General features: G+C 74.7%; 54 protein-coding genes (2 of these 54 running past the window's edge). 38 read left to right on the top strand and 16 right to left on the bottom strand.

Annotated elements, in window-relative coordinates; all coding sequences use genetic code 11:
- Positions 1–13, top strand: partial view of an aldo/keto reductase gene (locus tag DNK53_RS12930; RefSeq protein ID WP_110182748.1) — the final stretch only. 854 nt of this gene lie to the left of the window's left edge; only the last 13 of its 867 coding nucleotides appear in the window; its start codon lies beyond the left edge, outside the window; its stop codon occupies positions 11–13.
- Between the two features lie 369 nt (positions 14–382).
- A complete protein-coding gene (locus DNK53_RS12925) occupies positions 383–1,084 on the top strand; it encodes a hypothetical protein (RefSeq protein WP_162599927.1) in 702 nt (233 codons plus the stop codon).
- A 166-nt stretch (positions 1,085–1,250) separates the two neighbouring features.
- On the opposite strand, the gene chrA is transcribed toward DNK53_RS12925, so the two are convergent.
- Both chrA and DNK53_RS12915 read right to left on the bottom strand, forming a co-directional pair.
- On the bottom strand, positions 1,251–2,618 hold the full coding sequence (chrA, locus tag DNK53_RS12920) for a chromate efflux transporter (protein WP_110183142.1): 1,368 nt from the start codon (positions 2,616–2,618) through the stop codon (positions 1,251–1,253).
- Positions 2,619–2,640: 22 nt separating this feature from the next.
- On the bottom strand, positions 2,641–4,266 hold the full coding sequence (locus DNK53_RS12915) for an acyl-CoA dehydrogenase family protein (protein WP_110182746.1): 1,626 nt from the start codon (positions 4,264–4,266) through the stop codon (positions 2,641–2,643).
- Between the two features lie 70 nt (positions 4,267–4,336).
- Here DNK53_RS12915 and DNK53_RS12910 point away from each other — a divergent pair, with 70 nt between their 5' ends.
- From DNK53_RS12910 to hrpB, 9 genes are all read left to right on the top strand, one after another.
- Positions 4,337–5,059 (top strand): PaaX family transcriptional regulator C-terminal domain-containing protein, encoded by a 723-nt coding sequence (locus DNK53_RS12910; RefSeq protein ID WP_110182745.1) that lies wholly within the window; start codon positions 4,337–4,339, stop codon positions 5,057–5,059.
- Positions 5,060–5,117: 58 nt separating this feature from the next.
- Positions 5,118–5,678, top strand: coding sequence for a hemerythrin domain-containing protein (locus DNK53_RS12905; RefSeq protein WP_110182744.1), 561 nt, complete (start codon positions 5,118–5,120; stop codon positions 5,676–5,678).
- A gap of 94 nt (positions 5,679–5,772) precedes the next feature.
- On the top strand, positions 5,773–6,519 hold the full coding sequence (locus DNK53_RS12900) for a hypothetical protein (RefSeq protein ID WP_110182743.1): 747 nt from the start codon (positions 5,773–5,775) through the stop codon (positions 6,517–6,519).
- 82 nt (positions 6,520–6,601) lie between these two features.
- On the top strand, positions 6,602–7,315 hold the full coding sequence (locus DNK53_RS12895) for a copper chaperone PCu(A)C (protein ID WP_239456520.1): 714 nt from the start codon (positions 6,602–6,604) through the stop codon (positions 7,313–7,315).
- Positions 7,312–8,535 carry a Dyp-type peroxidase gene (locus DNK53_RS12885; RefSeq protein ID WP_110182742.1) on the top strand — a complete coding sequence of 408 codons (1,224 nt, stop codon included), beginning with the start codon at positions 7,312–7,314 and terminating at the stop codon, positions 8,533–8,535. The genes DNK53_RS12895 and DNK53_RS12885 overlap by 4 nt, the downstream gene beginning before the upstream one ends.
- A 45-nt stretch (positions 8,536–8,580) precedes the next feature.
- Positions 8,581–9,591: an alpha/beta hydrolase gene (locus tag DNK53_RS12880; RefSeq protein WP_110182741.1), complete on the top strand. Its 1,011-nt coding sequence runs from the start codon at positions 8,581–8,583 to the stop codon at positions 9,589–9,591.
- Between the two features lie 176 nt (positions 9,592–9,767).
- Positions 9,768–11,096, top strand: coding sequence for an HNH endonuclease signature motif containing protein (locus tag DNK53_RS12875; protein ID WP_110182740.1), 1,329 nt, complete (start codon positions 9,768–9,770; stop codon positions 11,094–11,096).
- Between the two features lie 129 nt (positions 11,097–11,225).
- Positions 11,226–11,981 carry an alpha/beta fold hydrolase gene (locus tag DNK53_RS12870; protein WP_110182739.1) on the top strand — a complete coding sequence of 252 codons (756 nt, stop codon included), beginning with the start codon at positions 11,226–11,228 and terminating at the stop codon, positions 11,979–11,981.
- 24 nt (positions 11,982–12,005) lie between these two features.
- On the top strand, positions 12,006–14,669 hold the full coding sequence (gene hrpB / locus DNK53_RS12865; protein ID WP_204163914.1) for an ATP-dependent helicase HrpB: 2,664 nt from the start codon (positions 12,006–12,008) through the stop codon (positions 14,667–14,669).
- Here the strand turns inward: hrpB and DNK53_RS12860 are convergent.
- Positions 14,666–15,259: an MOSC domain-containing protein gene (locus DNK53_RS12860; protein ID WP_110182738.1), complete on the bottom strand. Its 594-nt coding sequence runs from the start codon at positions 15,257–15,259 to the stop codon at positions 14,666–14,668. The two genes, hrpB and DNK53_RS12860, sit on opposite strands and share 4 nt — an antisense overlap.
- Positions 15,260–15,349: 90 nt before the next feature.
- Between DNK53_RS12860 and DNK53_RS12855 the strand changes: the two genes are divergently transcribed.
- Positions 15,350–16,357, top strand: coding sequence for an SDR family NAD(P)-dependent oxidoreductase (locus DNK53_RS12855; protein ID WP_162599926.1), 1,008 nt, complete (start codon positions 15,350–15,352; stop codon positions 16,355–16,357).
- A 39-nt stretch (positions 16,358–16,396) separates the two neighbouring features.
- Here the strand turns inward: DNK53_RS12855 and DNK53_RS18125 are convergent, their stop codons facing one another.
- Together DNK53_RS18125 and DNK53_RS18120 are read right to left on the bottom strand one after the other, a co-directional pair.
- The gene (locus DNK53_RS18125) at positions 16,397–16,666 is read right to left on the bottom strand and encodes a CocE/NonD family hydrolase C-terminal non-catalytic domain-containing protein (protein ID WP_239456519.1); all 270 of its coding nucleotides are present in this window, start codon (positions 16,664–16,666) and stop codon (positions 16,397–16,399) included.
- Complete coding sequence (locus tag DNK53_RS18120) at positions 16,663–17,220, bottom strand: hypothetical protein (RefSeq protein ID WP_239456518.1); 558 nt, start codon at positions 17,218–17,220, stop codon at positions 16,663–16,665. The genes DNK53_RS18125 and DNK53_RS18120 overlap by 4 nt, the downstream gene beginning before the upstream one ends.
- A 72-nt stretch (positions 17,221–17,292) precedes the next feature.
- Between DNK53_RS18120 and DNK53_RS12845 the strand changes: the two genes are divergently transcribed.
- The 7 genes from DNK53_RS12845 to DNK53_RS12815 all read left to right on the top strand — a co-directional run bounded on the left by DNK53_RS12845 (position 17,293) and on the right by DNK53_RS12815 (position 23,187).
- On the top strand, positions 17,293–19,044 hold the full coding sequence (locus DNK53_RS12845) for a DEAD/DEAH box helicase (RefSeq protein WP_110182735.1): 1,752 nt from the start codon (positions 17,293–17,295) through the stop codon (positions 19,042–19,044).
- Positions 19,045–19,118: 74 nt separating this feature from the next.
- Positions 19,119–19,691, top strand: coding sequence for a hypothetical protein (locus DNK53_RS12840; protein ID WP_110182734.1), 573 nt, complete (start codon positions 19,119–19,121; stop codon positions 19,689–19,691).
- Positions 19,692–19,738: 47 nt separating this feature from the next.
- The gene (locus DNK53_RS12835; protein ID WP_110182733.1) at positions 19,739–20,347 is read left to right on the top strand and encodes a GNAT family N-acetyltransferase; all 609 of its coding nucleotides are present in this window, start codon (positions 19,739–19,741) and stop codon (positions 20,345–20,347) included.
- Positions 20,337–20,909: a DUF1697 domain-containing protein gene (locus tag DNK53_RS12830; RefSeq protein WP_162599925.1), complete on the top strand. Its 573-nt coding sequence runs from the start codon at positions 20,337–20,339 to the stop codon at positions 20,907–20,909. Before DNK53_RS12835 ends, DNK53_RS12830 begins: the two co-directional genes overlap by 11 nt.
- A gap of 18 nt (positions 20,910–20,927) precedes the next feature.
- Complete coding sequence (locus DNK53_RS12825) at positions 20,928–21,578, top strand: aspartate/glutamate racemase family protein (protein ID WP_110182731.1); 651 nt, start codon at positions 20,928–20,930, stop codon at positions 21,576–21,578.
- A gap of 14 nt (positions 21,579–21,592) precedes the next feature.
- Positions 21,593–22,129, top strand: a complete 537-nt coding sequence (locus DNK53_RS12820; protein WP_110182730.1) for a 2'-5' RNA ligase family protein — start codon at positions 21,593–21,595, stop codon at positions 22,127–22,129.
- A 116-nt stretch (positions 22,130–22,245) separates the two neighbouring features.
- Positions 22,246–23,187, top strand: coding sequence for a S1 family peptidase (locus DNK53_RS12815; RefSeq protein WP_110182729.1), 942 nt, complete (start codon positions 22,246–22,248; stop codon positions 23,185–23,187).
- Between the two features lie 49 nt (positions 23,188–23,236).
- Here DNK53_RS12815 and DNK53_RS12810 read toward each other — a convergent pair whose 3' ends face one another.
- The 3 genes from DNK53_RS12810 to DNK53_RS12800 are packed head-to-tail and all read right to left on the bottom strand — an operon-like array spanning position 23,237 to position 25,974.
- Positions 23,237–23,962, bottom strand: coding sequence for an HAD family hydrolase (locus DNK53_RS12810; RefSeq protein WP_110182728.1), 726 nt, complete (start codon positions 23,960–23,962; stop codon positions 23,237–23,239).
- Positions 23,963–23,991: 29 nt separating this feature from the next.
- Positions 23,992–24,999, bottom strand: coding sequence for an NAD-dependent epimerase/dehydratase family protein (locus DNK53_RS12805; RefSeq protein WP_110182727.1), 1,008 nt, complete (start codon positions 24,997–24,999; stop codon positions 23,992–23,994).
- A 3-nt stretch (positions 25,000–25,002) separates the two neighbouring features.
- Complete coding sequence (locus DNK53_RS12800) at positions 25,003–25,974, bottom strand: TIGR03557 family F420-dependent LLM class oxidoreductase (RefSeq protein WP_110182726.1); 972 nt, start codon at positions 25,972–25,974, stop codon at positions 25,003–25,005.
- Between the two features lie 49 nt (positions 25,975–26,023).
- On the opposite strand from DNK53_RS12800, the gene DNK53_RS12795 reads away from it, so the two are divergent.
- Positions 26,024–26,653, top strand: a complete 630-nt coding sequence (locus tag DNK53_RS12795; protein ID WP_110182725.1) for a flavodoxin family protein — start codon at positions 26,024–26,026, stop codon at positions 26,651–26,653.
- Positions 26,654–26,748: 95 nt separating this feature from the next.
- On the opposite strand, the gene DNK53_RS12790 is transcribed toward DNK53_RS12795, so the two are convergent.
- From DNK53_RS12790 to DNK53_RS12780, 3 genes are all read right to left on the bottom strand, one after another.
- Entirely contained in the window at positions 26,749–27,936 is a 1,188-nt protein-coding gene (locus tag DNK53_RS12790; RefSeq protein WP_110182724.1) for an alcohol dehydrogenase catalytic domain-containing protein, read from the bottom strand.
- Positions 27,937–28,065: 129 nt separating this feature from the next.
- A complete protein-coding gene (locus DNK53_RS12785) occupies positions 28,066–28,965 on the bottom strand; it encodes a crotonase/enoyl-CoA hydratase family protein (RefSeq protein ID WP_110182723.1) in 900 nt (299 codons plus the stop codon).
- Positions 28,962–30,215 carry an LCP family protein gene (locus DNK53_RS12780; RefSeq protein ID WP_110182722.1) on the bottom strand — a complete coding sequence of 418 codons (1,254 nt, stop codon included), beginning with the start codon at positions 30,213–30,215 and terminating at the stop codon, positions 28,962–28,964. Before DNK53_RS12780 ends, DNK53_RS12785 begins: the two co-directional genes overlap by 4 nt.
- Before the next feature lie 170 nt (positions 30,216–30,385).
- On the opposite strand from DNK53_RS12780, the gene DNK53_RS12775 reads away from it, so the two are divergent.
- From DNK53_RS12775 to DNK53_RS12740, 8 genes are all read left to right on the top strand, one after another.
- The gene (locus DNK53_RS12775; RefSeq protein ID WP_110182721.1) at positions 30,386–31,924 is read left to right on the top strand and encodes an LCP family protein; all 1,539 of its coding nucleotides are present in this window, start codon (positions 30,386–30,388) and stop codon (positions 31,922–31,924) included.
- A gap of 49 nt (positions 31,925–31,973) precedes the next feature.
- Positions 31,974–32,927, top strand: coding sequence for a glycosyltransferase (locus tag DNK53_RS12770; RefSeq protein ID WP_239456517.1), 954 nt, complete (start codon positions 31,974–31,976; stop codon positions 32,925–32,927).
- A complete protein-coding gene (locus DNK53_RS12765; RefSeq protein ID WP_110182720.1) occupies positions 32,914–33,879 on the top strand; it encodes a glycosyltransferase family 2 protein in 966 nt (321 codons plus the stop codon). Before DNK53_RS12770 ends, DNK53_RS12765 begins: the two co-directional genes overlap by 14 nt.
- 37 nt (positions 33,880–33,916) lie before the next feature.
- Positions 33,917–35,134 carry a UDP-galactopyranose mutase gene (glf, locus tag DNK53_RS12760; RefSeq protein WP_239456516.1) on the top strand — a complete coding sequence of 406 codons (1,218 nt, stop codon included), beginning with the start codon at positions 33,917–33,919 and terminating at the stop codon, positions 35,132–35,134.
- Entirely contained in the window at positions 35,131–37,176 is a 2,046-nt protein-coding gene (locus DNK53_RS12755) for a glycosyltransferase (protein ID WP_110182718.1), read from the top strand. The genes glf and DNK53_RS12755 overlap by 4 nt, the downstream gene beginning before the upstream one ends.
- Entirely contained in the window at positions 37,173–38,069 is an 897-nt protein-coding gene (locus DNK53_RS12750; protein WP_110182717.1) for an ABC transporter permease, read from the top strand. Before DNK53_RS12755 ends, DNK53_RS12750 begins: the two co-directional genes overlap by 4 nt.
- Positions 38,069–38,845: an ABC transporter ATP-binding protein gene (locus DNK53_RS12745; protein WP_110182716.1), complete on the top strand. Its 777-nt coding sequence runs from the start codon at positions 38,069–38,071 to the stop codon at positions 38,843–38,845. Before DNK53_RS12750 ends, DNK53_RS12745 begins: the two co-directional genes overlap by 1 nt.
- Positions 38,846–39,049: 204 nt before the next feature.
- A complete protein-coding gene (locus tag DNK53_RS12740; protein WP_110182715.1) occupies positions 39,050–41,845 on the top strand; it encodes an FG-GAP-like repeat-containing protein in 2,796 nt (931 codons plus the stop codon).
- 1 nt (position 41,846) lies between these two features.
- Here DNK53_RS12740 and DNK53_RS12735 read toward each other — a convergent pair whose 3' ends face one another.
- A complete protein-coding gene (locus DNK53_RS12735) occupies positions 41,847–42,563 on the bottom strand; it encodes a TIGR03089 family protein (protein ID WP_110182714.1) in 717 nt (238 codons plus the stop codon).
- A 39-nt stretch (positions 42,564–42,602) separates the two neighbouring features.
- Between DNK53_RS12735 and DNK53_RS12730 the strand changes: the two genes are divergently transcribed.
- Positions 42,603–43,748: a mannose-1-phosphate guanylyltransferase gene (locus DNK53_RS12730; protein ID WP_110182713.1), complete on the top strand. Its 1,146-nt coding sequence runs from the start codon at positions 42,603–42,605 to the stop codon at positions 43,746–43,748.
- Positions 43,749–43,782: 34 nt separating this feature from the next.
- Here DNK53_RS12730 and DNK53_RS12725 read toward each other — a convergent pair whose 3' ends face one another.
- The 3 genes from DNK53_RS12725 to DNK53_RS12715 are packed head-to-tail and all read right to left on the bottom strand — an operon-like array spanning position 43,783 to position 46,634.
- Positions 43,783–44,517, bottom strand: coding sequence for a DUF3105 domain-containing protein (locus DNK53_RS12725; protein WP_110182712.1), 735 nt, complete (start codon positions 44,515–44,517; stop codon positions 43,783–43,785).
- A gap of 57 nt (positions 44,518–44,574) precedes the next feature.
- Positions 44,575–45,588 (bottom strand): coenzyme F420-0:L-glutamate ligase, encoded by a 1,014-nt coding sequence (gene cofE / locus DNK53_RS12720; RefSeq protein WP_110182711.1) that lies wholly within the window; start codon positions 45,586–45,588, stop codon positions 44,575–44,577.
- Positions 45,588–46,634 carry a 2-phospho-L-lactate transferase CofD family protein gene (locus DNK53_RS12715; protein WP_162599924.1) on the bottom strand — a complete coding sequence of 349 codons (1,047 nt, stop codon included), beginning with the start codon at positions 46,632–46,634 and terminating at the stop codon, positions 45,588–45,590. The genes cofE and DNK53_RS12715 overlap by 1 nt, the downstream gene beginning before the upstream one ends.
- 233 nt (positions 46,635–46,867) lie before the next feature.
- Between DNK53_RS12715 and DNK53_RS12710 the strand changes: the two genes are divergently transcribed.
- From DNK53_RS12710 to DNK53_RS12700, 3 genes are read left to right on the top strand one after another with little or no spacing between them, the layout of a single operon-like run.
- Positions 46,868–47,122 (top strand): WhiB family transcriptional regulator, encoded by a 255-nt coding sequence (locus DNK53_RS12710; RefSeq protein WP_110182709.1) that lies wholly within the window; start codon positions 46,868–46,870, stop codon positions 47,120–47,122.
- A gap of 42 nt (positions 47,123–47,164) precedes the next feature.
- Positions 47,165–50,071: a glycosyltransferase family 2 protein gene (locus tag DNK53_RS12705; RefSeq protein ID WP_110182708.1), complete on the top strand. Its 2,907-nt coding sequence runs from the start codon at positions 47,165–47,167 to the stop codon at positions 50,069–50,071.
- Positions 50,068–51,516, top strand: coding sequence for a DUF5719 family protein (locus tag DNK53_RS12700; protein ID WP_162599923.1), 1,449 nt, complete (start codon positions 50,068–50,070; stop codon positions 51,514–51,516). Before DNK53_RS12705 ends, DNK53_RS12700 begins: the two co-directional genes overlap by 4 nt.
- A 29-nt stretch (positions 51,517–51,545) precedes the next feature.
- Here DNK53_RS12700 and DNK53_RS12695 read toward each other — a convergent pair whose 3' ends face one another.
- Complete coding sequence (locus DNK53_RS12695; RefSeq protein ID WP_110182706.1) at positions 51,546–52,031, bottom strand: metallopeptidase family protein; 486 nt, start codon at positions 52,029–52,031, stop codon at positions 51,546–51,548.
- A 49-nt stretch (positions 52,032–52,080) separates the two neighbouring features.
- On the opposite strand from DNK53_RS12695, the gene DNK53_RS12690 reads away from it, so the two are divergent.
- The 6 genes from DNK53_RS12690 to ahcY form a co-directional block, all read left to right on the top strand.
- Complete coding sequence (locus DNK53_RS12690) at positions 52,081–52,440, top strand: DUF3499 domain-containing protein (RefSeq protein ID WP_204163913.1); 360 nt, start codon at positions 52,081–52,083, stop codon at positions 52,438–52,440.
- A gap of 31 nt (positions 52,441–52,471) precedes the next feature.
- Positions 52,472–53,869 (top strand): phosphomannomutase/phosphoglucomutase, encoded by a 1,398-nt coding sequence (locus tag DNK53_RS12685; RefSeq protein ID WP_110182704.1) that lies wholly within the window; start codon positions 52,472–52,474, stop codon positions 53,867–53,869.
- Positions 53,866–54,030, top strand: coding sequence for a Trm112 family protein (locus DNK53_RS12680; RefSeq protein ID WP_110182703.1), 165 nt, complete (start codon positions 53,866–53,868; stop codon positions 54,028–54,030). Before DNK53_RS12685 ends, DNK53_RS12680 begins: the two co-directional genes overlap by 4 nt.
- A gap of 15 nt (positions 54,031–54,045) precedes the next feature.
- The gene (locus DNK53_RS12675) at positions 54,046–55,083 is read left to right on the top strand and encodes an SIS domain-containing protein (protein ID WP_110182702.1); all 1,038 of its coding nucleotides are present in this window, start codon (positions 54,046–54,048) and stop codon (positions 55,081–55,083) included.
- Between the two features lie 121 nt (positions 55,084–55,204).
- Positions 55,205–56,158 (top strand): DUF808 domain-containing protein, encoded by a 954-nt coding sequence (locus DNK53_RS12670; RefSeq protein WP_110182701.1) that lies wholly within the window; start codon positions 55,205–55,207, stop codon positions 56,156–56,158.
- 92 nt (positions 56,159–56,250) lie between these two features.
- Positions 56,251–56,606, top strand: partial view of an adenosylhomocysteinase gene (ahcY, locus tag DNK53_RS12665; protein WP_110182700.1) — the beginning only. It continues 1,075 nt past the right edge of the window; the window shows 356 of its 1,431 coding nt (coding positions 1–356); the start codon lies at positions 56,251–56,253; its stop codon lies beyond the right edge, outside the window.

The following is a 56,606-nucleotide window of genomic DNA, read 5'->3' as shown; positions in this document are numbered from 1 at the left end:
GGACGCCGACTGACCCGCCCAGTCCGCGCTGCCCGCGCTGGCCCGCGTTGACCCACAGGGGCTGACACGCACACCGGGGTCTGGAACGGCTGACCTGCGCGCAGGAACCCGCGTGACAGCGCGAGGTCAAGAGCACCAAGCCCGGCATGGAGGCCACGGGTGAACTGATTCAGTCGCTCGCAGGGACGACGGAGAGTTGAGTAAGGCCGAGGGCCGGGGCGCTTCAGGCGAGAGTATTCGGCTCCGTCTTCAGGGGCTCCCCGGTCCCCTTCAGGCCTTGGCGATCGGTTCCTTGGCGTCGATGAGGTCCGATGATGGGACGTTTACTACTCGGGACGTCTCGGAGCTTCTGCTGCAACTCCGGCTGCCGCCGATCGCGAACGTGAGCGCGACGCTCAGCCGTCTGGGAGCCCAGAAACTGCTGATGCGCCCCGACAAAGACGTCTGGTCGCTAACGCCCGCTGGCGAGGCACGTCTTACCGAGAAGGCCGGTCACGTGCCGGCCCACGCCCTGGCGCTCGACCTCGGTCAGGCTCCCGGCTCCGAGTTCGGCGAGCAGCACCACCCGCTGATCCCGCCCTTTCTCGGCCCGATGGGCGCGGCTCCTAGACTCCAGCGGATCTTGGACACCGCTCCTTTCGAGCAGAACGTCATGCTGATCACCCGGTTCCCGAAGGGTCCGGAGGACCATTTCGCGCTGCTGATCCCAAAGTTGCGGGAAGCGACGGCTGCTCACGGTTTGGCGCTCCAGGTCGCGAGCGACGGGATGGCCGAGGACACATTGTGGGCGAACGTGGTCACCTACATGTGGGCCAGCAAGTACGCGATCGTCCTCATGGACAGCGCGGACGGCGTGCTCAACTCGAACGTGCTGATCGAGATCGGCGGCATGTTGATGACGGGGCGCAGGTGCGCGATCCTCCGAGACAAGAGCGTCCCCGCCATGCCGTCAGACCTCGTTGGACACATCTATAAGCCGACCGATCTGGCCGACCACGACGCCAGCGTGGCCGAGATTCACAAGTGGATCCGTGACGACCTCGGCTTGTCGGCGTGCCCAATGTGTCCGACCGGCGCTTCGTAGCCCTCACGCCTGCTCCGGACGGCCAAGCCCCCGAGTTCGAAGGCATACTCTGACTCGGGACTTGGTGCAGTCGCGTCTAAGTGGGCGGAATGCCTCCGCCCGGAACGTTCAAAGTGCGAGGTTCCGGACCTCGGCCCAGCGCGCGAGGACACGCTGGGCTGGAGTGTCAGGCAGCGCCGAGCGCCCCCAGCGCGATCCCGGCGAGAGCGCAGACCCCGAGCGTGCGCAGCACCGACCAGCGCCACCGCAGGACCAGCAGACACCCGAGTGCCGTGAGGGCGACGGCCGGCCAGCGCAGCGATCCCCACACGGGCAGCTCGAGCCGCAGCGGTCCGGCGGTGAGCAGGGTGGTCGCGTCGAAGAGCGTGTGCAGCGCGAAGAAGAGCGCGAGGCTGGCGATCACGCCGACCACGGCCGCGGTGATCCCGCCCAGCGCGCTGGCCAGTGCGCGGTTGCCGCGCAGCCGCTCGACGTAGGGCGCCCCGAGCAGGATGAAGAGGAAGCACGGCACGAAGGTGACCCACGTGGTGAGCAGCGCGGCCAGGGCCGCGGCGAGCCACGGGTCGAGGTCGCCGGGGGAGCGGTAGGCCCCGACGAAGGCCACGAACTGCACCACCATGATGAGCGGCCCCGGGGTCGACTCGGCCAGCGCGAGGCCGCGGACCATCTCGCCGGGCGCCAGCCACCCGTAGACCTCGACGGCCTGCTGGGCGACGTACGCCAGCACCGCGTAGGCCCCGCCGAAGGTCACGAGCGCGGCCCCGGAGAAGAAGAGGCCCTGGTCGACCAGCACGCTCGAGCGGCCCAGCAGCACGCCGGCCGCGACCACGGGAGCCCACCAGACGGTCAGTCCCACGGCCAGCACCAGCGCGCTGCGACGCCCCGACGGCCGCTCGGTGTGCAGCGCGTCGTCGCTGACGAGTGGCGCCGGTCCGTCGGCGTGCGGGGTGGGGCGCGGCCGGTGGAGGCCCGGCAGCGCCCGCCCCAGCGCCCAGCCCGCAAGCGCCGCCGCCGCGACCACGGCGGGGAAGGGGACGGCGAAGAGGGTGAGGGCGACGAAGGAGGCGAGCGCCACCCCGGCCATCGCGGGGTGGGTCAGCCCGGTCCGCGCGACCCGCACCACCGCCTGCAGCACGATCGCGACCACCGCGGGCGCCAGCCCCAGGAAGAGCCACTCGACGAACGGCGTCTCGCCGTAGGCGACGTAGACGCCCGACAGCACCAGCAGCGCCACCACCCCGGGCAGCACGAAGAGGGTGCCCGCGACCAGCGCCCCCTTGACGCCGTTGAGCAGCCACCCGACGTAGGTGGCGAGCTGCTGGGCCTCGGGGCCGGGCAGCAGCGTGCAGTAGGAGAGCGCGAAGAGGAACCGCTGCTGGCCGATCCAGCGCCGCTCCTCCACGAGCATCCGCTGCATCACCGCGATCTGCCCGGCGGGGCCGCCGAAGGTCTGCAGGGAGATCGCGAACCAGGTCCGGGTGGCCTCCCGCAGGGGGATCACGTCGTGGGAGTGCTGCTCCTGCTCCTGCGGCATGGCCACAGGATGACGGGTCGGCTCAGCCGGCCGCCGCCCGGTCCACCAGCGGCGCCAGGTCGAGCCCGAAGGGCAGGGTGCCGAAGGCGCCGCCCCAGTCCCGGTCGAGGCGCGAGGCGCAGAAGACGTCGCCCACCGCGGAGGGTGCGTGGCGCAGCAGCAGCGAGCCCTGGAAGACCAGCGCGAGCTGCTCGACCACGCGGCGGGCGCGCACCTCGAGGTCGTCGGGCGAGGAGAGCTCCTTCTTGAGGCGGGCGACGGCGTCGTCGAAGCGGGAGTCGACACCGGAGGCCTGCTCGACCTCGGCGAAGTAGGCCTCGACGGTGTGCGGCTCGCGGGCCATCGCGCGCAGCGCGTCGAGGGCGGCGACGTTGCCCGACCCCTCCCAGATCGAGAGCAGGGGCGCCTCGCGGTAGAGCCGCGCCATGTCGAAGTCCTCGATGTAGCCGTTGCCGCCGAGGCACTCCAGCGCCTCGCCGACGGCGGACGGCGCCCGCTTGCAGACCAGGTACTTCGTCACGGCCAGCGCCAGCCGGCGCAGGGCCGCCTCGCCCTCGTCGCCGCGCACGGCGCGGTCGGTGGCGCCGGCCAGCCGCAGCATCGCGGTGGTCGCCGCCTCGGACTCCAGCGAGAGGTCGGCCAGCACGTTGCGCATCAGCGGCTGGTCGACCAGCGAGCGCCCGAAGGCCGAGCGGTGCCGGGCGTGGTGGGAGGCGCGGACCAGGGCGTTGCGCATCGCCATCGAGGAGCCGATCACGCAGTCCAGCCGGGTCATGTTGACCATTTCGACGATGGTCCGCACCCCGCGGCCCTCCTCGCCGACCAGCCAGCCGACGGAGCCGTCGTACTCGATCTCCGAGGAGGCGTTGGAGCGGTTGCCGAGCTTGTCCTTCAGGCGCATCAGCCGCAGCGGGTTGCGCTCGCCGCCGGGCAGGACGCGGGGGACCAGGAAGCACGAGAGGCCGCCCGGCGCCTGGGCGAGGGTGAGGAAGAAGTCGGACATGGGGGCGCTCGTGAACCACTTGTGTCCGACGAGACGGTGGGTGCCGTCGGTCTGCGGCGTCGCGGTGGTGGTGTTGGCCCGGACGTCGGAGCCGCCCTGCTTCTCGGTCATCGACATGCCGGCGACCAGCCCGCGCTTCGTCGCGGGGTCGCGCAGCCCGGGGTCGTAGGCGCGGTTGGTGAGCAGGGGCTCGAACCGGGCCGCCAGGTCGGGGTTCTCGCGCAGTGCCGGCACCACGGCGTAGGTCATCGAGATCGGGCAGCCGTGGCCGGCGTCGACGTTCCACACCATGAACTTCGCGGCCCGGGCGACGTGCGCGCCGGGGCGGTCGTCGGCCCAGGGGGCGGCGTGCAGGCCGTGCTCGACGGCGGTGCGCATCAGCTCGTGGTAGGCGGGGTCGTAGACGACCTCGTCGACGCGGTGGCCGTAGCGGTCGTGGGTGTGCAGCACGGGGGAGTGGCGCTCGGCGAGGCGGCCGAGCTCCTGCGCCTCGGGAGTGCCGGCAAGCCGGCCCAGCGCCGAGACCTCCTCCAGCGCCCAGCCCGCGCCCTCGCGCTCGAGGCCCTCGCGCAGCGCCGGGTCGGCGCTGGTGTCGTGCCCCTCCAGCGGCGGGACCTGGTTGGTCACCTCGTGGGTGGCGGTCATGGCGGGCTCCCTCCGACGTGGCGCCGCGAGACGCCTTACGAATCTGCCGACAAGTGTAGGCTCACTTGTCATGCCTGCCCAGCGTTCCCGGTCTGCCGAGGTGCACCGGCCGCTCTCCGCGCGCTCGGCCCTCCTCAGCCTGCTGCTCGGCGCCCCGGCCGAGGGGCTGGGGGCGGCGCAGCTGGTCCGCTGCGCCGCGCACGTCGGGATCAGCGAGGCCACCGCCCGCGTGGCGCTGAGCCGGGCGGTCGCCGCCGGCGAGCTGCGGCGCGAGGGAGCGGCGTACCGGCTCGGCGAGCGGATGCTCGCGCGCTGGGAGCGGCAGGGGGAGCGCGACCGCGTGGTCGCCTGGGACGGCGGCTGGGAGATGGTCGTCGTGGTCGCGACCGGGCGTGCGCCCGCTGACCGGGCCGCGACCCGCGCCCGGCTGGCCGCCGCGCGCCTCGCCGAGCTCCGCGAGGGGGTCTGGCTGCGCCCCGCCAACCTGGCCCGGCCGCTCCCGCCGGACGACGACCTGCAGCGGTTCGACGCTGGCCCCGTCGACGACCCGGCCGCCCTCGCCGCCCGGTTGTGGGACCTCCCCGCGTGGGCCGCGGAGGTGGCGCAGACGCTGGCGACCCTGGAGCACACCCCCGACCCCGCGCGCCGGCTCGCCGTCGCGGCCCACCTGGTCCGGCTGCTCGCCGACGACCCGCTGCTGCCGGCCGCGCTGCTGCCGGCGGGCTGGCCCGCCGAGGAGGCGCGCAGGAGGTACGCCGCCTACCAGGTCGAGCTGCTGGCGCAGTCGGGGTGACCGGCGCCGAACTGGGTACGACGCGGATCGACCGCCCCGCCCCCCGAGAGGAAGAACCGTGGCCTCCACCGCCCCCGACGTCGTCGACCTGCTGCTCGAGCAGCACCAGCAGATCCGTGACCTCTTCGCCACCGTCCGCGCCAGCGAGGGCCAGGCGAAGCAGCAGGCCTTCGAGGACCTGCGCCGGCTCCTCGCCGTCCACGAGACCGCCGAGGAGCTCGTCACCCACCCGCGCGCCCGGCTCGCCGACGGCGGCAACGACGTCGTCGACGCCCGCCTGGCGGAGGAGACGGCGTCCAAGAAGTTGCTCGCCCAGCTCGACGGCATGAAGGTCGACGCCCCCGGCTTCGACGGGGTCTTCGCCGCCCTCGAGACCGCCGTGCTCGAGCACGCCGCGGCCGAGGAGCGCGAGGAGTTCCCGCTGCTGCGCGACGAGGTCGACCAGGCCCAGCGCGAGAAGATGGCCAGCGCCGTCAAGGTCGCCGCCGCCCTCGCCCCGACCCACCCGCACCCCTCGGTCGGCTCCTCGATGACGACCAACCTCATGGCCGGCCCGCTCGCGTCGCTGGTCGACCGCACCCGCGACGCCGTCAACCAGGTGCTCGGCCGCCCCTCGTGACCTGACCCGAGCTCGTCAGGCGGGGCCGGGGAGTCGCCAGCGTCACTCCCCGTCCCGCCCCGGCCGACCCGTCCCCGGGGCTAGGCTGCGTGGCGTGCAGGCTGCCGCGCTCGTGCCAGCCCCGGGCGGTCTCGTGCTCTGGGGCCGGGCCTCCGTGCTCGGCGTCGCGGCGCTGGGGTCCGGCGTCCTGTCGCACGTGGCGGGTGGTGGGCGGCTCCCGTCGGCAGTGGTGCTGGCGCTGCTGCTGGTCGGCTCCGTGCTGGCCGCCTCCCGACTCGTGCGGGTCCGGCGGACGCCGGCCGGGCTCGTGCTGCTGGTGCTGGCCGGGCAGACGGCCGGACACGCGCTGCTCTCCGGCCTCGCGGGGCACCGCGGCGACGCCGCGTCGGCCAGCGCCGCCGTCCCCGTGACGGTGCCGGTCGCCCCGGCCCCGGCCGAGCGGACCGGCAACCTCCTCGACCTGTACGCCGCCACCTACGCGCCGCCGCCGGGCGCGGGCGAGGCCTCCGCCCTGCCCCTCGGCTGGCTGCGTCACCAGGTCGACCACCTCGTCGCGCAGGGGCCGGGCATGGTGCTCGCGCACCTGGCCGGGGCCGTCGCGCTCGGACTCTTCCTCGCCGTCGGCGAGGGTGCCCTGTGGCGGCTGCTCCTGCTGGGCGCCGCGCGCGCCCGCGTCGCGCTCGCCGCGTGGCGCCTCGTGCTCGTCGCCGACGGCGTGCGCCGTGGCGTCGGCCGCACCGGCGCCCGGCTCCGGCCGCGCGCACCCCAGGTCCGCGACTCCCAGGTGCTGGCCCGGGGCGGTCCGCGCCGCCGCGGACCCCCGCTGCTCCTCGCCGCCTGACCACGGGACCCTCCCGCGGTCGGGCACGCCCACGCCCGGCCGCGCTCGCGCCCGGGCTCGACCCACCGCGAGGAGAACGCCCGTGAACCTGTCCCTGCCCACCCCCGCCCGCCCTGCCAGCCCCGGCCGCCCCGGCCGCCGCCGGTCGGCGAGCGCCGGCCGCGCGGGTCGCCGTACCGGCGCCGCCGCGCTCGCGCTCGTGCTGGCCGCCGCCCTCGCCGCCTGCGGCGAGGAGGTCGCGCCGATCGAGCCGACCATCGACCCCGCGGGCGCCCCGGCCGCCGCGGACTCGCTGGAGGTGCACGACCCCTGGGTCCGCGCCACCGTCGGCGCCGACGACACCACCATGACGGCGGCGTTCATGGTCCTCGACAACACCGGCGACGCGGAGGTCACCGTCACGGGCGCCCGGGCGGAGGTCGCGGGCCGCACCGAGCTCCACGAGATGGCCGCCGTCGACGGCCAGATGGTGATGCGCCAGATCCGCGGCGGCCTGGTGCTCGCCCCCGGACGTGGGCAGATGCTCCAGCCCGGCGGCAGCCACGTGATGCTGATGGAGCTCACCGAGGAGCTGCGTCCCGGCGACGAGCTCGACCTCGTGCTCGAGCTCTCCGACGGTTCCGACGTCGAGGTGAGCGCGCCGGTCAAGGAGTTCACCGAGGAGGCCGGGCACTACCACGGCGACGACGGGCACGGCGACGACGGGCACGGCGACGACGGGCACGGCGACGACGAGGGCCACGACCACGGCAGCCACGACCACGGCGACGACGGCGAGGGGGACGAGCACCCGTGAGCCCCTCGGTCGGACGCCGCCGGCTGCTGGGCTACGTCGGCACCGCCGTCGCGGGGGCCGCCGCGGGCGCCTCGGCGGGGGTGGTCGGCGCGCAGGCGCTCGACGACGACGGCCGGGCCCGGCCGGGCGCCCCGGCGCCGGGCGCGGACGCGCTGCCCCGGGTGGTCCCGGCGCACGGGCCGCACCAGCCCGGCGTCGCCGCCCACCTCTCGGGGGTGACCGAGCTGGTCGCCCTCGACCTGCTGCCCGAGGTGCGGCGTGCGCGGGACCGCGACGCGCTGGCCCGCCTGCTGCGGGTCTGGACGGGGGACGTCGAGTCCCTCACCGCCGGGCGGGGCGCCCCCGGCGACACCGCGCCCTGGCTCGCGGCCGTGGCCGACCTGACGGTGACGGTCGGCCTCGGGCCGGGGGTGCTGGGCGAGGAGTGGGGGATCCCCGCGCCGGTCGGCTTCGCGAAGGTGCCGCCGATGCGGCACGACCGGCTCCGGGAGGAGTGGAGCGGCGGGGACCTGCTGCTCCTGGTCAACGGTGCCGACGCGACGACGGTGGGCCACGCCGTACGCCGGATGGTCGCCGACGCGCGCCCCTTCGCCGCCCTGCGGTGGCGGCAGCAGGGCGCCTGGCGCGGCCGGGACCAGCAGGGGCGACCGGTCACCGGGCGCAACCTCTTCGGGCAGGTCGACGGCTCGGCCAACCCGCGACCGGGGACGGACCTCTTCGACTCCACCGTCTGGATCCGCGACGGGGCCTGGGCCGGCGGGACGACCCTGGTGCTGCGGCGGATCCGGATGGACCTGCCGACCTGGGACGAGCTCACCCGCGCCGAGCAGGAGGCGTCCGTGGGACGCCGGCTCGACGACGGGGCGCCGCTGACCGGCGGGCACGAGCGCAGCGACCTCGACCTGGCCGCCCGCGCCGACGGGCGCTGGGTGGTCGCGAAGGACGCGCACGCCCGGCGTACCCACCCCTCCAGCCACGGGGGCCGGCGGATCTTCCGCAAGGGAGCGAACTACGAGGTGGTCACGCCCGCCGGCAGCGAGACGGGGCTGCTCTTCCAGAGCTTCCAGCGGGACCTCACAGACCAGTTCGTGCCGATCCAGCAGGCGATGGACGTCTCCGACGCCCTCAACGAGTGGACCACCGCGGTCGGCTCGGCGGAGTTCGCCGTCCTGCCCGGCTTCGCAGAGGGGCAGTGGCTGGGGCACCAGCTGCTGGGGTGAGCCCGCATCCCCGCCGGTCTTGACCGAGCCCGGCAGCATGGGGGCGTGACCGCCACGCTGCCGCCCACGGGTCCGGGCTCCACCCGATCGGTCCGGCTGCCGCTCGGCGTCCGTCTGGTCGGCGCGGTGATGCGACGCGGCAAGGCGTTCTCGGTCGCTCACATGGACGAGGCTCGGCTGGCCCGGCTGCAGCAGACCGCCCTGCCCGAGCGCGGCCCCGTCGGCCTGGTGCTCGGGCGCCTGCCGCGCAGCGTGCAGGTCGAGACCGCCTCGCTGCCCGGGCCGCAGGGCGACCTGCCGTTGCGGATCTACCGGCCGCGCGGGGTGAGCGGCACGCTGCCGGTGGTGGTCGCCTTCCACGGCGGCGGCTTCTCCCTCGGCAGCGCCCGGCAGGGGGACTGGCTGCACGGCCAGGTCTGCGCCGGCGTCGGCGCGGTGGTGGTGGCGGTCGACTACCGGCTCGCCCCGACCCACCGCTTCCCGGCGGCGGTCGAGGACTGCTGGGCCGCGCTGGAGTGGACCCACGAGCAGGCCGTCGAGCTCGGCGCCGACCCCGACCGGCTCGCGGTGATGGGGGACAGTGCGGGCGGCAACCTGGCCGCGGTGACCTCACTGATCGCCCGCGACCGCGGCGGCCCTCCGGTCCGGCACCAGGCGCTGGTCTACCCCGCCACCGACCTCACCGAGGCGCTCAAGGAGGACCGTTCCTACCGGGAGAACACCCTCGCGGTGGTGCTCAGCAACGAGGACCTCGAGGTCTTCCACGGCCACTACGTCGACGACGGCGCCGACCCCCGAGACTGGCGGCTCTCGCCGATCCTGGCTCCCGATCACTCCGGCCTGCCGCCCGCGCTGGTCGTCCTGGCCGGCCGGGACCCGCTGCGCGACAGCGGGCTGCGGTACGCCGAGAAGCTGGCCGCCGCGGGCGTCCCCGTGCGGGTCGAGGAGTTCCACCGGATGCCGCACGGGTTCCTCGGGATCCCCTACCTCGCGCGAGACGCGCGGGCTGCCGCTGCTGCTGTCGTCGCCGCGCAGCGGGAGGCGCTGGACCGCTGACCCTGGGTCTCGCAGAGGCCCGGTGGACTTTTTTCGAACATCTGTCCACAGTGTGAGCCGGGGACCCCTTCGGGAGGACGTGTTGTCGGTGGGCGCTGGTTGAGTGGGGGTGTCGGCAGGTTCATCGGGGGTCTGCCACGGGCGTCGGTACGGCGTCGGGGACGGGGGTCCGTGGCATGTGGGAGCAGGCGGGTGGTGAGCACCCGATCACCCGCGCGGTGGCGATGATCGACGCCGCGCTCGACCTCGCCGCGTCTGCTGACCCGATGTACCTCTCCGCCCAGGCTCAGAGGGACGCGCTCCTGAATCTGACCCGGGCCGTCGACGGGGTCGAGTCGCTGCGGATGCGGGTCATGGGTGCCGTGGGGGCGCCGGGTGGGGTCGCGGAGACCGACGGAGCCCGGAGCGTCGCGGGGTGGTTGGACGCCCGGGCGCGGACCGGGTACGCCGCCGGCCGCGCCGCGGAGAAGCTCGGCGAAGCCTTGGCGTCCCGCTGGCACCTGGTCGCCGAGGGGCTGGAGTCGGGGGCGGTGAACCTGCCGCAGGCGCGGGTGATCGTGAAGGCGCTGGACAACCTCGTGGTCGACCCGCTGCCCGGGGAGGAAGTGCCCGCCGAGGTGCTGACCCGAGCGGAGGCGCACCTGGTGGCGGAGTGTGCGAAGTTCAACTCCCACCAGCTGGAGACCCTCGGCGCGAAGATCCTCCAGACCGTCGCCCCGGACACTTGCGAGGAGCACGAGCGGAAACTGCTGGAACGGGCCGAACGCCGGGCGAACGCGGCCACGAGACTCACGATCCGCCGCCGCGGCGACGGGGCGTCGAACCTGTCCGGGGTGGTCCCGGACCACGTCGCGGCCCGGTTGAAGACCTACCTGGAGGCTTGGACCTCACCCAAGCAGGACGACGGCAAGGAAGCCGGTGCCGCCACCTCGCTCGGGTCGTTCAAGCACCTCGACCCTGCGACGGGTGAGCGACTCCCGCAGGAGCGGTTGATGGGGTTGGCGTTCTGCGCGTTCCTCGAGGCCGCCGACCCGGCCAGGATCCCGGCGCACGGGGGTGCTGCCACGAAGGTCCTGGTCACCCTCGACTACGAGAAGCTGCGCGACCAGCTCGGGACGGGGTGGATCCTCAGCAACGGCGAGGACCTCACCGAGGTCACCGCCCACACCGTGCGGCGGATGGCCTGCCAGGCCGAGATCATCCCCGTCGTCCTCGACAGCGACGGGGTGCCGTTGGCCATGGGCCGCAAGAGCCGGTTCTTCAAGACCTGGCAACGCGACGCCCACATGCTCACCCACCAGACCTGCCAGACCGTCGGCTGCTCCATCCCGGCGCTGTGGTGCGAAGCCCACCACGGGGGTGAGAACCCCTGGGTCGGCGGCGGGAACACCGACCTCGACGAGCTCGTCCTGCTGTGCCCCTTCCACCACCACAAGGCCCACGACCCCGGCTACACCACCCACAAGCACGCCAACGGCGACGTCAGGTTCCACCGCAGGACGTAGAAGACGCAGGGAGGAGCGAGGGCGGAGTCGGGGATCCGTCAAAAGCCTCCGTGGCGTGCCCGCTGACGGCATGATCCGTCGGGCGCCCCACGGTCCACCGTGGCGCGCCGCCACCGACAGGAGACCGCCATGCCCGACCGTCCTCCGCTGCTGCTCCTGCACGGCGTGATGATGTCCGCGAACGCGTGGGCGGGGGTGGTCCCGCTGCTCGCCGACCGGTTCGAGGTGATCGCGCCGACGGCCGCTGGGCACCGAGGCGGACCCGCCCTGGCGGGACGTGCAACGGTCCAGGTGCTGACCGACCACGCCGAGCGCCATCTCGACGACCTCGGGCTCGACACGGTGCACGTGGCGGGCAACAGCCTGGGCGCCTGGATGGCTCTCGAGCTTGCGCGCCGCGGCCGGGCGCGCACGGTGTGCGCGCTCTCGCCCGCCGGGTTCTGGACGCCGGGCGCGACGGACCAGACCCGGTCGGCGGCGCGGCTGCGCTTCGTGCGGCGCCTCACCCGGGCCAGCGCCCCCGTGACCCCGGTCGTGATGCGCTCCGCGCTCGTGCGGAGGCTGAGCATGCGCGACATCGCCGCGCACGGTGACCGGCTCACCCCCGAGGCAGCCACGACGGCCGCCCACGACCTGCTGGGCTGCGACGCCGGGCTCGACCTGCTGGCCACCACCGAGGCGGTCGCACCGCTCGACCCGCTCCCGTGCCCGGTCACCTTCGTCTGGCCCGAGCACGACCGCATCTTCCCGCAGCGGATCAACGGTGCCACCGCCCGCCGGGTGGTGCCCGGTGGTCGGCACGAGGTGCTGCCCGGCACCGGCCACGTGCCGATGATCGACGACCCCGCGCTGTGCGCCGAGGCGATCATCAGGTCCGCGACCTGAGACCTCGTCAGGCACACTCCAGGAGTGTCCGACCCGCTGCGCACCCTGCTCGCCGCGCCTCCTGACCTCCCGGTCACCGCGGGCCTGGCCGCTCTCGGCGACGCGCTCCGGACCCGAGGGGTGGCGGTCGTCCAGGCGCCGCCCGGCACCGGCAAGACGACGCTCGTCCCGCCCGCGGTCGCCGACGTCGTCACGGGCCGGGTCGTGGTCACGCAGCCCAGCCGGATCGCGGCCCGGGCGGCCGCGCGTCGGCTGGCGCACCTGATCGACGAGCCGGTGGGGGAGACGGTCGGGTACGCCGTGCGCGGTGACCGGCGCACCAGTGCGCGCACCCGCGTCGAGGTCGTCACGACCGGCCTGCTGCTCCGACGGGTCCAGCAGGATCCCGAGCTGGCCGGCGTCGGGGCCGTCGTGCTCGACGAGGTGCACGAGCGACACCTCGACGCCGACCTGACCCTGGCCCTGCTCGTGGACGTCAGGGCCAACCTGCGCGAGGACCTGGTCCTCGTGGCGATGTCGGCCACCGTCGAGGCCGAGAGGACGGCCGCCCTGCTGGGCGCAGGCGACGGCCCTGCGGGCCCCGACGCCCTGCCCGCCGAGGAGCGAGCCGCTCCGGTGGTCCGCGTCCCGGGTGCCCTGCACCCGGTGCACACGGTCTGGTGCCCGCTGCCCGCGGGGTCGCGGCGTACCGACGACCGAGGGATCACCCCCGCCTTCCACGACCACGTCGCGGCGACCGTGCGCCGCGGGCTCGCCGAGCACGAGGGCGACGTCCTGGTCTTCGTGCCGGGGGTCGCGGAGGTCGAGGCGACGGTACGGCGCCTGGCCGACGTGGACGCCGACGTCCACCCCCTGCACGGACGCCTGCCGGCCGCCGCGCAGGACCGGGCGCTCCGCGAGGGCCCGCGGCGTCGGGTGGTCGTCTCGACAGCGGTCGCCGAGTCGTCGCTGACGGTGCCGGGGGTCCGGGTCGTGGTCGATGCCGGCTTCTCGCGCGAGCCGCGGACTGACCACCGGCGCGGCCTGGCGTCCCTGGTCACCGTCGCGGTGAGCCGGGCTGCGGCCGAGCAGCGTGCCGGGCGAGCCGGACGCCTGGGCCCGGGTGCCGGGCTGCGGTGCTGGTCGGAGGCGGAGCACGCCCACCTGGCCGCCCACCCGGAGCCCGAGATCGCCACCGCCGACCTGACGGCCTTCGCCCTGGAGGTCGCGTGCTGGGGGAGCGACGTGCAGGACCTGGCGCTGCTCGACCAGCCACCGGCGCACGCGCTGTCGGTCGCCAGGCAGGTGCTGGTCGACCTCGGGGCGCTCACCGGGAGCGGGCGCGTCACCGCCCGGGGCCGGTTCATCGCCGGCGTGCCGGTCGATCCCCGGCTGGCGCGGGCCCTGGTCGACGGGGCACCCCTCGTCGGGGCCCGGCGGGCCGCCGAGGTGGTCGCGATGCTGGCCGAGGACGTGCGCGCCCCGGGCGGCGACCTGGTCGCTGCGCTCAGGTCCCTGCGCGCCGGTCCGCGGTCGGGCCCGTGGCACCGCCAGGTCACCCGGCTGGAGGCGATCGTCGCCCAGCAGGGCGCCATGGAGCAGGGGGGCACCCGGCAGGGCGCCTCCGGGCGGGGCACCACCCAGCAGGGCGCCACCGGGCAGAGCGCCACCGAGCAGGGCGCCACCGGGAGGGGCGCCACCGAGCAGGGCGCCACCGGGAGAGGGGCGTCGCGCCACGGTCGCGCGCTCACCGACGACGTGGCGGTGGGGCTGGTCGTGGCCCTGGCGCACCCGGACCGGATCGCGCGCCGGCGCCCCGGCGCCGCGGGCTACCTGATGACGTCGGGCACGGGCGCGGCGCTCGACCGGCGTGACCCGGGACCCCTGGCCGGCCTGGAGTGGCTCGCCGTCGGTGACGCGGAACGCCGGGCCGGGGAGCGCGAGGCCCGGATCAGGGCGGCGGCCCCGCTCACCGAGGACCTGGCGCTGGAGGCGGCGGGGTCCCGGTGGACCGAGGTGGACGAGGTCACCTGGACCGGAGGACGGGTGCTGGCGCGGCGGCGTACGTTGCTGGGCGCGATCGAGCTCGGGTCCGTCCCGCTCGGCGACCCGCCGGTGGAGGCCGTGACCGCCGCGATCGCCGAGGCGGTCGCGCGCGAGGGCATCGGTCTGCTCACCTGGTCGGAGGCCGCCACGGCCCTGAGGGCCCGCCTCGACTTCCTGCACCGGGCGCTCGGCGACCCGTGGCCCGACGTGGGCGACGAGGCCCTGACGCGGGACCTCCAGTCGTGGCTAGGACCGCAGCTGGCGCGGGTCCGCTCGGCCCAGGACCTGCGCCGCATCGACGTCGGTGCCGCGCTCCGGGCCCTGGTGCCGTGGCCCCAGGCGGGCAGGCTCGACGAGCTGGCCCCCGAGCGCGTGGTGGTCCCCAGCGGATCGAGCGTGCGGATCGACTACTCCGCCGAGCAGCCGGTGCTCGCCGTCCGGCTGCAGGAGGTCTTCGGCTGGACCGCGGTGCCGGTCCTGGCGGGCGGGCGCGTCCCGCTGCTGCTCCACCTGCTCTCGCCGGCCCGGCGTCCGGCGGCCGTCACCGCCGACCTGGACTCCTTCTGGGACAACGGCTACCCGGGCGTGCGCGCCGACCTGCGCGGGCGCTACCCCAGGCACGCCTGGCCCGCGGACCCCCGCAGCGCCCCGGCCACCCGCTAGACGGGAGACAGCGGCGTGTGCGGCGCGTCGGGGAGGACCACGGTGATCGCCTGCCCCGGCACGACCTCGCCGCCGCGCTCGACCACCGCCATCACCCCGGCCCTGCGCACCACCGGCGCGGTCGCGGAGCCGGGTGACGCGGTCGAGGGGGCCGGCTCGTCGGTCGGCGTCCCGTCGGTGCGGGTCAGCACCGCCTTGAGGAGCCCGGGCCGGAAGGCGTTGATCTGGGCGCAGGGGTTCCGGAGGCCCGTCACGCGCACGACCGGACCGTCGAGGTCGAGAAGCGCCCCGGTGGGCAGCCCGAGCAGGTCGAGCCCGGCGGTGAGGACGTTCTCGCCGAGGTCGCCCGGCCTCAGCTCGTGGCCCAGGGCCCGGGCGTCCTCGAAGACCTCGACGTGGAGCAGGTGGACCTGACGCAGGTTGGGCTGCGTGGGGTCGCGCCGCACGCGGGAGCGGTGCTGGACCAGCGGGCCGGCGTGGGCGTCGCCGAGCACGCCGTGGCCGGCCACCAGGGTGATCGACTCGACGGGCACCTTGCTGAAGCGGTGCGACGCGTCGCGACTGACCGCGACGACTCGGGGCGTGGGCACGCGCCGATCCTCTCGCGGATCCCGCAGCCGCGCAGCCCGCGACCACGACCCACTGGCGCGAAGGCCTGGGAGAGGGCCACAGTGGAGACCATGACCACGGTCGTGGTGACGGGCGCCTCGGGCTTCCTCGGCCTGCACGTCGTCCAGGAGCTGCTCGCGCAGGGCCGGCGGGTGCGTGCCTTCGTGCGGACGCCGGCCAGGCTGGCCGCGCACCTCGCCGGGCTCGGCGTCAACCCGCGCGACCCGCGCCTCGAGGTCGCCACCGGAGACATGACCGACCCCGCGTCGGTCCGGGACGCGACGACCGGGTGCGACCAGGTCGTCCACGCCGCCGCGACCTTCTCCTACCGCCGTGCCGACGCCGAGCGGATGGTGCGGGACAACGCGCTCGGTACGACGACCGTGCTCGACGCCGCGATCGGAGCGGGGTGCTCGGCGGTCGTCCACGTGTCCTCGATCGCCGCGCTGCTGCGGCCCGGGGCGACCCTCGTCGAGCAGAGCCCGGTCGGGATCGTCATCGGCCCCTACACGCAGAGCAAGGTGGACTCCGAACGGGTCGCCCGGGAGCGTCAGGACGCCGGGGCGCCCGTCGCCGTCGTGCAACCCGGCGCGATCCTCGGACCCCACGACCCCTACCTCGGGGAGACCAACCAGGTGCTGCGCGACGTCCTGCGCAACCTGCTGCCGACCTGGCCCCGCGGCGGGATGCAGTGGGTCGACGTGCGCGACACCGCCGCGGTGGTGGTGGCCGCGCTCGGGCGTCCCGGCGGCCGCTTCCTGGTGCCGGGGCACGACGTCTCGCTGCCCCACGCGGTGCTGCGCGCGGTCACCGGGCGCCGGCTCCCCGCCGTCAGGGTGCCCCTGGCCGCGGCGATGCCCGTGCTCCGGCTCGGCCACCGCACCGACCTCCCGCTCCTGCCGCACGCGGTGGAGGGGGCCCGGTTCATCGCGCTGGACACCAAGGTCGACGCCTCGAGGACGGCCGCCGAGCTCGGGATCCCCGGGCGGCCCCTGGAGGAGTCCGTCGCCGACACGGTCCGCTGGCTGGTCGAGGCCGGCCACCTGCCGCGCCGCGCGGCCGGCCGGCTGGCGTGGTGACCCGCGAGCTCACGGGCCGGGAGCTCGCAGGCCGCAGTCTCACGGCCCAGGAGCTCGCACGCACGGCAGCAGGAGGCGCGAGTCGCCGCCGTCGCCGTGGAGGACCCGCCGGTGGGAGCGCGCCAGGCCCGTGCCGGTCGCCGGGTCCTCGTCCGTGCCGAGGTTGCGGGCGTACCGCGGGTGAGCGCCCCCCGAGACCTGCAGGCGGATCCGGACGCCCGCCTCGAAGCGGTGGGCCACCGCGTCCAGCTGAACGCGGACGCGCTCACCGGCGTGCTCCGGGTCGAGCCGCAGGAACCCGTCGCTCACGTTGAGGGACCGGCCGTCCCGCCGGACCTCGCAGACTCGGTGACGGCCACGAGGGTCGCCTGCCGCACCGTCCGCTGTGCGACCAGCCGCCCGGTCCGCGCCCGGGTCACCCGGACCACCGTGCGGAGACCGTCCGGGCTGGACGGGCGCTGGACGGCCACGGTGCGGCCGCTCGCCGACACCGCGACCGGGACCGGCCCGCGGGAGCGGGTGACCACGCGCCGTCCGCCGTCCCGCCCGACGAAGACCACGCGCGTCCACTCGCGGGGACCCAGGGAGTAGTCGCGGACGAGGTAGCCCCCGGCGACGACCCACAGGGCCTGGTGCTCGCCCCGGCTAGGCGCGGGGACCCTGACGTCGCCGTCCCGGATGGTGTCGCGCACCAGGTGGGCGATCGTCGGGTCGGCCCCGCGGGGGAGGGCGGCCGGATCGACGGGCGCGGGCTCCGCAGCGGCGGGGAGCGACGACCCGAACGGCAGGAGGAGGGCGAGGGCGGCGCCCGTCGTCGCGGCGACGCGCCGCCACGACGTCCTGCGGTGGCCGGGGTGGTCCATCTCTTCTCCTCACGCCCTGCTCTCCCCAGTGTGCTCCCGCGATCCGGGCGGCGGTAGGGGTAGCGTCCGGGGGTGCCCAGCTCGCGTAGGACCACCGCCCGCCGGCGGGGCACGGCGTCGCGCCGCGGCGGCTCCCGCCCGGCGCCCAGGCCCCTCCCGGCCGTGGGGCCGGGGGAGCGGACCTGGGTCCTCGACGTCCCCTACGGCACGCAGGTCGACGACGCCGCCTGGCACCCGGCGGTCCGGATGCACCTGTACGTCGGCCGGTCGCTGCCGGCGCACCTCGTGCCGTACGCGCCCGGCCCGCACACGCTCGGCCGGTTCCTCGAGCGCACGCTCAACCCCGGCAAGGCGCTCCACGCCGCGGAGCCGGGCGAGGCACCCGACACGGTGGGGGCGCTGGAGCCGCGCCGGCTCCAGTTCGAGGCGGCCGACGCGATCGCCGAGCGCGCCGCGGCGGGCGGGCGGCTCTTCCTGCTCGCCGACGAGCCGGGGGTGGGCAAGACGATCTCGGCCGTCCTCGGGGCGACCGCGGTGGGCGACCTGCGCGGCGCGCGCCGGGTGCTCGTCGTCGCCGACCGACCGGCCGCCATCACGATCGGCCACTGGTGCCGCACCATCGAGGCGCTCGGCGACGGCGGCCTGGAGTGGGTCGTCATCACCTGGGACCGGCTCGACAAGGTCAAGGACCAAGACTGGGACGTGATCGTCGCCGACGAGGCGCACGCCCTGCGCCGCACCACGACCAAGCGCTGGAAGCTGTGGGCGCGGATCTCCGGCCACGGCAAGCCGCACGACAAGGCGCCGTTCGTCATCGCCACGACGGCGACCCCGGGCCACACCCCGCTCGAGCTGCCCTACCTCGCCCCGGCCTACGCGCAGGTGCTCGACGAGCCGATGCGCGCGTGGACCTCGGCCGGCGCGCCCGGCGCCGCCTTCGCCGACGCGCTCGAGCGGCACGGCGTCGGCGTCGAGAAGGGACGGTACGGCGCCGCCTGGACCGCCGACCCCGCCCGGCGGGCCGCCGACCTCAAGCTGGTCCGCAGCTGGCTGGCCGACGTGCGACCCCCGGCGATGCTGCACCGCGCGGCGCCGTGGGGGCCGGTGCCGATCTCCGGGATGCCGGTCGCGCTCACCCCGGCCGAGCGCACGGCGTACGAGGCGGAGTGGGGGGAGTTCTGCCGCGAGATGGACCTGGCGCGTCGCGGCCGCAACGTCGCCAAGGGCCGGGCGGCCCTGCTGCGCTTCCGGCAGAAGGCCGGCCTGATCCGCGTCGACTCCACCGTCGCGTGGATTGCCCAGCAGGTCGAGGCCGAGCGCCAGGTGGCGTGCTCGGTCGAGTTCGTCGCGACCGCCGCCGACCCGATCGCCGACCGGCTGCGCGACTCGGGGCTGGAGGTCGCCACGATCTACGGCCGCGACCGGTTCGACCCCGAGGCTGAGCGGCTGCGGTTCCAGACGGGCGCGGCGAAGGTCTGCGTCTTCACCACCGTCGCCTCCATCAGCCTGCACGCGGGGGAGACGCTCGCCGACGGTCGGCAGGCCAGCACCGAGCCGCGGGTCGGCGTCTTCCACCAGGCCCGCTTCTCCGGCATCGCCGGGCGCCAGGTCACCGGCCGCACCCACCGTGACCACCAGGTCTCGCCGTGGCACGTCGCCTACGCCGAGGGCACCGTCGAGGAGCAGGTCGGCCGGGTGATGGTCGAACGGATCGCCGCCGCCTCCGACACGGTCGGCAGCGACACCACCGGGCTCGCCGAGCTGGCCGCCCTCCTCGGCGCGGACTGGCTGCCACCGGCCAGCCTCACCGACGACGGCGCCTGACCCGAACGGCCCTGCGCGCGCCGTGGACGCCGGACGTCCGGGCGTCCCGGCCGCGCGTGCGCCACCATGGACCCATGGGGTCGTCCTCCGTTTCCTCCGCCGGCTCCGTCAGCGCGCCACCCCGGAGCCCGATCGGCGTCGAGGTCGCCCTGGCCCTCGTCGGCGTCGCCTGCGTCCTGGCGCACTGGGCCGGGCTGCGCGTCGTCGCCGGCGGAGTGGTCCTGCCGCTGCCGCTGCTCGCCGTCGTCCTCGCCGCGGCTGCCCTGCTCCGTCGGGGCCGTGCGGCTGGGGGGAGACGGGGCTCCCGGGCAGTCCTGGCGGTCGGCGCGCTCGTGCTCGTCGCGGGCCTCGCCGGGACGGCGTTCAGCGTCGTGGAGGGGACCACCCACCACCTGCACCCCGACGGCTCCCCGGAGGGGTGTCGCGTCCTGGTCGAGGAGCGCGCGTTCGTCGTCTCCGGAGGTGGGTCCCTCCACGTGCTCCGCGGGGAGACCGGGGTCGCCCGCCGCGTCGCGGAGTACGTCACCGACGACGGGGAGATGCCCTTCGCCGATGGGACGGCCGAGATCACGTGGGACGGCGAGCAGGGGAGTGCCACCGGGCCGATGTGGAGCGCCACCCTCGAGCCGCTCTCCTTCGCCTGCTGACGGCCACACCCGTTGACAAGACCCGTACGGGTGAGAAGGCTCGCAGGATGGGGGAGTTCACCTGGCTGCCGGCCCACCGGGCGACGACCGAGGACGTCGAGGCGCTCTTCGCCACGGGAGGGGCGCACAGGTGCCGTTGCCAGGCGTACAAGGTCCCCGGCTGGATCTGGCGGGACACGACCCAGGAGCAGCGGGAGGCCGCGTTGCTCGAGCAGACCGCCTGCGGCACGGCCGGACCGACCTCGGGGCTGGTCGGGTACGTCGACGGTGAGGCCGCCGGCTGGGTCGCGGTCGAGCCGCGGGAGAGCTACCCGCGGCTGTGGAGCCGCAAGCAAGCCTGGATGCGGATGGACCCGGAGCTGGAGGGCGCCTGGTCGGTGACGTGCTTCGTCGTCCGCCCGGACCGCCGCGGGTCGGGCCTGACCTACGAGCTCGCCGCCGCCACGGTCGGCTACGGGGAGCAGGTCGGGGCCCGCGTCCTCGAGGGCTACCCGATCGAGGCCGCGCCGGGCGGCAGGGCGACGTGGGACGAGGCGTCGGTCGGCCCGCTCCAGGTCTTCCTCGACGCCGGGTACGAGGTCGTCGCTGCACCCACGCTGCGACGGAGGGTGGTCCGCCGCCTCGTCACGGGGAAGGGCGGGCACGGTGACGGGTGAGGACGCGCGCAGCCACGTCGCACTGCTGCGCGGGGTCAACGTCGGGTCCCACCACCGGATCGCGATGGCGGACCTGCGCGACGTGGCGGCCTCCCTGGGGTGGGAGGACGTCGCCACCTACATCCAGAGCGGCAACCTGGTCTTCCACGCGACCGGGAGCGTCACCGCGCTGGCCGACTCGCTCGGCGAAGCGATCGCCGAGCGGCTGGACGTGCGCTGCGGCGTCGTCGTCCTGACCCGCAGGCAGCTCGCGCGGGTGGTGGCGGACAACCCCTTCCCCGACGAGACCGACCCCAAGCGGCTCCACGTCGTCTTCCACCAGGGCAGCCCCGGACCCGATGCCGCGGCCACCCTCGCCGCGGCCGTGGCGCGGGCCCGGGAGAAGGGGAGCAGGGACGACGGCACGGTGGTCGGCCATTACCTCTACCTGCACACCCCCGACGGCCTCGGGCGCAGCCGGCTGGCGGCCGAGCTGGCCCGACGTCCGGCCGCCGACGCGCCGGAGGGCACGATGCGCAACTGGGCGACCGTCACCAGGCTGCTCGCCCTGCTGGACGGCTGAGGCTGGCAGACTGCCGGGATGCCGCGCCTCGGGTTCCTGCACACCGCCGAGGTCCACGTCGCGACCTTCGAGGCGCTCGTCCGCGAGGTCGACCCCGGGTCGAGCGCCGCGCACCTCGTCGAGCCCGACCTGCTCGCCCGGGCCCGCGGCGAGGGGCCGAGCCCCGGCGTCGCCGCGGCGACGCTGGCCCTCGTGCGGCGGCTGGTCGACGACGGGGCGGACGTCGTGGTCTGCACCTGCTCCACGCTCGGCCCGGTCGCGGAGCTGGCCGGCGATGGCTCCGGCGTCCCGGTCCTGCGGGTGGACCGGCCGATGGCACGCGAGGCGGTGCGCGCGGGACCGAGGATCGCCGTCGTCGCGGCGCTGGAGTCCACGCTCGGACCCACCGGCGACCTGCTCGCCGACGAGGCGCGCCGGGCCGGCGTCTCCCCGACGGTGGTCGAGGTCGTCGCCCCCGGCGCGTGGGCCGCCTTCGAGCGCGGGGAGACGGCCGCCTACCTCCGTCAGGTGGCCGACGTGGCCCGCGGCGTCGCCGACCAGGTGGACGTCGTCGTGCTCGCCCAGGCCAGCATGGCGAACGCGGCAGCGCTCCTGGCCGAGCTCCCGGTGCCCGTCCTCGCCAGCCCCCTGCTCGCCGTACGCCACGCCGTCGACGCGGCGCGCCCCTGACCTATCCTCCAGGCGTGCCCGACCACGCGCTGGAGCTCAGCTTCGACCCCGACTCGACGGCCGCGGTCGTCGCGCAGTGGGAGGCGCTGCGGGCCGCGGGGCTGCCGTCGCAGGCCGACCACCGGTCGATGACCAACGCCCCGCACCTCACGGTCGTGGCCGCCGCCGGGATCGAGCGGGCCGTCGTCGAGGAGGCGTGCGACCTCGTCGGTCCGCTGCTGCCCTCCAGGGTCGAGCTGCGCGGCCTGCTGGTCCTCGGGCAGGGGACGCGCGTGACGTTGGCCCACCTGGCCGAGCCCGACGACGCCACCGCACGGGCCGCGGCCCGGCTCCGGGACCGGGTGCCGGGGGTGCGCCACCCGGTCTGGACCCCGCACGTCACGCTGGCCCGGCGCGTCCCGAGGCACCTGCTGCCGCGGGCGCTGGAGGTGCTGGACGACGCACCGGGGCCGCGCACCCTCGTCTGCGACCGCCTCCGCTGGTGGGACCCCGACGCCGGGGTCGTCGAGGACGTCGCCGGGCCCGGGGCGGGCGGGGTCACCCGCCGCTGACCGGCTTCGGCCCCCGACCGGGTGCAGCTCGTGGAGGGAGAGGCCTTCCCCCGGAGGAGCCTCCGGGCTTCTACTGGACGTCCGGATCCTCCCACCGCAGACAGGAGCGTGCCACCATGCACCGCAACCTCCTCCGCGCCGCGGCCATCGCCGTCGGCGCGCTGCTCCTCCCGCCCGTCCTGCCGGCCCACGCGATCGTGGGCGGGGCGCCGGACGGCGGGGAGCACCCGTTCGTCGGTCAGCTGCTCTTCCACGTCCCCGACGCCCAGGACCCCCGGTTCGAGGACCCGGGCGCCTGGTACAGCTGCACCGGCACCCTCGTCGACCGCGACACGGTCGTCACGGCCGGGCACTGCACCTACGCGATCGGGGTGGAGGGGGAGCCGCCGGCCGACCCGCTCCTCGGCGGCACCGACGTGTGGTTCACCGTCGCCGAGGACCCGCAGCTCGCGCTCCCGCCGAGCTCGAGCTTCGCCCCCGACCGCAACGAGGAGCGGTACGAGACCTGGTCGGCGCTGCTGGACGCGAGCGACGAGTGGGCCGAGGCGCGGACGACGTTCACCCACCCCGAGTACGTCGACGCGCAGTTCCTCCTGCACGACCTCGGTGTCGTCGAGCTGAGCGAGCCGATCGACCTGCCGGAGTACGGCGCCCTGCCCACGCCCGACTACCTGGACCGCTACGACGGCGCCGCCAAGAACGGTGCCCTCTTCGAGTCGGTCGGCTACGGGCTGGAGGACAGCGGACCCAAGTCCGCGCTCGGCGGCGACACCCGTCGCAAGGCGGACCGGCGCCTCGTCAGCTTCCGCGGCGCCTACGGCTACCGGGACATCGCCGTGATGTTCTCCCACGCCGGCCGCGGCACCACCGGAGGCACGTGCTTCGGCGACTCCGGCGGGCCGACGTTCGACATCACCACCGAGGCGATCGCCGAGCAGAACGTCATCGTGGCGGTCACGTCGTTCGGCCTCAACTACAACTGCAACGCCAGCGGCAGCTACCGGATCGACCAGCCCGACGACCTGGCGTTCCTCACCGATCCCGAAGGCTCCTACTGACGGGAGCCACCGGAACCTCCGGGACGTCGTGCGCGGGTGGAGCGTCACCTCAGTCCGTATGACGTCCCGGGGGCGGGGCGGGCTGCAGCAGCTCGTCGAGTCGTGCGAGCAGCTCGGCCGCGTCCTCGACCACCGTGACCGCGCCCGTCTCCTCGAGCTCGGCGCGGGAGAAGCCCCCGGTGAGCACGCCGAGGGTGGGCAGTCCGCGGGCGTTGGCCGCCTCCACGTCCCAGACGGAGTCGCCGACGAGCACGGCGCGTCCTCCGTCGACCTTGGCGATCGCGGTGTCGAGCAGCTCGGGGTCGGGCTTCGTCTCCTCGGCGTCCTCGGCGGTGGTGGCGGCGTCGACCAGGTCGTCGGCGTCCAGCAGGCGGGTGGCGTGCGCGGCGTGCCGGGGTATGGCGGAGCTGGCCAGCACCACCTTCAGCCCCCGCTCGTGGAGGGCAGCCAGCAGGTCGCGGGCGCCGGGCAGCAGCGTCGTCTCGTCCATCAGCGCGTCGAACTCCTCCTCCCACGCGTCGCGGACCGAGTCGCCGTCGGCGTCCTCGACCTCCTGGCCGGCGGCAGCCGCGACGAGCCGGTCGCCGCCCTGGCCGATCTGCCGGTGGATCCGCCACGCGGGGACGTCGTGGCCGTGCCGCGCGAAGGCCCGCACCCACGCGACCGTGTGGTGGTAGTTGGAGTCGAGCAGGGTGCCGTCGATGTCCAGGACCACCGTGTCCACCGCGAGGGGCAGGCCGGTCGGCAGGTGGTCGGTCGGAGGAGGGTTGGTCATGGCGCCTTTCCGGTGGGCGGGCGGTCGGGTCAGGACGCGTGCAGGGGAGCGGTGCCGAAGCCCGCGCCCTCCGCCATCCCGGCGACGAGGTCGGCGACCGCCTCCGGGCCGGTGAGCCGCGGGCGCCAGTCGAGCTCGCGCCGCGCTCGTGCGGTCGACATCACCGGCAACCGGCTCAGCGCGTCGAAGAGCCGCGGGTCGGCGGGGAGCGCGCGCGCCTTCCAGCCGCCCGCGATCAACCCGCGCAGGACGGCCTTCGGCACCGGCACGTGTCGGGCCTCGAAGACCTCCGCCAGCTGCTCGGCCCCGACCACCTCGTCGGCCGCGAGGTTGAAGGGGCCGCCCGCGCGCCGTACGACGACGCGAGCGACCGCGTCCGCGAGGTCCGCGGCGTGGATCGCCTGGAACGGCACGTCGGCGGGGAACGGCAGCACCGGGACCAGCGCGGGCCGGACCAGCCGTTGCGGCGCGAGCGGGCCGCCGAAGATCCGGCGCTGCTCCGAGGCGGCACGGCGCTGGAAGACGAACGCCGGGCGCAGCCGGGCGACGACGGCGCCGGTGCCGGCCTCGGCCGCGTCGAGCAGCCGCTCGACGTACGCCTTCTCCCGGCAGTACGACGCCGCCGAGGTGCCGTGCGTCGGCCAGGACTCCTCGACCGGGTCGAGGTCGACCCGCGGGGAGTAGGCGGCGATGGATGAGGCGGCCACGACGTGGGGGACGCCCGCAGCGGCGACCGCCTCGAGCACGCGGGCGGTGCCGACCGCGTTGGTCTCCCACGTGGTCTCGGGGTGGTGGGTCGGGTTGAACATCCAGGCGAGGTGGACGACGCAGTCGGCGCCGCGGACCAGGCCGGCGAGGTCGTCGGTGCGGACGTCGGCCTCGTGCCACTCGACCCGCTCGCCGGGCCGCCTGGCCTCCTCGTCGAGCAGCAGGCGGCGGGCGACGCCGCGCACCCGGGTGACCTCGGGGGCGGCGAGCAGCCGCTCGACCACCGCGGTGCCGATGTTGCCGGTGGCGCCGGTGACGACGACGTCCACGGCTCAGCCCGCCTGTCCGTCGCGCAGCGCCGGGAGCAGGTCGGACTCGGCCCACTCCAGGAAGCCCTCCTGGTGGTCGCCGCCGACCTGGATCAGCGCGAGGTCGGTGAAGCCCGCCTCGCGCCACGCGGCGGCGGCCTCGACGACGGCGTCCACGTCGTCGCCGCACGGGATCGACCCGGCGACGTCCTCGGGTCGGACGAACTGGCTGGCTCCGTCGAATCCCGCGGTGCCGGGCAGCTCGGCGTTGACCTTCCAGCCGCCGCCGAACCAGCGGAACTGCTCGTGCGCCCGCTGCACGGCGGCGTCCCGGTCCCGGTCGAAGCAGATCGGCATCTGGCCGATCTTGCGGCTGCCACGGGCGCCCGCGTCGTCCCACTGGACGACCAGGTCGCCGTCGGGCTCGGTGGTGACCAGGTGGTCGACCAGGGGCGCGAGCAGCTCGATCGACTGCTTGCCCGAGACGGCGGCGCCGATCGGCACCCGGGTCTCGGGGAGGTCCCAGAGCTTGGCGGAGTCGACGTCGAAGTGGACGCCGTGGTGGGTGACGTAGCCGCCGTCGAAGAGCGCGTTGATGATCTCCAGCGCCTCGACCAGCATCTCGTGGCGGACGTCGACCGCCGGCCAGCCCTGGCCCACGACGTGCTCGTTGAGGTTCTCCCCGGAGCCGACGCCGAGGGTGAAGCGGCCGCCGGAGAGCAGCTGGACGGTCGCGGCCTTCTGGGCCACCACCGCCGGGTGGTAGCGGAAGGTCGGGCAGGTCACGTAGGTCATCAGCTCGACCCGGGAGGTCACCTGGGTGACGGCACCGAGCATCGACCACGCGTAGCCCGAGTGGCCCTGCTCGTCGAGCCAGGGGAAGTAGTGGTCGCTCATCACCTCGAAGTCGAAGCCCGCCCGCTCGGCGAGGCCGGCGTGGCGGACGAGGTCGGGCGGGGAGGTCTGCTCGGTCATGAGCGTGTAGCCGATGCGCATGGGCGGTCCGTACCCGGGTGGTCGGCGCCCATGCGGGTACGGGGACGCCATGACCGACTCCCAGACGGATCCCCGTGAGCTCACCGCCCTCGCCCTCAATTGCACCCTCAAGCCCTCACCGGCCGAGTCCAGCTCCGACCTGCTCGGCAGCCAGCTGCTCGAGGCCCTCGCCGGCCACGGCGTCTCCGGCCGCATGGTCCGGGTCGTCGACCACGACGTGCGGTTCGGGGTCAGCACCGACGAGGGGGACGGCGACGAGTGGCCGGTGCTCCGCGAGCAGGTGCTCGACGCCGACGTCCTCGTCCTGGTCACCCCGATCTGGATGGGCCAGCCGTCGTCGGTGGCCAAGATGGTGCTCGAGCGCCTCGACGCCGAGATCTCCGAGACCGACGACGAGGGCCGGCCGACGATGTTCGGCAAGGTCGCCGTCGTCGGGGTGGTGGGCAACGAGGACGGCGCCCACCACGTGAGCGCCGAGCTCTTCCAGGCGCTCGACGACGTGGGCTTCTCGATTCCGGCCCAGGGCGTCAGCTACTGGGTGGGGGAGGCGATGCAGGGGGTGGACTACAAGGACAAGGAGCCCACGCCCGAGAAGACGGCGGAGACCACGGCCACCGCGGCCCGCAACGCCGCCCACCTGGCCCGCCTGCTGGCGGGGGCGCCGTACCCCGCCGAGTGACCGCTCCCCGATAGTCCCCGACGTATCGACCAACCGGACCGGCGTGTCGGTGGTCGGACTGTGGGGGACTATCGGGCAGGAGGTGAGGTCGTCGGTCAGGCGCCGGGCTGGAAGACCACCTTGAAGGTGCCGTCGGCCTTGGCCTGGAAGTCGGCGTAGGCCTGCGGTGCCTCCTCCAGCGGCAGGTGGTGGCTGGCGAACTGCTCCAGGCCGAGCGGGTCGGCGTCGTCGAGGGCCAGCGGGAGCAGGTCGTCCATCCACCGCTTGACGTTGGCCTGCCCCATCCGCAGCTGCAGCTGCTTGTCGAACATGTCCATGAGCGGCAGCGGCTGGGTCATCCCGCCGTAGACGCCGCTGAGCGAGACGGTGCCGCCCCGGCGCACGGCGTCGAGCGAGGCCGTGAGGGCGGCGGCGCGGTCGACGCCCACGCGCTGCATCAGCCCGGCGGCGAGCCGGCGGGGGAGGAGGCCCAGCGCCTTCTGGCTGAGCTCGGCGACGGGGGAGCCGTGCGCCTCCATGCCGACGGCGTCGACCACGGAGTCGGCGCCCCGGCCGGCGGTCCGCGACCGGACCTCGTCGGCGACGTCGTCGACGGCCGACAGGTCGATGGTCTCGGCGCCCGCCGCGGCGGCGCGGGCGAGCCGCTCGGGGACCCGGTCGACGCCGATCACCCGGTGCCCGAGGTGCTGGGCGATCCGCACCGACATGAGGCCGATCGGGCCCAGCCCCATCACCAGCAGCGTCCCGCCGTCGGGGACGTCGGCGTAGGCGACCGCCTGCCACGCGGTCGGGGCGACGTCGGAGAGGAAGAGGAAGCGGTCGTCGACCGGGCCGTGCGGCACCTTGATGGAGGTGAACTGCGCCTGCGGCACCCGCAGCAGCTCGGCCTGCCCGCCCGGCACCGACCCGTAGAGCTTGGAGTAGCCGAAGAGCGCGGCGCCGGAGCCGTACTCGCGCACCTGGGTGGTCTCGCACTGGGTGTAGAGCTGCTGGTCGCACATCCAGCAGTGGCCGCACGACATCTGGAACGGGATCACCACGCGGTCGCCGACCTTGAGGTCGCCCGCCTCGGGGCCGACCTCCTCGACGATCCCCATCGGCTCGTGGCCGACGACGTCGCCGGGCGTCATGAACGGCGACAGGGGCTCGTAGAGGTGGAGGTCGGAGCCGCACAGACCGGTCGAGGTGACCCGGATGATCGCGTCGTTCGGTTCCTGGATGGTCGGGTCCGGCACCTCCTCGACCCGCATGTCCTTGGGTCCCTGCCAGGTCACTGCCTTCATCGCGCTGCTCCTCGCTGCGTCGTGCACGTCATGGGGCTGTGCCGTACCCGGGGTACGGCAGCCGATGCGTGGACGTCCCGGATGCGACGTGCACCGTGGAGGACGGGCCCGAGGGGGACGGGCGGCGGGCTACCCCTCGAAGATCCGCGGCAGCTCGGACGCCCGGCCGGTGAACCGCGGCGCGCGCTTCTCCAGGAAGGCGGCCACGCCCTCCTTGCCGTCGCCGACGCTGGTGTGGAACATCGCCAGCGAGTCGGCCAGGTGGGCCTCGAGCGGGTGCGGCGCCGCGCTGCCGGCGTACAGCAGCTGCTTGGCCAGGCCGAGCGCGACGGGGGAGCGGTCCTCGACGAAGGACCGAGCGAGCCCCAGGGCGGCCGGGACCAGCTCGTCGGGCTCGTGCAGCGAGCGGACGAGGCGACCCGCGTGCGCCTGCTCGGCGGTGAGGATCTCGGCGGAGTAGATCCACTCCAGCGCCTGCTGGACGCCGACGATCCGCGGCAGGAACCACGTCGAGCAGGCCTCGGGGACGATCCCGAGCCGGCCGAAGACGAAGCCGATCCGGGCCTTGGTCGAGGCCAGCCGCAGGTCGGCGGCGAGCGTCATGGTGGCGCCGATCCCGACGGCGGCGCCGTTGATCGCGGCGACCACGGGCTTGGGGCAGGCGTGCATCGCCATGGTGACCCGCCCGCCGGTGTCGCGCACCCCGTCGGCCCACTCGGGGTCGTCGAACCGCTCGCGCAGCTCCTCCGGCGTCGGGTCCAGCGACTCGTCGAGCCCGAAGACGTTGCCCTGGGCCGAGAGGTCCATGCCGGCGCAGAAGGCGCGCCCGGCGCCGGTGAGCACGACCGCGCGCACGTCGTCGTCGAGCGCGGCGGCGGTGAAGAAGAGCTCCAGCTCCTCGGCCATCGTCACCGTGAAGGAGTTGAGCTGGTCGGGCCGGGAGAGCGTCAGCAGGGCGACGCCGTGCTCGTCGACCTCGACCGTGAGCGTCTCGAAGGCGTCGTACGACGCCGGGGTCGCGGCGCTCATCGCGGCAGCCCCGAGGGGGTGCAGAGCTCGGCGGGGACCGAGTCGGTGTCGTCGGCGACGATCAGGTCGAAGAGGCGCTGGGAGCGTTCGGGGTCCCAGGTCACCGCGAGGTCGCGGATCGGGATGCCGCAGGTGAGCCCGCTCTCGCCGTCGACCTTCGTCATGGCGAGGCCGAACTGGGCGATCGCCAGCGGGCTGCTGCCCTCGCCCACCTTGAACGACTCCGCGGTCGCGGTGGAGAGGCGGTAGTAGCGCAGCGGGTTGGCGACGCTCCACGGGGAGAGGGCCTTGCTGCCGACCTTGGCGACCACCTCGCGCTGGTGCTCGGCGCGCTTGATGTCGCCGAGGTCGGCCGAGGTCTTGCGCGACCGGGCGTAGCCCAGGGCCGTCCTGCCGTCCGCGTCCTGGCAGCCGGCCTCGATGTCGAGGTTGGCGTCGGGGTCCACCATCGCGGCCTCGGGGCAGATCTCGATGCCGCCGACGGCGTCGACCATGTCGACGAAGCCGCCGAACCCGACCTCCACGTAGTGGTCGACCCGGATCCCGGTGTTCTGCTCGACCGTGCGGACCATCAGCTTCGGCCCGCCCCACGCGTAGGCGGCGTTGATCTTGGACGTGCCGCGCCCGGGGATGTCGACGATCGAGTCGCGGGGGATCGACATGAGCAGGTTGGGGCCGTCGCCGGTGTGCAGCAGCATGATGGTGTCGGCCAGGCGGCTGCTGGCGCCGCCGGTCCCGAGGTCGCGGCGCTGCTCCTCGGTGAGTTCGCCGCGCGAGTCGCTGCCGACCAGCAGGTACGTCGTCCCCGGCTGCTCGCCGGGCCGGTCGCCGCCGGGCTCGGCGTCGACCTTCGTCACCTTGGACCACGCCCAGAACGGGACCGCGACCAGGAAGACCAGCCAGAGCAGCAGCAGCCAGCGCAGCACCCGGAAGACCCCGAGCCGCGGGCGACGGGGGAGCCGGGGACCGCGGCCGCGGCGACCGCGGGCGGGCGGTTCGGAGGGCGGCGCGGAGGGTGCGGGCGCCGACGGGGGCGCGGCCGCGCCGCGGGAGGGGGTGCCCTGGGCCGCGGGCATCATCCGGGTCCGGTCGGCCTGCTCGCGGGCGTCGGCGGAGGCCGGACGGCCGCGCTCGGGGCGCCGCACGGCGCGGGTCGCGTCGTCGGAGGGGGCGCCCTTCGAGCCGTAGAGCCAGTTGTACTCGGGGGTGCCCTCCTCGGGGCCCCCCTGTCCCCGGGGTCGGTCAGCCATGGGGTCGAAACTACCCGGACCCCTCCCGCGCGCGGTGGACCCGGTGGGGCGCCCCGTCGTACCGCCCCGGTCGGACACGCCGGACCCGCGTCGTTGACGGGTGTGACCGGTGTGACTGGTGATACTGAGACCGGATCTGCCAACCTTCCCCAGCAGTGAGGTCCGCCCCCATGCCCGACCGCTCGTCACCCTCCTCGCCCGCGACGCCACCCTTTGGCACCCCCCGCCCGGGCGGGGGCATCGGCGACCGCGCCGCCAGGGTCCGGTTCCGCCGCGCGGTCTCGCTCATGGTGATGACCCTGCTGGTGCCCGGCTCCGCCCAGATGGTCGTGGGCAACCGCCGCGTCGGCCGCGTCGCCGTACGGGCCTGGGCGGTGCTCCTGACCGTCGCGGCGCTGGCCGTGGTCGCGTCGCTGCTGTGGCACTCCTTCGCCTTCTGGGCGGTCTCCAACCCGCTGCTGCTCGGCCTCCTGCGACTGGTCCTCATGGTCCTCGCGGTCGGCTGGGCCCTGCTCTTCGTGGACGCCTGGCGGCTGGGGCAGCCGCTCACGCTGCTGCAGAACCACCGGCTCGCGGTGGTCGGCGTCAACGGCCTGCTCTGCTTCTCCGTGGCGGGCACCCTGCTCTTCGGCGCCCACCTGGTCGGCGTCCAGCGCGACTTCCTCGTGACGATGTTCGGCGACGGCGAGGTGGTCGACGCCCACGACGGCCGCTACAACGTGCTGCTGCTGGGCGGCGACTCCGGGGCCGGCCGCTGGGGCCTGCGCCCCGACTCGCTCACCGTCGCGAGCATCGACGAGGAGACCGGCCGGACCGTGCTGATCGGCCTGCCGCGCAACATGGCCAACTTCCCCTTCAAGCAGGGGTCGCCGATGGCGGAGCAGTTCCCGCAGGGCTTCGACTGCGAGGGCTGCTACCTCAACGGGGTCAGCACGTGGGCCCAGGACCACACCGAGCTCTTCAAGGGCTCCGACACCCCGGGGATCGACGCGACCGTCTCGGCCGTCGAGGGGATCACCGGGCTCGACGTGAACTACTGGGCGATGGTCAACCTGCAGGGCTTCAAGAACCTGGTCGACGCCACCGGCGGGGTGACCCTCAACGTCCGCGACCGGATCCCGGTGGGGCTGCCCCACGAGTCCTACTTCCACTACATCGAGCCGGGCGTGAAGAAGCTGAACGGGCAGGACACGCTGTGGTTCGCGCGGGCCCGCCACGGCTCCGACGACTACTCGCGGATGGCCCGGCAGAAGTGCGTGATGAACGCGATGCTCCAGCAGGTCAGCCCGGAGCAGGCGCTGCGCAACTTCGAGGACATCGCCAAGGCCGGCACCGACATGGTCTCGACCAACGTGCCGACCAGCGAGGTGGACCGCTTCCTCGACCTGGCCCTCAAGGCCCGCAACGAGAAGATGTCGACCGTCTCGCTCGTCCCGCCGCTGATCAACACGGCCGAGCCCGACATCGCGCTGGTCCACGCGACCGTCACGGCGGCGCTCGACCGGGCCGAGGGGCGCAAGCCCTCCCCGAAGCCCGAGCCCGAGCCCGCGCCGGCCCAGGAGGAGGGGAGCGTCGTCGAGGCGGCCCCCGAGGAGGCGGCGCCCGCGCCTGCACCCCCGGCCCCGACCCCGGTCACGGGCGGCTCGGTGGGCTCCCTGAGCACCGGCTACGCGGCCAACCAGGCCGAGGACCTCGGCTCCGCCTGCTGAGGCGGTCCCGGCTCGGCGCGGGGGGCGCGACCGGCCTAGGGTGTGGGCCGTGACCCAGGAGCAGGTGCCGGCCCGTCCGCGCGTCGTGGCCGTCGTCGTGACCTTCGACCGCCTCGCGCTGCTCCGTCGCCTGGTCGCCCGCCTGCGGGAGGTCGACGGCCTCGACGAGGTCCTCGTCCTGGACAACGCCTCGACCGACGGCACGGCCGAGTGGCTCGCGACCGAGGCCGGTCGCGAGGTCGACGGTCCCCGGCTGCGGCACCGCACGAGCGCCACCAACCGCGGGGGCGCCGGCGGCTTCCACGACGGGCTCGAGTGGGCGGTCGCCGAGGGGGCCGACCTCGTCTGGCTGATGGACGACGACGGCCTGCCCGACCCCGACTGCCTGGCCCGGCTGCTCGCCCGGTCCGGCGAGCTCGACTTCTGGGGCCCGCTCGTCGTCGACGAGGACGCCGGGGAGCGGCTGGTCTTCCCGATCCGGCTGCCGGGCGGCACCCGCGTCGTGCGTCGCCTCGACGACGTCCGCGCCGCCGCCCGCGACCGGCTGATCCGCGACGTGGTGATCCCCTTCAACGGCGTGCTCGTCACCCGCGACCTGGTGCAGCGGATCGGGCTGCCCCGCGAGGAGTTCTTCATCTGGGGCGACGACCACGAGTACAGGCTGCGCGCCGAGCGGGCCGGCGCCCGGGTCGCCACCGTGGTGGACGCCGTCGTCCGGCATCCCGCGGTGGGGGAGCTCGGCACCCCGATGATGTGGGGCCGCACGACCTACAACCACAGCCCCAGCGACCTCAAGCACTACTGCATGGCCCGCAACAACCTGGTCAACCTGCGCGACTACCGGGGCTGGGCGCACGCCGCCGCCTTCGTGGTGAAGACCGCCTGGTTCTACCTCGTCACTCGTCGCGACCCCGCCCGGCTGCGGCTGAGCGTCGGAGCGATGCGCGACGGCCTGCGCGGCGACTTCACCGGTCACCGGAGGTTCCTCGATGGCCGCGCCTGACCCCACCCCCGCTCCCACCCCCGACCCGACGGCCCCGACACCGACCGGTCTGCCCAGCGCCGCGGTCGTCGTCGTCACCTACAACCGGGCCGACCTGCTGGAGCGGATGCTCGACGGCCTCGCGGCCCAGACGGTCCGCCCGGCGGAGGTCGTGGTCGTCGACAACGCCAGCACCGACCACACGGCCCGCGTCCTGGCGGCGCGCACCGACCTGCCCCTCACCGTGCTCTCGATGACCGAGAACCTCGGCGGCGCCGGGGGGTTCCACGCCGGCACCCGGGCCGCCCACGAGGCGGGCCACGACCGGATCTGGCTGATGGACGACGACGTCGTCCCGGCGCCCGACTGCCTGGCGACGCTGCTGGCGCGCCCCGAGCCCTGCCTCATGGCGGTGCGCGAGGACCTCTCGGGGGCGCTGGTCGAGAAGGCGGCGATCCGCTTCGACCTGGACAACCCGCTCGCCGTGCGGCCGAAGACGGCGAGCGTCGACTCGACGTACGCCAGCCGTGCCGAGATGCCGGAGTCCGTCCCGGTGGAGAACGTCGCCTTCGAGGGGTTCATGGTGAGCCGCGAGGTGGTCGACGCGGTCGGGCTGCCCGACCCGTCGTTCTTCATCTTCTACGACGACGTCGACTACGCGGTCCGCGCGCGGCGGGCCGGCTTCCCCATCGTCGCCGTCCGCGACGCGGTGCTGGTGCGCCAGCTCGACTTCAACCAGCAGCACGACCTGGCGGGCTGGAAGGGGTACTACATGTACCGCAACCTCTTCGTCGTGCACCTGCGGTACGGCGGCAACGCGGCCGTCCGCGCCAAGCCCTACCTCGTCGCGCTGGCCGTCGCCCTGCTCAGCCCCCTGCGCGGCGGGCGGGCCGAGGCCCGCAACGTGATCCGCGCCATGAGGGACGCCCGGGGCATGCGCGCGGTGCCGGGTCCCGCCCGTCCCCGTGGCTAGACTCATGGCCGCTTGCCGAGATGCTGAGGAGCACCCTTTGACCGAGTCCGACCCGTCCACCGAGCGTCCCGAGACCCCCGACCTGGTGGTCGTCGGCTCCGGGTTCTTCGGCCTCACCGTCGCCGAGCGGTGCGCGAACGACCTGGGGCTGAAGGTGCTCGTCGTGGAGCGGCGCTCCCACCTGGGCGGCAACGCCTACAGCGAGTTCGACGAGGAGACCGGGATCGAGGTGCACAAGTACGGCACCCACCTCTTCCACACCTCCAACCGCCGGGTGTGGGAGTACGTCAACCGGTTCACCGACTTCACCAACTACCAGCACCGGGTCTTCGCCAAGTACCAGGGGCAGGTCTACTCCTTCCCGATGAACCTGGGGCTGATCAACCAGTTCTTCGGCAAGTCGCACACCCCCGACGAGGCGCGCGCGCTGATCGCCGAGCAGGCCAGCGAGATCGCCACCGAGGACGCCACCAACCTCGAGGAGAAGGCGATCTCCCTGATCGGGCGCCCGCTCTACGAGGCCTTCGTCAAGGGGTACACCGCCAAGCAGTGGCAGACCGACCCGAAGGAGCTGAGCGCCGACATCATCACGCGGCTGCCGGTGCGCTACACCTTCGACAACCGCTACTTCAACGACACCTGGGAGGGGCTCCCGGTCGACGGCTACACCGCGTGGCTGACCCGAATGGCCGAGCACCCCAACATCGAGGTGCTGCTGGACACCGACTTCCTCGACCCCGCCACGGGGCTGCGCGAGCGGTTCACCGGCAAGGTCCCGATCGTCTACACCGGCCCGGTCGACGAGTACTTCGACCACTCCGAGGGCCGCCTGTCGTGGCGCACCATCGACCTCGAGCAGGAGACGCTCGACGTCGACGACTTCCAGGGCACCGGCGTGGTCAACGCCAACGACCAGGAGGTCCCGTACACCCGCGTGCTGGAGTTCAAGCACCTGCACCCCGAGCGCAAGCACCTCGCCGGCAGGACCATCGTGGTCCACGAGTACAGCCGCTTCGCCGAGGAGGGCGACGAGCCCTACTACCCGGTCAACACCGCCGACGACCGGGCCAAGCTGCTGCGCTACCGCGAGCTGGCGAAGTCCGAGCCGCTGGTCCTCTTCGGCGGCCGGCTCGGCACCTACAAGTACCTCGACATGCACATGGCGATCGGCGCTGCCCTCTCCATGTACGACAACAAGCTGCGCCCGCACTTCGCCGACGGCGCGCAGCTCACCAGCGGAGGAGTCGACGAATGACGGTCTCGACAGGAGCCGAGGGCGTCAGCCGGCTGCTCCAGCGCCAGGTCTTCCCGCTGGACCGGGACCCGGGCGTCTTCCCGCTCTACGTGGACCTCGAGGAGGCCCGCCTCGACACCGACCGGCACGAGATCGGTGGCAACAAGGCGGCCAAGGACCTCAACAACGCCCAGATCCGCCAGTCGACCTCGACCGGCCGCTCGCTGCACCCCGAGCAGATCCTGTCCCGCACGGCGGTGCGGGTGAACCAGGGCCAGTCGATCTCCTTCGGCACCTACTTCAACGCCTTCCCGGCGTCGTACTGGCGTCGCTGGACGGTCGTGGAGAAGGTGACGCTCACGGTGCGGCTCAGCGGTCGCGGCGCGATGCTGGTGGTCAACAAGTCGATGGCGCGGGGCCACTCCCAGCGCGTCGACGCGGTCACCGTCGAGGGGTCGGGGGAGGCGTCCACCTTCACCTTCGACCTGACGCTGGTGCCCTTCGTCGACGGCGGCTGGTACTGGTACGACGTCGTGGCCGGTGACGAGGACGCCGTGGTGGAGTCCGCCGAGTGGACCGCCCTGGTCCCCGCCGACCGGGCCGAGCACGGCACCACCGACATCTGCATCACCACGATGAACCGGCCCGACTTCTGCGCCAAGCTGCTGGGCCAGCTCGCCGAGGACGAGGTGCTGCGTCCCTACCTCGACACCGTGATGGTGATGGAGCAGGGCACCCAGCCGGTCACGGAGTCGGAGTTCTTCCCCGCGGCCGAGGCGGCGCTCGGCGACTCGCTGCGGGTGCTGGTCCAGGGCAACCTCGGCGGGTCCGGCGGCTACGCCCGGGGCCAGCTCGAGTCCGTCCGCAAGGGCACCGCGACCTACTCGCTGATGATGGACGACGACGTCGTCTGCGAGCCCGAAGGCGTGGTGCGGGCGGTCACCTTCGCCGACCTCGCCAAGAAGCCGACCATCGTGGGCGGCCACATGTTCAACATCTACAGCCGCTCGCGGCTGCACTCCTTCGGCGAGATCGTCCAGCCGTGGCGGTTCTGGTGGCAGACCCGCCTCGACGGCTACAGCGACTGGGACTTCGCCGCGCGCAACCTGCGCTCGTCACGGTGGCTGCACAAGCGGGCCGACGTCGACTTCAACGGCTGGTTCATGTGCCTGATCCCGCGCGTGGTGCTCGAGGAGGTCGGGCTCTCGCTGCCGCTCTTCATCAAGTGGGACGACTCCGAGTTCGGCCTGCGGGCCAAGGCGGCGGGCTACCCCACGGTGACCTTCCCGGGCGCCGCGGTCTGGCACGTCCCGTGGTCGGACAAGAACGACGGCGTCGACTGGCAGGCCTACTTCCACCAGCGCAACCGGTTCGTCGCCGCGCTGCTCCACTCGCCGTACGAGCGGGGTGGCCGGATGGTCCGCGAGAGCTTCAACCACCAGGTCAAGCACCTCGCCTCGCTGCAGTACTCGACCGCGGAGCTGCGGCACCGCGCGCTGGAGGACGTGCTGGCCGGCCCGCGCCGGCTGCACGCCGACCTGCCGACCAAGCTGGGGGAGGTCAACGCCTTCCGCAAGCAGTTCAGCGACGCCCAGCTGCACGTCGATCGGGACGAGCTGCCGCCGGTGCGGCGCAAGAAGCCGCCGAAGAAGGGCAAGAGCGACATCGAGATCCCGGGCCGGCTGAGCACGCTGGTCCAGGCCGGGCTCGCCCCGATCCGGCAGCTGCGTCCGGTGCGCCAGATGTCGCGGACCAACCCCGAGGCGGAGCTCACCGCCATGGACTCGGCGTGGTTCAACCTGGTCAAGTACGACTCGGTGGTGGTCTCGATGAACGACGGCTCCTCGGTCGCGCTCTACCAGCGGGACCCCGAGCTCTACAAGGACCTGCTGCGCCGCACCGTCGACATCCACCTCCGCCTGCACCGCGAGTGGCCGCGCCTGGCCGCCGAGTACCGCGCGGCGCTCGCCGAGGTGACCTCGCCCGAGCAGTGGGCGAAGACCTTCGAGCCGTGGCTCGACGAGGCGGACGACGCTGCCGAGCCGGCCGCGACGACGCGATGACGGCGAGCCCCTCGCGATCCGAGAGGCCCGACCTGCCCCCGCTGGCGCCGCCGGCGGCGGGGTCGGGCCTCCTCGAGGTCTTCCGGCAGCGCTACCTGCTCGGCATGCTGGTCCGCAACACGATCCAGTCGCGGTACCAGGGCACGGTCCTCGGGTGGGCCTGGAGCTACCTCCAGCCGCTCGTCCGGTTCCTGATGTTCTACTTCGTCTTCCAGGTGATGATCGGCCGCGGCAGCGGGATGGAGAACTTCGCCATCCACCTGTTCGCCGGGATGGTGCTGGTCCACTTCTTCACCGAGACGTTCGCGGGCGGGACGCAGTCGCTGGTCTCCAACCGCAGCCTGATCACCAAGCTGGCCATGCCCAAGGAGCTCTTCCCGGTGGCGCGGATGCTGGTCTCGCTGTGGCACACGGGGCCGATGCTGCTGATCCTCGTGATCGCGTGCTTCCTCACCGGCTGGCGCCCCGACCTGCTCGGGCTCGCCGCAGGACTCCTCGGCTTCACCCTGATCCTGCTGCTCGGGCTGGCGCTGGCGCTCTTCTTCAGCGTCTCCAACGTCTTCTTCCGGGACTTCGGCAAGGTGGTGCAGACGCTGTCCCAGTTCGTGACGTTCAGCGTGCCGATGCTCTACCCCTTCACGCTGGTCCAGGACCGCTTCGGCGAGACGGGGGCCAAGATCTACCTCTACAACCCGGTCGCGGAGGCCGTGCTGCTCATCCAGCGGTGCTTCTGGGTCGGGACCACCGACGACCCGACGGCCACCGCCGCCCTGCACATGCCCGACCACCTGTGGACCCGCGGGATCGTCATGGTGATGGTCTCCGTGGTGCTCCTCGCGCTCGCGCAGCGGTGGTTCACCAAGTTCGAGAAGCGCGTCCCGGAGCGCCTCTGATGGCCAACTACATCGAGGTCCACCACGCGACCAAGTCCTTCACGATGCAGTACCACCGCTCGCTGAAGCAGATCGCGCTCGCCCGCCTGCGCGGGCAGAAGACCCACGACACCTTCAACGCCGTCGACGACGTCAGCTTCACGGTGGAGGAGGGGGAGTCGATCGGCCTCATGGGGCTGAACGGCTCGGGCAAGTCGACGCTGCTGAAGATGATCAGCGGAGTGATGCGGCCCGACGCCGGCACCGTCCTGACCCGCGGGCGGATCGCCGGCCTGATCGCCACCGGGGCCGGCTTCGACATGCAGCTCACCGGCCGCGAGAACCTCCTGCTCAACGCGGCCATCCTCGGGATGAGCCGGGCGGAGACCGCACGCAAGTTCGACGAGATCGTGGAGTTCGCCGAGCTCGGCGACTTCCTGGACACGGCGGTCGCCTACTACAGCTCGGGCATGAAGGCCCGGCTCGGCTTCGCCGTGGCCATCCACGTCGACTCCGACATCTTCATCGCCGACGAGGCGCTGGCGGTGGGGGACCGGCCCTTCAAGCGCAAGTGCAAGACCAAGATGGACGAGATCCGCCAGGCGGGCACGACGATCTTCTACGTCAGCCACGCGCCCGGGTCGGTGCGCAAGCTCTGCAGCCGGGTCCTGGTCCTGGAGAAGGGCCGGCTCACCTTCGACGGCGACGTGGACGAGGGCATCAAGTTCCTCCACTACGACGACGACGAGGACGGCGACGGCAAGGGCGACGACGACGGGCTCGGCGCCGACATCTGACCTGGCCGCCGGCTCCGAGCTCGGGACCCGGTGGAGCCTCCTGGGGCTCCTGTGACTGGTGGGAAGTTGACAAATCTTGATTCTGTCGGCGTGGCGACTGGAAATTACAGCGTTGTAGTTACTCAGAACCGCTTGCCTGCACCCCTGTGACTGGTGTGAAACTTGCTACTCGTGTGACCTTCCCCCGCACTGGAGCAGCCAAGAATGCCTTCGAATCACGCCCGGTTCATCACCGCCTGTCAGCAGCTGCTGGCGCTCGGCGTGGTGCTTGCCGTCCTGACCCCCGCCGCCAACGTGATGAGCCTGGAGGTCGTGGGCCAGGCGCCCGCCCCGGGCGCCTCGGCCGCCGGTGCACCGTCGCCGGCCGTCCTCTCCTCGGCGGAGGTCCCCGCCGACGTGGTGGACCCCGAGGTCACCGAGTACTCGCTCACGCCGGCGCCGGCCGCTCAGGCCGAGCCGTCGCAGGGTGGGGACCCCCTGGGCGGCGAGGCGGGCGACGCGGCCACCGCTCCCGAGGCCGTCGCCACGGCCCCCGTCGAGGGGTACGGCGCCGTGGGCGTCACCTGGGAGGCGGGCGCGGAGGTCGACGAGGACGACCTGGCCATCGAGGTCCGTTCCCGCACCGAGGACGGCTGGGGCGACTGGACGGCGCTGGAGTTCCACGACGACCACGCCCCCGAGCCGGGCAGCCCCGACGCCGCCACGGCCCGCCCGGGCACCGACCCGCTCGTCGTGGGCGACGTCGAGAAGGTCCAGGTCCGGGCCGCTGCCGGCACCGAGCTGCCCGCGGACCTCTCCCTCGCCGTCGTCGACCCCGGGGAGGCCGAGCAGGTGCGCGAGGAGGCGCCGGCGCTCGGCGCCGACGGTGAGGTCGCCGCGCACGCGGCCCCCCCGGCCACCGGCGCCCCGGCCCCGGTCGAGAGCGCGGGCGACGCCGCGGGCGACACCCAGGGTGACGCCGTGGTCCTGCAGGCCGCGAAGAAGCGCGTGCCCGCCATGCCCACCATCTACTCCCGGGCGCAGTGGGGCGCCGACGAGCGGATGCGCGACAAGTCGTCGCTGCGCTACGGCACCATCAGCGCCGGCTTCGTGCACCACACGGTCAACGCCAACGACTACACCGCCGAGCAGGTGCCGGGCATCATCCGGAGCATCTACGCCTACCACACGCGCTCGCGCGGCTGGAGCGACATCGGCTACAACTTCCTCGTCGACCGGTTCGGCCGGATCTGGGAGGGCCGCTTCGGCGGCGTCGACAAGGCCGTGGTCGGGGCGCACACGCTCGGCTACAACGACTACGCCTTCGCGATGTCGGCCATCGGCAACTTCGAGACCGTGCAGCCGCCGAGCGAGATGATCGCGGCGTACGGGCAGCTCTTCGCCTGGAAGCTGGGGCTCCACGGGGTCGACCCGACGGCGACCGCGCAGCAGGTCGGCCGCAAGGTCTTCCCGGCCATCAACGGCCACCGCGACGCCGGCAGCACCGCCTGCCCCGGCCGCTACCTCTACGCCCAGCTCCCGGCGATCCGCCAGGCCGCCGCGTCGGCGACCCCGGCGACCCAGGAGCCGACCGTCCCGGTGACGACCTACGAGGAGGCCGCGCTCAGCTCCAACCTGGTCGGGTCGCCGCACCCGGACCTCGTGGTACGCCGCGCCGCGGACGGTCGCGGCTTCGTGCTCCCCACGGGCGGCCTCGCCGCCTTCACCCGGACCCGGACCCTGTTCCGGAAGGGCTGGGGCGGGGCGACCGACGTGGTCGTCTCCCCGGACGTCACGGGCGACGGCGTCGCCGACCTCGTCGCCACCTCGCGCCAGGGCGGCAAGGTCCGGCCCGGCAACGGCAAGGGCGGGTTCCGCAAGCCCGTGCGCACCGTGAAGACGATGCGCGACGTCCGGCTGCTCACCCCGGCCGGCGACATCAACGGCGACGGGCGCCACGACCTCGTGGCACGGGTGAAGCGCTCCCGCGAGGCGGTGGCCTTCCTCGGGACCGCCAAGGGCGGGTTCAGCCGGGTGAGCCTGGGGCGTTCATGGGGGCGCTATACCAGGCTGGTCGGCGTCGGCGACATCAACGCCGACGGACGGCCCGACCTCCTCGGCCGGGACCGCAAGGGCCAGGTCTGGACCCGGTTCGGGAACGGGCCGGCCAGCTTCGGCGGGGCGCGGAAGACGCCCGGCTCGTGGGGCGGCTACAACCAGCTCGTGGGCGGTGCCGACCTCACCGGTGACGGCCGTCCGGACCTGGTGGTGCGGGAGCGCAAGGGCAAGGTCTACGTCCTGGCCGGCGTCGGCGACGGGTCCTTCGGCCAGCCGCTCGGCCCGCTGGCCAACCTGCCGCGGCTCAGCGGCCTCTCGGTGGCCCAGGTCGCCGACGGTCCCGCCCCCGACCTGGTGGCGCGCAAGGGCGGCTCCGTGGTGGTCGTGCCGCACCGTGGCACCTTCGACCTCGCGGCCCCGATCGACACCGGTGCCGACCTCTCCGGCTCCAACCTCGTGCTCAACGCGGGGGACTGGGACCGGGACGGCTTCGGCGACGTCGTCACCCGGCAGACCGACGGCCGCCTGCTCCTGTGGCACGGCAACGGCCAGGGCCAGCTGGCCGCACCTTCCGAGATCGGCATGGGGTGGCCGGCCGGCGAGGCCGTCGAGGCCGTCGGCGACGTCACCGGCGACGGGTACCCGGACCTGATGCGGACCCTGGGCGACGGGTCGCTCCTGCTCTACCGCGGCCAGGGCAACGCCCCGGTCCTGGACCCGGTGGCCGCCACCGGCCTCAGCCGGGCAGCGGCCCGGCTGGCCGCCCGGACGAACCCGTCGTACGACCTGTCGCCCTACGACTGGCAGGTGCCGATCGCCGACGCGCAGCTCGGGCCGCGGACCGACCTGGTCGTGCGGGAGGCCGCCACCGGCCGGCTCTACCTCGTCAACGGCAGCGCCAAGGGCCTCAAGGGTCGTCGGCTGCTCGGCGAGGGGATGGGGGCCTACGACCTGGCGGGCTGAGTCAGGCGCCCGCCGCCGGCCCTGCCGTGACCCGCTCGTCGCGGGCGGTCACCGCCAGCCGGTCGGGGTCGGGGTGGGCCACGAGCACCACCGAGCCGCCGCGCACGAGCGGTTCGGTGAAGGTGACGACACCTGATGGGGAAGTCGGGTTCGTCACGGCGAGGAGGCGGCCGCCGTCGGTGAGGAGACTCCCGGCGGCGGCCGTCGCCACGAGCTGGGCCTGGCTGGTCCCGGGGAGGGCCTCGTCGTCGTCGGTGGGCGGGTCCCACGGGGCGAAGGCGTCGGGCTGTCCCCACACCTCCACGCCGACGTCGAGGACGCCGGGCGGCAGGGGGTCGGCGAACCGCACGCCGAGCGGCAGCAGGCTGCAGGCCAGCACCGGTCGGTCGCCGGCCGTGGGGCCGTGCTCGGCCACCGTCGCGGGTCCGCAGACCACCGCGTCGGCGGGCTCCCCGTCGACCACGACCAGACCCGTCGTCCACGCGGCGCCGAGGAAGACCGGGCCCAGCCAGTGGGTGGGCAGGTCGACCCGCAGCCGCATGCCGCGCTCCAGCCCGCACTCGTCGACCAGGAGGCCGGAGACCTTGGCGACCCAGTTGGCGTACGTCGTCACAGAGAGCTCCACCCGCTCCCCGGTGGCGTGGTCGTAGAAGGTGACGAGCGGGCGACCGGGGTCGCGGCGCAGCTGGTCGGCGAGGACGGAGGCGAACGTGGGCACCGGCCCAGCCTAGACGGCCGGTCGTCTACCCTCGCGGCCATGACACGGACCCCGCAGCCGGACCCCGACCAGGCCGTGCGATCCCGGCCGCCCCTGGACGGGTTCTGGGCGGTCGTCCCGGCCGGCGGCGCGGGGACCCGGCTCTGGCCGCTCTCGCGCCGGCGGGCGCCGAAGTTCCTGCTGGACCTGACCGGCTCGGGACGCACCCTGCTGCAGGGGACGCTCGACCGTCTCGCCCCGCTCACCGGCGGCGGGGCGCTGGTGGTGACGGGGGAGGCCCACCGCGACGCGGTGCTCGACCAGCTCGACGGGCTGGCCCCCGACGACGTGGTCGCCGAGCCGTCGGCCCGGGACTCGATGGCCGCCATCGGGCTGGCCGCCGCGCTCCTGGAGCGGCGGGACCCCGACGCCGTCATGGGCTCCTTCGCGGCCGACCACGTGATCACCGACGAGGACGCCTTCGCCGACGCGGTGGGCGCCGCCCACGCCGCGGCCCGGGACGGGTGGCTGGTGACGATCGGGATCGAGCCGACCCACCCCGCCACCGGCTTCGGCTACGTGCGCCCGGGCGACGAGCTGCCGGGGCTGGCCGCCCGCCGGGTCGTCGAGTTCGTGGAGAAGCCGTCGGCCGACGTGGCAGCGGGCTACGTGGACCGCGGCTACCGGTGGAACGCCGGGATGTTCGTGGTCCGCCCGACGGTGCTGCTCGACCTGCTCGCGGAGCAGGACGCCGCCTTCGCCGCCGCGCTGCGCGCCATCGCCGCCGAGCCCGCCAGCCTGGCCGAGGTGTGGCCGACCCTGCCGCGGATCGCCATCGACCACGCCGTCGCGGAGCCGGCCGCGGCCGCCGGACGGGTCGCGGTCGTGCCCGGGCGCTTCGGGTGGGACGACGTGGGCGACTTCGCCTCGCTCGGCGAGCTGCTCGGCGCCGGTGGGCGGCCGGGGACGGCCGACGCGGAGACCCCCGGGGTCGTCGTGCTCGGCGACCGCTCCCTCGTGCGGAGCGTGGGCAGCACCGGCCTCGTCGTCCCCGCCGGGGGGAGGACGGTCGCGGTGGTGGGGCTCGAGGACGTCGTCGTGGTGGACACCGGGGACGCCGTGCTGGTGACCACCCGGGCCCGGGCCCAGGAGGTCAAGAGCGTCGTGGCCGCCCTCCAGGAGGACGGCCACGACGAGCTGACCTGACGGGCGGCGCCCGACCGGGGCGCCGCGGGGTGACTCAGACGGCGTCGGGCTCGGGGGAGTCCATGTAGGGGTAGTCGCGCATGAACTGCTCGAGGGCCTCGCCGCTCGGCTCGGAGCAGTACTGCCAGACGCCCTTCTGCGCGTCGGCCGACTGGTTGCCGGCGCCGCCGACCGACCAGTGGGTCAGCGCCACGTGCTGGCCCTTCGGGAACGCAGCACCGTCCTCGGAGCGCCACGGCACGGCCTTGAACTTGTTGCGCAGGTTGTCGTCGTTCTCGAACTTGCTGGCGATCCCGCGCAGCGTCTTCATCTGGGCGTCGTCGTCGGCGACGGTCTCGTCGTACCAGAGCAGCGTGTAGCCGTGCTCGAGGTTGTGGACCAGCTCGCCCACGTCGGGACGGTCGTCGGTGTAGAACTTCCGGTCGATGCTGTCCCAGATGTCGTAGTGCTGGCCGAAGGCCGGCGGGGCGTCCTCGTAGGCGATCGGCGTGCCCTCGGGCACGTGGTCCTGGCTGCCCGAGGCCTCCTTGGTCTCGACCTCCTGGCAGACCGAGGCGGCCGCCCCGATCTCGGCCAGCGACTGGTCGGCGAACTGGCTCAGCTCGCGCCGGTCGCTGATCGGCTTCCAGGCCGCGGCACCGATGATGAGCAGGCCGACCACCACGGCGCCGGCGATGACCAGACCGCCCTTGCGGCGCTCGGCGGCCTTCTGCTGCTTGCGGATGTCGTCGATGACGGCCTGCCGGCTCGTCCTGTCCTTGTTGGCCACGTGGGAGCGTCCTCGTCTCGTCTGCAGGGTCCGCCCGGGGGCGGGTCGGCGTGCAGTCTACGGAACCGCCGGGCACACGCGGGCGGATGCTCCCTCCGCGGCCGGGACCCACTCCTCGACCCGCCACCCGTGGCTGAAGCAGAGCGCCTCGAGCGCCGTCCGGGACGCCCCCGCGGGGACCGTCGCGCGCCGCGCGCCGCTCGCGTCGGGACGGTCGAGGGGCGCGTCGTCGAGCGCGCTGCCCGGCAGCACCAGGGCCAGCAGCCGGCCCAGCTCCTCGGCCGGCACGGGCGCCCCGAAGAGTGCCCGGTCCTCGGGGTCCCGGAGCAGGGCGGCCAGCACCGCCTCCCGGGTGCCGAGGCCGAAGAGGTCCCCCGCGGCGGGGCGGACGAGCGCGCGGGCTCCCGGGCCGTCCTCGCCGACCGGCAGGACGAGGTCGGGCCGCCCGCGCACCACGGCCACCGGCCGGCCGCCCAGCTTGCCCTGCGCCAGCTCGGCGGCGCCCGCCAGCTCGTCGGCCACCGCCGGCGCGGTGACCGCCAGCTCGTGGCCGTGGGCGTCGACGAGCCCCACGTGGCTCTCCAGCGGCACCAGACCGGCGATGCCCACCGCGATGTCGGTCTGCCCCTCGCGCCAGGCGCGGCCGGAGGTGTCGGTGACCACGACCGCGACGTTGACGCCCAGGTCGCGGTGGACCCGCCGGCGCAGCCGGGCCGCGGACGCGTCGGGGTCGGCCGGGAGCAGCACGATGCTGCCGCCCGGCACGTTGGAGCGGTCGATCCCGGCCGCCGCCATCACGAGGCCGAGCCGGGTCCGCACGATGGTCGTGGCGCCCCGGCGGGCCACGACCCGCGCGGTCTCCGCCGCCAGCGCGGCGGCGTGCTCGGCGACGTCGGCCACCCGTCCCTCCGCCTTGGCGACCACCTTGCTGGTGACCAGCACGGTGTCGCCCTCGCGGACGCCGTCCTCTCCCCGGAGCGCCGCCACCACGAGGCCGCCCAGGTCGTCGCCGGGGGCGACCTCGGGCAGGCCGTCGGGCGCGTGCACCGTCAGGTGCCCGGTGGCCGCCATCAGCCGCGCGGGCCGAGCGGGCCGAGGACGGCCGCCAGGACGCCGCGGACGGCTGCGTCGACGGCGGACGGGTCCGGCCGCCCCCGGTCGTCCGGGTCGTCCGGGTCGTCGAGGGCGTCGAGGTCGTCGCGGAGCAGGGCGGCCAGGGGTGCGACGGCCGTCGGCAGCCCGCCGGCCGACAGCCGGTCGGCGAGCCCCGCGTCGGCCTCGTCGACGACCCAGCCGTCCAGGAGCCCGCCGGCGGCCCGGGGCCCCAGGTGCAGCCCCAGGCCGGCGGCGTCGGCGGGCAGCTCCGCCGCCGCGAGGAGGTGCCCGACGGCCGGGGCCGCGGTGCCGGTGGCCACGGGGGAGAGGCCCACGACCCGTGCCGGCGTGCCGGCCAGCGCCTCGCGGACCCCCGGCACCCCGAGCAGCGGGCCCAGCCCGGCGACCGGGTCGTCGGGCGCGAGCAGCACCAGGTCGGCGCCGGACAGGGCCTCGGCGACGCCGGGCGCCGGCGTCGCGGCGTCCAGGCCGACGTGGAGGACCGTCTCGGCGGGCACCCCGCCGCGCAGCCGCTCCACGTACTCCTGCACGTGGACGACCCGGCGTCCGCTCGGGGCCTTCGGGTCGGCGACCGCCACGTGGGTCTCGACCCGGTCGTCGGTGGCGGGCAGCAGGCGCAGGCCCGGCTGCCAGCGCCGGCAGAGCGCCTCGGTCACCGCCGAGAGGGGGTAGCCCGCCTCCAGCATCTCGGTGCGGACGAGGTGGGTCGCCACCCCGCGGTCGTCCAGCGGGAACCAGGCGGGCTCCACGCCGTACGCCGCCAGCTCGTCGTGGACGGTCCGGGAGGCGGGGGCGGCGGCGGGGGAGGGGGCCATGAGGGAGTCCAGGTGGCCGCAGACCTTCAGCCCGTGGACCCACAGGTCGCCGCCCGTCGAGGCCACCGCCGTCACCGTCGGGGCCGAATCGAGGCCGGGGAACGCTCCGTCCGTCAGGACCCGCACCAGGCCCCTCGTGAAGCGGGCACCGCCCATACCACCGGAGAGGACCGTCACGTCGCGCATGTGCCACATCTTCACCCGGGACGCGGAAGGTCCGGACAGGTGGTCTGGTCAGGCGGGGGGAATGGGTCGGATATAGCACGTACCGGCTTGACTTCCGTGGTACGACAGGCATGTAATTCCCACAGTGTTCTTCACCAGGTTTCACCCGATGGGGCCTTGGGCACGGGGGTCGCGAAGCACAGGTCGGGCAACACGGATCCGCACGGATCACAGGGTCGAAAGGGCGAGGGCGTATGCGAGAACTGTTTCTCCTTGAATCCGACGCCGAGGAGATGGGCTGGCAGGACCGCGCGCTCTGCGCGCAGACCGATCCCGAGGCGTTCTTCCCCGAGAAGGGGGGCTCCACCCGCGAGGCGAAGAAGGTCTGCCTGACCTGCGACGTCCGCGGCGACTGCCTCGAGTACGCCCTGATGAACGACGAGCGCTTCGGCATCTGGGGCGGGCTCTCCGAGCGCGAGCGCCGCAAGCTCAAGAAGCGCGCCGTCTGAACCCCGCCCGGCCGGTCCACGGCCGGTCGTTAGGCTGCCCCGGTGATCGTCTCCGCCGTCCTCGTCAGCCATGACGGGGCCCGGTGGCTGCCGGGGGTGCTGCGCGGCGTCCGTCGGCAGCGTCGCCCGGTGGACCGCGGGATCGCGGTCGACACCGGCAGCAAGGACGGGTCGGCCCAGCTCGTCCGCGAGGCATTCTCCTCCGACGAGGCCGTCGTCGAGGCCGGCGGCGCCACCTCCTACCCCGCCGCCCTCCGGCTGGCCCTCGAGCACCTGCCCCCCGCCGACGACCCCGACGAGTGGCTCTGGCTGCTCCACGACGACTCCGCGCCCGACCCCGGCGCGCTCGCAGCCCTCGTGGCCGCCGCCGAGGCGCACCCCGACGCCGACGTCCTGGGCCCCAAGCTGCGGGAGTGGCCGTCCCTGCGCCGGCTGCTCGAGCTCGGCGTCACGCTCTCCGGCACGGGCCGGCGCGAGACCGGCCTGGAGCGCGGGGAGTACGACCAGGGCCAGCACGACCAGGTCCGGCAGGTGCTCGCCGTCAACACGGCGGGGATGCTCGTGCGCCGCTCCACCTTCGAGCGGCTCGGCGGGCTCGACGAGGCGCTGCCGATCTTCGGCAACGACGTCGACCTCGGCTGGCGCGCCGCCCGGGCGGGCGTGCGGACCCTCGTCGTGCCCGACGCCGTCGTCTTCCACGCCGAGGCGGCCCACCGGGGCGTCCGCCGCACCCCGCTGACCGGGCGCCACACCCACTACCAGGAGCGGCGCGCGGCGCTGTTCACCCTGCTCGCCAACGTGGAGCAGCGGAGGCTCCCGTGGCAGGTCCTCCGCCTCCTGCTCGGCACCCTTCTGCGGGTGCTCGGCTTCCTGCTCGTCCGGTCGGTGGGCGAGGCGCTCGACGAGCTCGCCGCCCTGGTCGACGTCTACCGCCACCCGGGCCGGCTGCGCGCCGCCCGCCGGCGCCGCGCGCGGGAGCAGGGGGTGCGGCCCCACGACGTGCGCCACCTGCTGGCCCCGTGGTGGCTGCCCTACCGGCACGGGCTCGACTTCGTCTCCGACCTCTTCCAGGCGCTGGTCGGCCAGGCGCAGGACGTCGCCGAGCGGCGTCGGGCGGCCCGGGCCGACGAGCACCCCGACGAGGGCGTGCCCGGAGCGGGGCGCGGGGTCCCACTGCGCCCAGGCGGCCCCGCGGAGGAGGACGACGAGGAGCTCTACGCCGACACGGGCATCGTCGTGCGCTTCCTCACCAGTCCCCGCGCCGTCGCGCTCACCCTCTTCGTCCTCCTCGCCCTCGCCGCAGCCCGGGCCGCCCTCGGCGAGATCCAGGGCGGCGCCCTCTCCCCGGCGCCCGCGGCGGTGGGGGACTGGTGGCGGCTGCACGCGGAGTCGTGGCACCCGCTGGGCACGGGCACCGACGTCCCGGCGCCGGCGTACGTGCCCGTCCTCGCGGTGCTGGCCACCGTCCTGGGGGGCAGCCCCGGGGCGGTCGTCAGCGCGCTGATGCTGCTGGCGGTGCCGATCGCGCTGTGGGGCGCCTGGCGCTTCCTGCGGGTCGTGGGCCGGCTGGTCGACCCGCGCGGCCTGCCGCCGTGGGTGCTGGCCTGGGGGGCGACGACCTACGCCCTGGTGCCCGCCACCTCGGGGGCCTGGGGGGAGGGCCGGTTCGGCACGGTCGTGCTCGCGGGGCTGCTGCCGTGGACCGCCCACGCCGCGCTGGGGTTCGCCGACCCCGAGCCCGACCGTCGCTGGCGGGCCGCCTGGCGCACGGGCCTGCTGCTCGCCCTCTCCTCGGCCTTCGTGCCCGGCGTCTGGCTCTTCGGCCTGCTCGCCGCCGGCATCGTGGTCGCGGCGGGCTTCGCGATCAGTCCCCGGCTCCTGCGCGACCGCTCGGCCTGGGGGCCGCCGGCCCTGGCCCTGGGCCTGGTGCCGCTGCTGCTCCTCCCGTGGATCGTGCCGCTCGTCCTCACCGGCTCGGGGACGGGGCTGCTGCTCGAGGCGGGCCGCCTGCCGCTCGCGGAGGCTGGGGCGACCGACCTGCTCACCGGGCGGCTGGGCGGGCTGGGCGCCCCCTGGTGGCTCGGCGCGCCGGTGGGGGTCTTCGCCCTCCTGGCCCTGCTGCCGCGCCCGACCCGCGTCCCGGTGACGATCTGCTGGGTGATCGCGCTGGCCGCCGCCGTGGTGGTGGCCGTGCTCGGCTTCGTCACCCTGCGGCTCCCCGCGACCGCCACCCCGCCCAGCCTCGGCTTCTTCGTCGTGGTGCTGCAGGGGGTGGCCGTCGTCGCGACGGTGGTGGGCGCGGAGGCGTGGACCCGGCGCCTGGTCGCCCACCACCCCTGGTGGCAGCGGCTGCTCGCCGGGCTGGTCGCCGCGGCGGCCGCCCTGGTCCCGCTCGGCGGCCTCGCCTGGTGGCTGGTCGCCGCCGACCACTCCTTCGACGAGGACGTGGTCGAGGCCGTCCCCGCCTACATGGCGCAGAGCTCGCTGACCGGGCCCGAGCACGGCGTCCTCGTCGTGCGGGGGTCGGTGGAGAGCGGGCTGAGCTACCGCGTCCGGCGCGGCGACGGCGTGACCCTCGGCGAGGACGAGGTCCTCAGCCTGGCCGACGAGGACGAGGCGATGACCCGGACCGTCACCGGGCTGGCCTCCAGCCCGACCCCGGCCGACGTGGCCGCGCTCGGGGAGCTCGGCATCGAGTACGTCGTCCTCGCCTCGCCGGCGGACGGCCGGGTGGCCGCCGAGCTGGACGCGGCGTCGGGGCTGGTCCAGGCGAGCGCGGAGGACCGCGCCACCCGGGCCTGGCGCGTCGACCGGCCGCTGGACGCCTCGTCGGTGGAGAGCCGCGTGGGGGCCGGGCGGGTGGTCCTGCTGCTCCTGCAGGGGGCGGCCGTGCTGGCGGCGCTGGTGCTGGCGGCCCCGACCCTCGCCGGCAGGAGGAGCCAGGCATGAGCGAGCCCACCTCCCCGACCCCCGCCCCGGGCAGCACGCCCCCCGGGGCCCGTGCCGGCGGGTCGCGCCGGCGCGTGGCCGAGCCGCGGGAGCGGTCGATCAGCTCCACCACGCTGCTCGCCGTGGTGGTGCCGGTGCTCACCGTCGGGGCCCTCGCCCTGGTCCACCCGACCTCGACGGAGGACGCGGGCCGGGCGCCGACCCCGGCCGCGCTCTCCCGGGCCACCGTGGTCTGCCCGCCCGCCGACGGCCGGGCCGGGGAGGTCGCGGCGCTGGTCGCGGGGGCCGGCAGCGGCGGCGTCGCCCCGGGCGACTCGGGGACCCTGCGCGTCAAGGGGGCCGACGACGACGTGGCGTTCGCCGGGCACCGCGTGACCACCCTGCGCGCGCGGGGCCAGGTCGTGCTGCGCGCGGAGGGCGACGCGGCACCCGGTCTCGTGGCCGCCCGCACGGCCGGGGGCGCCTCGGTCGAGTGCGTCGCCCCCGCCGCCGAGCAGTGGTTCACCGGCGTCGGCGCCGGCGCCGAGCGCGGCTCCCGGCTCACCCTGGTGAACCCCGACGGGGGGCCGGCGGTCGCCGACGTCACCGTCCTCGGCGACGACGGCCCCGTCGAGGTGCCGGCCCTGCGCGGCCTGACCGTGCGGGGCGGGCAGGCGACGAGGGTCGACCTGGCGGCCGTGGTGCCGCGCCGGGACGCGTTGACCCTGCACGTCCGGGTGACCCGCGGTCGCCTCGGGGTCTCGGTGCTCGACCGCTTCGAGGAGCTCGGCGGCGGGACCAGCACGACCGACTGGCTGCCGGCCCGCAGCGGCCCGGCGACCACCGACTACCTGCTCGGGCTCGGCGGCGGGACCGGCTCGCGGGAGCTGGTGCTGGCCAACCCCGGCGACGACGAGGCCCGGGTCCGGGTCCGCCTGGTCACCCCGCGCAGCGAGCTGTCCCCGGCCGGTCTCGAGGAGGTCGTGGTCCCGCCCGGCTCGACCACCGTGACCGACCTCGGCGACGTGCTCGGCGACCCGGTCGCGCGCGGGGCCGTGGGGGTGCGGCTCGACGGCGACGTCCCGGTCACGGCCAGCCTCCGCTCGGTCACCGGCGAGGACCTCTCGTTCGCGGTCGGCGCCGAGCCGCTGGTCGAGCGGGCGGTGAGCCCGCTGCCGCCCGGCCCCAAGCGGCTCGTGCTGGCCGGGGCCGAGCGGGTCACCGCCGTGCGCGTCGTGCTCCGCGACGCCGCGGGTCGCGAGGTGGCCGCCGAGCGGGTGGCGCTGCAGCCCGGGACGGCGGCGCGCACCTCGCTGCCCGGCGAGGCCCGCTCCGTCGAGCTGCTGCTCGACGGGGTGCCCGTGCGCGCGGCGCTCGAGAGCGGGCCGCCGGGGCTCGCCGTCCGCCCGCTGCACGAGCTCACGGTGCGCCGCGAGGTCCCGGTCGTGCGCCCGGGCCTGTACTGAGCGGTCCCCGGGGGACCGGCCGGCGAGGTTCAGAGCCGCGGGTCCACCTCGTCGGGGTCCCGCCCCAGCAGCTCGGCGACCTGCTCGACGAGGACGGTCAGCACGAGGGCGCGAAGCTCCTCCCGGCCCTGGCAGCGGTGCTCGATCGGCCGTCGGAAGAGGACCAGCCGGGTGGGCGTGCCGCCGCTCCCGCGCACCAGCGAGGCGAGGGGGACGGTGTCGTCCCAGTCGTCGGGGACCAGCGGCGTGTCCTCGACGGCGTACTCGACGAGGCCCAGCTCGTCGTGCCACCGCTCCTCCACGGCCCGCACGACGTCCAGCACCAGCTCGTCGAAGCGGTGCCGGGCGGTCCGCTGCGGCGGCGCGGACGGCGTCCGCAGCACGCCGGGCCCGCGGGCGCCGCGGCCGCGACGGTCCCGGGTCCGCCGGCGGACCGGGTCGGTGCCACCGGCCCAGGGGCCGCCTGCCCCGTCCGACGCGCCGAGGGGGGCGGTGCGCGGCGCGAGCGGGTCCATCCCGCGAGCCTAGACCGTGGGTGCGGACGCTGCGGGTAACGTGCGCGTCGTGAGCCCTGCCCGTCGTTGTTCGCGCACCGCCTGCGGGCGCGCCGCCACCGCGACGCTGACCTACGTGTACGCCGACCAGACGGCCGTGCTCGGCCCGCTCGCGCTCTACGCCGAGCCGCACGCCTACGACCTCTGCGACCAGCACAGCGAGCGGCTCTCCGCGCCGCGTGGCTGGGAGGTGCTCCGGCTCGCGCCGGACCCGTCGGCGCAGGGCCCCTCCGGCGACGACCTGCTGGCGCTGGCCGACGCCGTCCGGGAGGCCGCCCGGCCGCCCGAGCCGGCACCCGTGGTCCACCCGGCCGACGACCCGTCGCGCGGCGTGCGCCGGGGCCACCTGCGGGTGCTGACCACGGACTGAGCCGCCGGGGTGCTGCCGCTAGGCTGCGCGCATGTCCTCCGACACCCTGGATCCGGCCAACCTGGAAGCCATCTTCAAGGCCTACGACGTCCGGGGCACGGTCCCCGACCAGCTCGACGACGACCTGGCCCGCGTCACGGGTGCCGCCTTCGTGCAGGTGACCGGCGCGCCCACGGTGGTGGTCGGGCACGACATGCGGCCGAGCTCGCCGGGGATGGCCGAGGCCTTCGCCCAGGGCGCGGCCGGCGCCGGCGCCGACGTCGTCATGGTCGGTCTCGCGTCGACCGACCAGCTCTACTTCGCCTCGGGCCACCTGGGCCACGCGGGCGTGATGTTCACGGCCTCCCACAACCCCGCCCAGTACAACGGCATGAAGATGTGCCGCGCGGGCGCCCAGCCCGTCGGCCGGGAGAGCGGGCTGCTGGAGATCCGCGACCTCGTCGCGCTCCGGGCGACCACCGGCGCCCAGCTCGTCCCCGACGGCACCACGCCGGGCACGGTCATCGAGCAGGACGTGCTCGGGGCGTACGCCGACCACCTGCTCTCGCTGGCCCCCGTGCGCGGGCGGCGGCTCAAGGTCGTCGTGGACGCCGGCAACGGGATGGCCGGGCTCACCGCCCCCGAGGTCTTCGACCGGATCGGCTCCGACCAGGTCGAGCTGGTGCCGATGTACTTCGAGCTCGACGGCACCTTCCCGCACCACGAGGCCAACCCGATCGAGCCCGAGAACCTCGCCGACCTCCAGCGCGAGGTGGTCCGGTCGGGCGCCGACCTCGGGCTCGCCTTCGACGGCGACGCCGACCGCTGCTTCCTGGTCGACGAGCAGGGCCGGGCGGTCTCGCCCTCGACCCTGACCGCGTTGATCGCCGCCCGCGAGCTGGCCAAGCACCCCGGTGCCACCGTGATCCACAACCTGATCACCTCGCGCGGCGTGCCCGAGCTGGTCCGCGAGCTCGGCGGCAAGCCGGTGCGCACCCGGGTGGGCCACTCCTTCATCAAGGCGACGATGGCCGAGACCGACGCCGTCTTCGGGGGGGAGCACAGCGGGCACTTCTACTTCCGCGACTTCTGGCGGGCCGACTCCGGGATGCTGGCGGCGCTGCACGCCATGGCCGCCCTCGCCGAGTCCTCCGGCACCCTGTCGCAGCTGCTCGCCGACTACGAGCGCTACCCGGCCAGCGGCGAGATCAACTCCACCGTGGAGGACCAGGCCGCGGTCCTCGACGCCCTGCGCGCCCAGTACGCCGGCCGTGACGGGGTGGAGGTCGACGAGCTCGACGGCCTCACCGTCACCCACGCCGACTGGTGGTTCAACGTGCGGGCGTCCAACACCGAGCCCCTCCTCCGGCTCAACGCCGAGGGGAAGGACGAGGCCACCATGACCGAGATCCGCGACGCCGTCCTCGCCACCATCAGGAGCCCCCGTTGAAGCTCGACCCCGCCCTGCTCGAGATCATCGCCTGCCCCGGCTGCCACGGCAGCCTCTCGCCGCAGGGCGAGGAGCTGGTCTGCGCCGGCTGCGGCAACGCCTACCCGGTCCGGGACGACATCCCGGTGCTGCTGCTCGACGAGGCGCGCAAGCCCGCCTGAGACCGGAGGCAGACCGTGACGACCTGGTTCGACGAGTCCCGCCTCGACGACGCGCGCGTGCTGGAGGACCGCGACGGGCTCCTCCGCCCGCTGGCCGAGTCGGGGGCTCGCGTGCGCCGCGAGGTGACCGCGACCGCCGAGGTGCTGGGGGCGGCCGTGGCCCGGGCCCTGGAGGGCAACCGGCCCCGCGCCGTCGTGGCCGCCGGTCCCGACTCCCGGCTGCTGCGTGCCGTGCTGGAGCCCTGGTGCCCGGTGCCGTTCGTCGCGTGGCCCGGCCCGGGGCTCCCCGGCTGGGTGGGCAGCCTCGACCTGGTGGTGGTGCTCGCGCCGGAGGGGTCCGACCAGGGGTCGGCCTCGGCGGTCAGCGAGGCCGCCCGGCGCGGGGCCCAGGCCGTCGTGGCCTGCCCGCCCCGCTCGCTGGTGGCCGAGCACGCCGAGGGCCGGTGGACCACCGTGCTCCCGGTGACCACCGGGGACCAGCTCGCGGCGGCGGTCGTGACCCTGGACTACCTGGACCGGACGCACCTCGGGCCCCGCGCCGACGCCGAGGAGGTGGCGACGGCCCTGGACGCGGTCGCGACGGCCTGCTCGCCGCACCGCGACCTGGCGGTCAACCCGGCCAAGATGCTGGCGATCGCCCTGGCCGACACCTCGCCCGTCGTGTGGGGTGGCTCGGTGCTGGCCGCGCGGGCGGCACGCCGGGTGGCGGAGTCGCTGCGCCGCGCGTCGGGGACCACCGCGCTCGCCGGGGACGCCGAGCACCTGCTGCCCGTCCTCGAGGCGACCCGCCCGCGCGATGTCTTCGACGACCCCTTCGCCGACGGCACGGCGGAGCGGCGTCCGCTGCTCCTGGTGCTGGACGACGGCACCGAGGAGGCGTGGGCCCGGCAGGAACGGACCCGGCTGCTCGCCGCGGCCAGCAGCCGCGGCATCCGGACCGAGACCGTGCGCTGCGACGGCACCGCGACCACCGAGGTGGCGCGCTACGCCTCGCTCGTGCTGCACGGCCGGTACGCCGCCGCCTACCTGGCGATCGGACTCGTCGAGGAGTGAGCCGGGACTCTGGGTACTGTGCCTCCGTGGCCACTTCCTGCCTGACCTGCTGCCCCACCTCCCGTGTGCCCGACCGCGCCCCCGCGTCGGTGACCCGCCGCGCTCGCGCCGGGGGCCACCGGTGAGCGGCGGCCTCTTCGCGCTGCTGGACGACGTCGCCGTCCTGGCCCGCCTGGCGGCGGCCTCGATCGACGACGTCGGCGCGGCCGCGGGGCGCGCCAGCGCCAAGGCGGCCGGCGTGGTGATCGACGACACCGCCGTCACCCCCCAGTACGTGCACGGCCTGGCCGCCGAGCGCGAGCTGCCGATCATCAAGAAGATCGCCGTGGGGTCGATCCGCAACAAGCTGCTGCTCATCCTCCCGGTGATCCTGCTGCTCAGCCAGTTCCTGCCCTGGGTGCTGACGCCGATCCTCATGCTCGGCGGCACCTACCTCTGCTTCGAGGGCGCGGAGAAGATCTGGGAGAAGGTCTCCGGCCACGAGGACCACACCGAGGCGCTGGCCACCGAGATCGGGCCCGAGCAGGAGAAGCAGATGGTCTCCGGGGCGATCCGGACCGACCTCATCCTCTCGGCCGAGATCATGGTGATCTCGCTCAACGAGGTCGCCGACGAGGCGTTCCTCTCCCGCGCGGCCATCCTCGTCGTGGTCGCGCTCGGCATCACCGCGCTGGTCTACGGCGTGGTCGCCCTCATCGTGAAGATGGACGACGTCGGCCTGGCGCTGACCCGCAGGACCTCCACGCTGGCGCAGAAGGTCGGGCACGGGCTCGTGCGCGGCATGCCGCGGCTGCTCACCGTGATCGGGATCGTCGGCACCGTCGCGATGCTGTGGGTCGGCGGCCACATCCTCCTGGTGGGGGCCGACGACCTCGGCTGGCACGCGCCGTACGAGCTGGTCCACCACCTCGAGGAGGACGTCGCGCACGCGCTCGGGTTCCTCGAGGGCGCGGTGGCGTGGGTGGTCAACACCGCCGCCTCGGCCGTCGTCGGCCTCGTCGTCGGGGCCCTCGTGGTGGCCGTGCTGCACGTCCTGCCGGTCGGCCACGGCAAGGGGGAGAAGGCCGCCCACTGAGCGGTCGCGAGGATTGCGTGTTCCCGGGCCCCCGGTCCTACGCTCTTCGGCACGTGCGGACCCGCGCACGACGCACTACGGAGGGGTAGCTGATGGACTTCAAGGTCGCCGACCTGAGCCTGGCCGAGTTCGGCCGTACGGAGATCCAGCTCGCGGAGCACGAGATGCCCGGGCTGATGGCGATGCGCGAGCGCTACGGGGACTCCAAGCCCCTCGCCGGCGCCCGGATCGCGGGTTCGCTGCACATGACCATCCAGACCGCGGTCCTGATCGAGACCCTGGTCGCGCTCGGGGCCGAGGTCCGCTGGGCCTCGTGCAACATCTTCTCCACCCAGGACCACGCGGCCGCCGCCGTGGTCGTCGGTCCGGAGGGGACCGTCGACCAGCCCGCCGGCGTGCCGGTCTTCGCCTGGAAGGGCGAGACCCTCGAGGAGTACTGGTGGTGCAC

The sequence above is a fragment of the Nocardioides solisilvae genome (genome assembly GCF_003194625.1).
GTDB lineage: Bacteria > Actinomycetota > Actinomycetes > Propionibacteriales > Nocardioidaceae > Nocardioides > Nocardioides solisilvae.
The sequence above is the reverse complement of the archived record's forward strand: the minus strand, read 5'-3'. Positions and strand labels throughout refer to the sequence as shown.

Excerpts from the sequence above, each read along its gene's own strand:
- chrA (WP_110183142.1), bottom strand. The coding sequence starts at position 2,618 with ATGCCGCAGGAGCAGGAGCAGCACTCCCACGACGTGATCCCCCTGCGG.
- DNK53_RS12835 (WP_110182733.1), top strand. The coding sequence starts at position 19,739 with ATGGGGGAGTTCACCTGGCTGCCGGCCCACCGGGCGACGACCGAGGAC.
- DNK53_RS12765 (WP_110182720.1), top strand. The coding sequence starts at position 32,914 with ATGGCCGCGCCTGACCCCACCCCCGCTCCCACCCCCGACCCGACGGCC.
- DNK53_RS12870 (WP_110182739.1), top strand. The coding sequence starts at position 11,226 with ATGCCCGACCGTCCTCCGCTGCTGCTCCTGCACGGCGTGATGATGTCC.
- DNK53_RS12695 (WP_110182706.1), bottom strand. The coding sequence starts at position 52,031 with ATGGACCCGCTCGCGCCGCGCACCGCCCCCCTCGGCGCGTCGGACGGG.
- DNK53_RS12875 (WP_110182740.1), top strand. The coding sequence starts at position 9,768 with ATGTGGGAGCAGGCGGGTGGTGAGCACCCGATCACCCGCGCGGTGGCG.
- DNK53_RS12840 (WP_110182734.1), top strand. The coding sequence starts at position 19,119 with ATGGGGTCGTCCTCCGTTTCCTCCGCCGGCTCCGTCAGCGCGCCACCC.
- DNK53_RS12780 (WP_110182722.1), bottom strand. The coding sequence starts at position 30,215 with ATGGCTGACCGACCCCGGGGACAGGGGGGCCCCGAGGAGGGCACCCCC.
- DNK53_RS12775 (WP_110182721.1), top strand. The coding sequence starts at position 30,386 with ATGCCCGACCGCTCGTCACCCTCCTCGCCCGCGACGCCACCCTTTGGC.
- DNK53_RS12855 (WP_162599926.1), top strand. The coding sequence starts at position 15,350 with ATGACCACGGTCGTGGTGACGGGCGCCTCGGGCTTCCTCGGCCTGCAC.
- DNK53_RS12810 (WP_110182728.1), bottom strand. The coding sequence starts at position 23,962 with ATGACCAACCCTCCTCCGACCGACCACCTGCCGACCGGCCTGCCCCTC.
- DNK53_RS12790 (WP_110182724.1), bottom strand. The coding sequence starts at position 27,936 with ATGAAGGCAGTGACCTGGCAGGGACCCAAGGACATGCGGGTCGAGGAG.
- DNK53_RS12800 (WP_110182726.1), bottom strand. The coding sequence starts at position 25,974 with ATGCGCATCGGCTACACGCTCATGACCGAGCAGACCTCCCCGCCCGAC.
- DNK53_RS12710 (WP_110182709.1), top strand. The coding sequence starts at position 46,868 with ATGCGAGAACTGTTTCTCCTTGAATCCGACGCCGAGGAGATGGGCTGG.
- DNK53_RS12730 (WP_110182713.1), top strand. The coding sequence starts at position 42,603 with ATGACACGGACCCCGCAGCCGGACCCCGACCAGGCCGTGCGATCCCGG.
- DNK53_RS18120 (WP_239456518.1), bottom strand. The coding sequence starts at position 17,220 with ATGGACCACCCCGGCCACCGCAGGACGTCGTGGCGGCGCGTCGCCGCG.
- cofE (WP_110182711.1), bottom strand. The coding sequence starts at position 45,588 with ATGGCGGCCACCGGGCACCTGACGGTGCACGCGCCCGACGGCCTGCCC.
- DNK53_RS12755 (WP_110182718.1), top strand. The coding sequence starts at position 35,131 with ATGACGGTCTCGACAGGAGCCGAGGGCGTCAGCCGGCTGCTCCAGCGC.
- DNK53_RS12685 (WP_110182704.1), top strand. The coding sequence starts at position 52,472 with ATGTCCTCCGACACCCTGGATCCGGCCAACCTGGAAGCCATCTTCAAG.
- DNK53_RS12785 (WP_110182723.1), bottom strand. The coding sequence starts at position 28,965 with ATGAGCGCCGCGACCCCGGCGTCGTACGACGCCTTCGAGACGCTCACG.
- DNK53_RS12795 (WP_110182725.1), top strand. The coding sequence starts at position 26,024 with ATGACCGACTCCCAGACGGATCCCCGTGAGCTCACCGCCCTCGCCCTC.
- DNK53_RS12740 (WP_110182715.1), top strand. The coding sequence starts at position 39,050 with ATGCCTTCGAATCACGCCCGGTTCATCACCGCCTGTCAGCAGCTGCTG.
- DNK53_RS12750 (WP_110182717.1), top strand. The coding sequence starts at position 37,173 with ATGACGGCGAGCCCCTCGCGATCCGAGAGGCCCGACCTGCCCCCGCTG.
- DNK53_RS12910 (WP_110182745.1), top strand. The coding sequence starts at position 4,337 with ATGCCTGCCCAGCGTTCCCGGTCTGCCGAGGTGCACCGGCCGCTCTCC.
- DNK53_RS12715 (WP_162599924.1), bottom strand. The coding sequence starts at position 46,634 with ATGCGCGACGTGACGGTCCTCTCCGGTGGTATGGGCGGTGCCCGCTTC.
- DNK53_RS12815 (WP_110182729.1), top strand. The coding sequence starts at position 22,246 with ATGCACCGCAACCTCCTCCGCGCCGCGGCCATCGCCGTCGGCGCGCTG.
- DNK53_RS12745 (WP_110182716.1), top strand. The coding sequence starts at position 38,069 with ATGGCCAACTACATCGAGGTCCACCACGCGACCAAGTCCTTCACGATG.
- DNK53_RS12700 (WP_162599923.1), top strand. The coding sequence starts at position 50,068 with ATGAGCGAGCCCACCTCCCCGACCCCCGCCCCGGGCAGCACGCCCCCC.
- DNK53_RS12915 (WP_110182746.1), bottom strand. The coding sequence starts at position 4,266 with ATGACCGCCACCCACGAGGTGACCAACCAGGTCCCGCCGCTGGAGGGG.
- DNK53_RS12825 (WP_110182731.1), top strand. The coding sequence starts at position 20,928 with ATGCCGCGCCTCGGGTTCCTGCACACCGCCGAGGTCCACGTCGCGACC.